Source organism: Facklamia sp. P12945, from assembly GCF_050409485.1.
GTDB lineage: Bacteria > Bacillota > Bacilli > Lactobacillales > Aerococcaceae > Facklamia.
The window spans coordinates 1-53932 of sequence record NZ_JBNUPJ010000016.1; the positions used below are offsets into that span (position 1 = coordinate 1).

The window sequence follows — 53932 nt, forward strand, 5'->3', positions numbered from 1 at the left end:
AAGCCCTCTAAATCACCATAGGTTGGTGATTTAGAGGACTTTGTCTACAGTCTGAAGCTGGCCATTAGCCAGCTTTTACTTTTTCTATTATTCTGCTTCTTCTGAAGAATCATCTTGATCATCAGATGCTTCTTCATTCTGATCGTCTTCATCGTCTTCATTGTCTTTAGAATCAAAAGCTGGTTCTAAGTGTCCTTCTTCCGCTAATTTATCGACAAATTCACGTACTTCAGGAGATGAGAAAGCTTTTTGTAATGCCTTAGCTGCTTCACTATCTTTATTTCCTTCACGAACTGAAAGAATAATAGCAAAAGTATTTTCATCATCTTTTTCTAAGAACAAAGCATCTTCAGGTTTTAAATCAATTGAAGCAATATAAGTTGGGTAGTTGAAAACTAATTCAACACCATCCTCATAAGCACCTGTTAAGTTTAATAAGTCAACACTTGTAAACTCGAAGTTATAAGGATTTTCAGTAATGTCATCTACTGTCGGGAAAAGGCCTGCTTCATCATCTAATTCAATTAAGTCATTTTGTTCAAGGACGAATAATGCACGTGCCTCATTTGTTGGATCTGAAGGAATAGCCACTTCTGCGCCCTCTTCGATATCTTCCATTGACTCATAAACAGGTGAATAGAACCCAACAACAGCGTTATATACTGGTTGAATGGCTACTAAATCTGCTTCACGCTCTTCATTGAACATTTCCATAAATGGAAGGTGTTGTGCAAAACTTCCAAAAGCTTCATCATTAAACACTGCTTCATTGTATTGAATATTATCAGAAACCTCTACTAATTCAATAGAGTAAGGCTCTTCAATTACATCCGCTGCAATTTCAACGATATCAGTCATCGGTGGCATATGAGAAGCAATCTTTAATACATTATCTTCTTGTGCCGAAACGGATAGTAGACCGCTTAAAGCTAGTGACACTGATGCAAAAGTAACAAAGCTCTTAAATAAATTTTTATTAAACATCTAATTCCTCCTATTATCTCTTATCTAACTTACGCGCAATTTTTAAACCTAACCATTGTAGAATTTGAACAATGATTATGATTAGAATAATCGCAAAATACATGATATCCGTTTCATACCTCTGGTAACCATATCGGATAGCAAAATCTCCTATCCCACCGCCGCCAACTACCCCCATAATGGTCGAATAAGATAGAAAGGATACAAAAGCAGTGGTAAATCCAATAATTAAAGATGACCGTGCTTCAACAAATAGAAATTGAGTGACTAACTCCCAAGTATTCGCTCCAAGGGAATCAGCTAATTCCACCACGCCTTTAGGAATGTCATGCAAAGACTGTTCCACGAAGCGAGCATAAAGGGCAATGGCAATCAACATCATCGGAAAGGATGCTGCAATCGGATCGCCAGTTGCTCGCCCATAAACCATTCGAATAAGGGGTTGCATTGCGACAACAAGTAACAAAAAAGGAAAAGAACGAACAATATTTACAAATAGGTTTAAGCTAGAATTCAAAAAATAATCCTTTCTTGCTTTACCCATTCGCTGACCCGGACTAGTCAAAAATAAAAGAGTACCTAAAGGAAGACCTAACAAAATAGCTGCTGCTGAGGAGAAAAAAAGCATAATACTTGTTTCTTGAAGACTTTCCCATAATTTTGGCCAATATTCAATGACGCGCACTATTATTTCTTCCAACATCTTAGCTTAGGACCTCCTTCACTTTATCATAATAACTTCCTACTAGTTCTTGGTCACGGTCGGTCAAATTATCAACTATATCTATTAAACCACCTTTTTCCATAATTGCCACTCTGTCGCAAAGTTGCCTTACAAAACCCAATTCATGGGTCACCACTATAATTGTCATGTCGAATTGTTGATGTGCTGCTTTTAATATTTGAACAATTTCATTCGTTCGCATGACATCCAAAGCAGAGGTCGGCTCATCACAAAGCAAAATTTTTGGTTTAGTAATTAACGCTCTTGCAATACCAACTCTTTGTTTTTGCCCCCCCGACAACTGACCAGGATATTGATCTTTTTTATCAGCTAGACCAACAAAATCAAGAACAGAATCAAGAGACAGGGCATTTGAATATTTAAACAATTTAAGGGGTAAGGTGATATTTTCACCAACTGTTTTATTATTCAATAAATTAAAATGCTGAAAAATCATACCTACAGACTTACGATGGAGTCGCAGTTCTTCCTTGCTGAGTTGCAATAGATCTTGTCCATCAATTAATACCTTTCCTTTATCTGGTTTTTCTAAAAGATTAATAAACCTTAAAAGAGTCGATTTTCCAGCACCACTTTCTCCTACCAAACCAAAAATTTCCTTATTTTGGATCGTTAGGGAAACACCATCAACCGCTTTAACTTGTTTATTATTCAAATAGTAATGTTTAGCAACATCAAATAATTCGATCACAACCAATCACCACCTTTCTGCCACAAGTCATAAGAGCATTATAACATAACTTTTTGATATTTCACATTAAATGAAGATTAAAAGGTATTGTGAAAATATAAATTGAAACGTTAGTATAAATGCTTTTATTTAACTTTTTATTGTGATTGGTTTAAATTTAATTTAAAAATGTGCACAAAAAAAGTAGTGGAGAAATATTCACTACTTTAAATATAAACTTATTATCTATATAGCTTACGATCGAATAAACGAGGGGCTGCTTGATAGACTAGGATTAGAATGATTGCCGAAGCAAAAGATGTTAATAAGGCACTCGCTCCATTCATGATAAATGAGAAGACTAAGGGTGACATCCCTTCAGGTGCATAAGATCCCCAATAAATATAGCCAGCGACAAAGTGCCAGAAGAAACGTGCAAATGTTCCAATGAAAGTTGCTAAAATTAAAGGCCAAGCTTTATTTTCAGACTGATAAAAACGCTCAGACATTAAGCCCGCAAAACCACCAAAAGCAAAAGCAAGGATGTATTCAATTAATACCTGACTAACGCTTAAAAAATATACATTCCCTAGGGGGAAATGTAGCAAACCCCATAGAAAGCCGCAAAACAGCCCCCATTTAAATCCTCGTTTTAAGGATAAAATTGTCAATGGTACCATGCCTAAAGAAATCGTTAATGAAGCACCGAAATTTGTCGGTAATAAAGACAGGACCACTGCGATAGCAGCAAAAATAGCTGCTTCTACTAGAAGTAAAACATTTTTATTCTTTCCCATAAAAAAACTCCTTACATTTTTGCAAAGTAAAGAGAAAAGGCATAAAGTCCCTATTTCAAAGTAATTCCTACGCACGTTTGACCGTGATCAGGTTCAAGGGTCTGGAACAAGTCCACTCTCAGCTTCAAGGCTCCCCTTTACTTTACGATTATTTAACTGCCATTATTTTAGCATTCAAATGTTTGCTTGTAAATTAATTCTTTTCAATTTTCATTTTAAAAAAGCTAATATTTCTTGACCGTTTTTGAAATATAAATTGATGATTGCTTCTAATAATCTATCACTTAACGTCTTAAATCGATTCGCTCACTGATAAAATAGATAATTATTCCTCCAGCCAATAGAGATAAGCCTTCACTAACCATCATACTTACAAGTCGGGTTATAAAAGTTTCCCAAGGAGCTCCTAAAAAAACAACTAACAAGGCAATATTAACCATCGATATAGTCATGGATAGGCCAATAATTAAATATTTGAAAAACAGCGACTTATTAATTTCATCTTTCTTACTATCAATTAAAGGAAATAGTTTTTCAATGATAGAGCAAGCTAAATGTAAAAAAATAAAGCTAGTGAGCGAGCCAATGATCATATCCCAAATACCGTAAGAAAAATAATTGACAATAAAAACGCCTAAAGTAACTCCTAAAATATAACGTTTATTATAAAGGGCTAAAAAATTCAATCCCTCACTGATACGAATTCCCAATCCAAAGGAAAGAGGGGAAATTATCAAAGTCAACACAATGTAGCAAGCAGCAACTAATGCTATTCGCGTTAAATCATTAGTAGTATATTTTTTTTTCATATTAGTCTCCTTTATAGAGCAGGCTCTAGTAATTACTATGACCAAAGGACTGAGGGTGGCTTGATCCACCGAAGAATCATAGTGTTCATAAAGAACAGACCGTAGTATATCATAAGTAGATTGCACAAGTAAAGACTCAGATTCCTAATAAAAAAGCCAAGAATCGGTCTATTTTCGACTAATTCTTGGATAAATTATTAGTAGTTTCTATTCAGCGATAATATCTCTTAACTTATCTTTTGCTCGTCTCAAAGCATTTTTGACTCGATTTTTATCAATGCCTAAATACTCAGCAATTTCTCTTGGTTTCATTGATAAATCACTATAACAGAAGATAATCTGTCTTTCAAAAAGACTTAGCTTAGCAAGATAACGTTCTTTTTCTTCATTGACAATAACTTGTAATTCGGGAGTAGTTGCTAATTGATAGTCATAGCTTAAGCTCTTATGACTAATACTATCACCAATTTCAAGCTGATCGCGTTCAGCGTCCATTCCAAAGCGAATGGTCTGAGCTTCTTTGGAATTGCGACGGAGTAAATTAATCAGGTAATTATACAATGATCTTTGAAAATAAGGGGCAAAATAACCACCATAAGCAGGATCATAATGTTGAATTACCCGATACATCAGGATAACTCCTTCTTGAATAATGTCTTCTGGTTCATAGCCATCCACTGGCATTTGATAAGCAAATTTTTTTAAGAGGGGAATAAAACGTTCAACTAGTAACATAAATGAAAACTCATCAGCGATATTTTCTTTCAAGCGCATAATCAACATTTCATTGGTCAAATGGTCAAACTCGTTCATTTCATCTCTCCATTATTCATTCTTGTCATCATCTAAGCGAAATCTTAGATCATCTAATAGCTTCAATTGGTCAAGCTTCCAAGGGCTCCGCCGCCTGATTAACTGTGAATAGTGGTCTTCAACTGTTTGTCGAACTTGTCTTTTATTAAATTGTAACTGCATATAAAGCTCATTAGCAGACATTCGCATGGCACCTTTTTGAAAAATTAGCCATTGCTCTGCCATATCGCTTGTCGCAACTACCACACGATTAAGAGGAGAAATCCAATGAGCTACTTCTCTTTCAATATAGGAATCAGCTGTTTCCCCTTCTTGTGTAAAAACAACTTCGACTTGATAGTGTTCATAAATTTGTGTTATTCCGGGAACAAATTGTGCATCAAAGACAACGATAATTTTGAGGTCTCGGTATTTTCGATATTCTGAAAGCTCAAATAATAATTGATCGCGCGCTTGATTTAACTGGTCCATTTTTTTAAGTTGGGTAAGTTCTGGCCATGCACCAATCATGTTATAACCGTCAACAAATAAAATTTCCTGACGTTTATATCGCATGATAATCCCTACTTTCCAATACGGTGGCGTGCTACTTCATACATCAAGACTGCACTTGCAACAGATGCATTCAGACTTTGCACATGCCCAACCATCGGAATAGTAACGATTCCATCTGCTGATTTTTTTACAAGTTCAGAAACCCCTTGACCTTCATTACCAATTACTAATGCAATTGGTCCATGTGAATCCCACTGACGCATATCTTCTCCAGCCATATCCGTCGCAAAGATCCATATTCCCTTTTCTTTTAACTGATCCATAACCTGTTTAATGTTAGCTACTCGGATCACTGGAACATGTTCAATGGCTCCAGTAGATATTTTTGCAACTACATTGGTTAATCCAACTGAACGTCTTTTAGGGATAATCACCCCATGAACGCCTGTAGCGTCTGCCGTTCTTAGAATAGAGCCCAAGTTATGTGGATCGACAATCCCATCTAAAATAAGAATAAAAGGATCCTCTCCTCTTGAAGCTGCTAACTGAAGAGCATCTTCTAGTTCAGCGTAATCAAAAGGAGGAATAGTTAGAACAACACCTTGATGATTTTCACCATCAACCATTTCATCTAGCTTCGACTTTGGCACTTCCTGGAATACAATTCCTTTAATTTTAGCCATTTTTATTATACTAGATATTACTTCTCCTGCAATCCCTATTTGAATAAATAATTTATTAACTTGCTTTTTTGTTTCTAAATAAGCTTGAACAGCATGTTTACCATAGATCGATTCACTATTTTCAAAAGCTTTTGAGTCTACCAAAGGCTCTTTGAAAGAATTTATATTGGAGCGTTTTTTCTTATGAAAATCCGCTGTATGATTTTTCTTTCTCATTATTAGGCTCCTTCTTCATTAATATATTGAATCGCTAGTTGAATTAAATGATAGCAACGCTCTTCTTGTCCACTTAATTTAAGCCAACCCAATAATGCCTCAAATCCGCTAGCTTGACGGTAATCACCGATCGAAGCATTTTTAGCTTTTGTATTGGCCTTATGATTGCGCCCACGTTTATAGATTTGAATTTCTTCAGCTGTTAAGAAATCGTCTTGCTGAATCCAATGATGCATCACTTTCGCTTGCCCCTTAGCCGAAACATATTTGATGGCGGCTTTGTGCAATTTATTGGGATGCGTTTTTCCTAATTCAATCACATGCTTGCGTATCTCTACTTCAAAAACAGCATCTCCTACATAGGCTAAGGCTGCGCCATTTAGCAAAGAATACTTATCTGGTGTATTTTCATTTGTCACTTTTATCCTCTTTTCCACCTTGTTCCTTGCGGAGTATCATCTAATAAAATATTTTGCTCTTTCAACCAATCACGAATTTCATCCGCTCTTTGAAAGTTTTTCTCTTTACGCGCTTGATTTCTTTCCTCAATTAAATTTTCAATTTCGCTATCAAGGACTTCTGTCGAATTTAATTCCAAACCGAAGATCCCTAAAAGTTGATACATCGATTGATTGATTTCTTTTAACAATTGAAGCGCCACAGCTTCTTGATCAAGATAGCGATGAATTTGCTTACTCATTTCAAAAATAGCTGATAAAGCATTAGCCGTATTGAAGTCATCTTCCATCGCTTGATTAAAAGCATCCACGCCTTCTTTGATTGCTTCTCTTACTTCCTGTTCTCTATCAAGACTAGCTTGTCCACTTCCTAAATGATCCATTCGATAGGCTAAGCGATCCATCAGTTCTTTCAAACGTTCAACTTCACGACTTGCAGTAGCGATGGCATTAGCATCATAACGGATAGGACGACGGTATTGCACACTGGCTAAAAGATAGCGTATAACCATTGGATCGTATTCTTTAATAATATCCCTTAGAAGCACAAAATTACCTAATGATTTCGACATTTTCTCTCCATTGGATCCCATAGTTACAAACCCATTATGTAACCAATATTTAGCAAAGGGATGAGAATAATCAGAATGGGCTTCGGACTGAGCGATTTCATTTTCATGATGAGGAAACTGTAAGTCTTGACCACCCCCATGAATATCAATCGTTTCACCCAAGTATTTCGTAGCCATTACCGAGCACTCAATATGCCATCCGGGTCTACCTTTACTCCATGGCGATTCCCAAGAAACCGCACTTTTTCCAGCTGCCTTCCATAAAGCAAAATCAATCGCATTTTCTTTTTTTTCACTCTCTTCATCAGTAATTCGTTGACTAGCGCCATCACGCAAATCGCTGATAGACTGGTCCGATAATTGGCCATACTTCTCAAATTTAGCTGTCCGATAATAGACGTCTCCTTGGCTTTCATAAGCATAGCCCTTATCGATTAAAACTTTAATAAAATCAATGATTTCTGGGATATTTTCCATAACACGCGGGTTATTGCTGGCGGGCTTAACATTAATCGCACGCATATCTTCTTTATAGGCAGCAATATACTTATCAGAAAGCTCTTTGGCTGTTAATCCTTCCTTTTCAGCTGCCTTAATAATTTTATCATCCACATCAGTAAAGTTACTGACAAAATTCACTTCATAACCGCGATACTCTAAATAACGACGAATAGTATCAAAAGCAACAGCAGAACGTGCATTACCAATATGAATATAGTTATATACTGTTGGCCCACAAAGATAAAAGCTCACTTTTCCTTCTTCTAGGGGAATAAAGTTTTCCTTTTGACGTGTTAAGGTATTAAATAATTGAATAGCCATCTTATGAACCCTCTTTCTATCATTAAACTTGAGGCTTATTATATCATTACTAGCACTTACTTTCGAATAAATATATTGGCATTTAATGAGTCCATAAAGAATTAAAAAAGCCGGAAATATTTCCGGCCAATAATTTATTGCACTTTTATGAGAAAATCATTTCAACAAGCTCTTCTGCTTCAACATTTCCTAAATATTTTTTAAGATCCATATTTTCTAGGGCCTTTAAAATACTTTGACGTTCAAATTTAACGCCAGTTATAGCATTTTCTACATCTTCAATTTCACCAAGTCCAAAGAAATCACCATAAATTTTGGTATCGGTAATCATGGCATCTTTAATGTTGAAGCGCATATCTACAAAACCGAAAGGGAATTTGTGAGAGGCTTGAATATCAAATTTTGGTGAGTGACCGTAGTTCCAATCCCAATTACCAAAACGCTCTTCACGAATTTGATAAACCTTTTCCCAGTCTTCTTTTGTCAAATGATATTCTTTAACATCTTCGCGTTTTTCAACATTAAAGATTTCTAATAAGACAAGGTCTCTGAATTGCTCAGTAGTTAACTCTTTATACTTATCATCCACGTAAGGCTTTAAGTTTGTCACCCGTGAGCGTACTGACTTGACACCTTTAGATTCAAACTTTGCTTTGTTTGGTTTTAATGCATTATTGACTTCGTCTAAATCAGAATCGAATAAAATCGTTCCATGAGCTGTCATACGCCCACGTTTAGCATACATTGCATTACCAGAGAACTTCTTGCCATCTACTAGTAAATCATTTCGGCCTAACAATTCAGCTGAAGTGGCTCCCATCTTATGTAAAGCATCAATGACGGGTTGAGTAAATGCTTTAAAATCTCTAAATGTTCCATCATCATCTTTGATAAAGCAGAATGAGAAGTTTCCTAAATCATGGTAAACGGCTCCCCCACCTGACATACGGCGAACTACTCGAATATTATGTTCATCAACATAAGCTTGATTAATTTCTTCAAAAGTATTTTGATTACGGCCAATAATAATCGAAGGTTCATTAATGTAGAAAAGTAAAATTGGCTCATCGACTAAGCGATTCTCTACTAAATAAGTTTCCAAAGCAATATTGACACTCGCATCATAGTTATTCTCATTATCTACGAAATACATAAGTAGCCTCCTTCAAATTTGTGCATATTTATTATGACATTCCATTATTTAAAGCTCAAGAAAAAGCTCTCAAACAAAAGTGGAAACCATCGGTTTCCACTTTGTATTCACTAAAGCGATAAAACTTGCTGAATATGGTCTAAGGCTTTTTTCTTGCCTAGTACTTCAATCATATCCGGCAATTCTGGACCATGCATTTGACCAGAAACCGCAATTCGGATTGGCATAAAGAGGGTTTTCCCTTTAATACCAGTTTCCTTTTGAATTTCCTTAGTCAATGGTTTGATATTGCTAGCTACAAAATCTTCATCTGACAAAGCCTGTAATTTGCTTTGCATAGCTTGAACGACTGTTGAAGCACTCTCAGCTTGCATAATTTCTTTTGCTTCCTCACTCAGCTCTAACTTATCATTGAAGAATAAGCTAGATGCTTCAACAATCTCAGCACCATAAGAAATTTGCTCATGGTATAAGCTAACTAGCTTTTTAACCCAGGCTAATTCTTCTGCATTAGGATCAGCACTTACTTTTCCTGCTTTTTGTAAATGAGGTAATGCATAGTCTACCACTGTCTCAAGATCTGCTGCTTTCATGTAAGTGTTGTTAATCCATTCTAATTTCTTCTTATCAAATGAAGCAGGAGAAGTTGATAGACGTTCTGGGTCAAATTGTTCCACTAACTCTTGTGGCGAGAAGATTTCTTCTTCACCTTTTGGTGACCAACCTAATAAGGCAATAAAGTTAAACAAAGCCTCTGGTAAATAACCTAAGTTACGGTATTGCTCAATAAATTGTAGGATTCCACCATCACGTTTAGATAACTTTTTATTAGTTTCGGCATTAATAATTAATGTCATATGACCAAATTCTGGATATTCCCAATCAAAAGCATCATAAATCATCATTTGTTTAGGGGTGTTCGCAATATGGTCATCTCCACGTAAAACATGAGTGATCTTCATCATATGATCATCCACAGTTACAGCAAAGTTATAAGTAGGCATACCGTCTCTCTTTTGAATTACCCAATCGCCTGAAATATTTTTCGATTCAAAGCTTACAGGCCCTTTTACTATATCATCAAATTGATAAGTAACATTTGCTGGTACTCTAAAACGAACAACAGGCTGACGGCCCTCAGCTTCAAAAGTTTCTTGTTCTTCCTTGGTTAAGTGGGCATGTTTTCCCCCATAATGAGGCATTTCTCCACGAGCCTTTTGTTCTTCTCTTTCTGCTTCTAACTCTTCTTCAGTCATATAGCATTTATAAGCCAAGTCACGAGCTAATAAGTCATCAATCAAGGGTTGATAGATATGCAAACGCTCTGATTGTCTGTAAGGACCATATTCACCAGGATTAACCGGGGATTCGTCCCAATCAATACCTAGCCAAGTTAGATTGTCTAATTGGCTTTGTTCACCATGTTCTAGATTACGTTTTGTATCTGTATCTTCTGTCCGAATGATAAACGTTCCATCTTGTGAACGTGCATATAGATAATTAAACAAAGCTGTTCTCGCATTCCCAATGTGTAAATCGCCCGTAGGGCTTGGTGCATAACGCACACGAATTTTATCGCTCATTGTATTTCTCCTTTAATTCCATCTAGTCTACAAAAGCTATTGTACTCCTTCATCTAATGAGATTCAAATGCTCTTAATTTTCAAAAATTTTAGCAAAAATCATTCTACCAGCAGCTGTTTGCAAAGATGAAGTAACTACTACATTTAAATGCTTATTAATATAATTTTGGCCATCCTCAACCACTACCATGGTGCCATCATCAAGATAGGCCACCCCTTGGCGGCGTTCGGTTCCTGCTTTTATAATTTGAACTTGCATTTCCTCACCAGGTAACACTTCTGGTTTTACCGCATTGGCTAACTCATTAATGTTCAAGACAGGAACATTTTGAAATTCTGAAACTTTATTTAAATTGTAATCATTGGTTACCAAGATCGCATTTAAATCTTTAGCTAGCCTTACTAATTTCGCATCGACTTCTTCGATATCCGCATAGTCTCCTTCAAAAAAATCAATATTTATTTTGGAAGACTTTTGTAAAAGGTTTAGAATATCTAACCCACGTCTACCTTTTGCCCTTTTTAAAGAATCAGAAGCATCTGCAATATGTTGCAATTCAGATAAGACAAATTTTGGAACTAATAAACTTCCTTCTATAAAGCCTGTTTGAACCACTTCTGCTATTCTTCCATCAATAATTACACTAGTGTCTAATATCTTCAATCTTTGACCTGCTTTGACTTCGCTTTGTTTAGGTTTTTTATTCAATTCAAAAGAAGCAGATTGTAGTTTTTGGCCAGATTTTGTAAAGAGATGTAAGACTTCATCTCGGCGATTGATCATCATTTGATAACCAATCATTCCCCCTAAAACAGTCAGAACAAGCGGCATTGTACTCGATAAGAAAGGGATATCTAAAGACCCAATCGGCAACGAAAGTAAATAACCGATTAATAGTCCTAATAAAATGCCTAAAGCACCGAATAACAGATTTGGCGTTGACTGCTTTTCCAAAATAGATAGTAATTTATGAATTAATTGTTCAAAAAGCGGCGCAAGTAAAATACCTAATAACATAAAAATAAGTCCGAAAATCATACTATTCACAAAAGGATTGATTAATAATTGATGGTATAAGCGAAGACTACGCCAAATTTCTGCTCCTAAAGTATAGCCAAAACTTAAGCCAACAATCATTGATACACTAATCGTCATTTTTTTTATCATTTTTTCACCTCCTTTGTAAGAATTTTCAATTATTTAGGAAAAACGATTGAAATAGCTTGTTTGATCGTTTTAACTGGGATGACTTCAATCGATAGGTCCAGTTGTTTTAGATGCGATTGATTATTATAAGGGATAAAAACACGCTTAAAGCCTAGTTTACTTGCTTCCTTAATTCGTTCTTCAATCTGATTGACTCTTCTAATTTCTCCAGTTAGACCAATCTCACCAATAAAGACATCATCTACTCTCACTTCTCGATTCCAATAGCTAGAAGCAATACTTACAGCTATGGCTAAATCAATGGCGGGTTCATCTAAGCGAACCCCTCCAGTCGTTTTAAAAAAAGCATCTTGGTTTTGAACTAAAAGACCACAATGTTTCTCCATGACTGCTAATAAGAGCGATATACGTTGGTACTCTATTCCTGATGCGGTGCGTTTGGCGTTACCAAACACCGTCGGAGTCATTAATGATTGGATTTCAGCTAATACCGTTCGCGTCCCTTCCATGGCAGCAACAACTGTGGATCCGGTAGCACCTTCTATCCTCTCCTCTAAGAATAACTCTGAGGGGTTAGTTACTTCTACTAAACCTGTATCAATCATTTCAAAGACGCCAATCTCATTGGTAGATCCGTATCGGTTTTTTACAGCCCTTAAGATTCTGAAGCGATTATGTTTTTCACCTTCAAAGTATAAAACCGCATCTACCATATGTTCCAACATTCTAGGTCCCGCTATATTGCCTTCTTTAGTTACATGGCCAACTATAAAAATAGCAATTTTATGGTCTTTGGCTATTCGCATCAAAATATTAGTCGCTGCCCGTAACTGAGAAACAGATCCCACTAAGCCTTGATTGTCTGGTGATGCCATCGTTTGAATAGAATCGATGACTACGATTTCAGGATTCACTTCTTGAATTTGAGTCACAATATTACCCAAGTCCGTATCAGATAATAAATAAAAATCTTTACCACTTAATGCCAGTCTTTCAGCTCTGAGTTTAATTTGGGTTAAACTTTCTTCACCAGAAACATAAAGGACCCGCTGTTTCAAATTAGCCAAGCGAATGGATACCTGAAGTAATAAAGTCGATTTCCCAATTCCAGGATCGCCTCCAATTAAAACTAAACCACCTGGAACAATTCCCCCGCCTAATACTCGATCGAACTCTCCCATTTTTGTATTAATTCTTTCTTCAACTTGACTTGGAATTTGATCCAATTGAGTGGCTTTGCCGACCATTGATTGTGATGTATGAGTCAAAGTAGTTGAAGTAGTGGTTGTAGGGACCAATTGTTCTTCCATTTGATTCCAACTGCCACAATTTGGACATTTTCCTAACCACTTAGGTGACTCATAGCCACAAGCTAAACACTCATACATTACCTTATTTTTTGCCATTTAATCCCTCCCTTAACCAGATGACCCAAAACCACCCTGTCGATCACTATTAACTACTTGATCGTCATCTACTTGTAGAAATTTAGAAAAAATTCCTTGAGCAATCCTTTCACCCTTATGAATGGTTCGATCCTTCAAGCCATAATTAATAAGTTGAATATATATATGTCCTTCATTTTTTTCATTATTATAATAATCTCGATCAATAATACCAATACCATTAGGTAGGGTTGTTTGGTGCTTATAACTTCCCGACGAGCGATTAACAATCTTCAAATATTCGTTTTCCATCATGTAGGCCTTTAAACCCGTTGGAACTAAAGTAGCCTGCCATAAGTCATCTTCCTTCATGGTTTCCTGACCCTTAATCATTAAAAAGGTATTATGTATTAAATAATAAACAGACTGTTTCCAAAAGGAAGGAAGTACAACCGTTTCGGCAGCTTCAATGTCATAGCCAGCTGAGTACTTGGTTTGCCGTTGAGGAATTCGAATCGCTTTATCCTTATACGAACGGATAACTTCAAAGCCCCGATTTTTCTTTTCCATTTTATTCACATCCTTTCATTCCCATGCTAAATAAGCCGTTTATATGAAAACGCTTAATAATATTATACGTGATTCTTTTAGATATATCTATCTTTAATAGTTTTATATTTATCTTATTTCACTAGTCCCATATAGCTTTTTCATCAATCCAAACAGATACTGAGGCTTGATTAACTGGGAAAAATCCTTTTCCTTGCTCATCTAATTCTACTTTGCCTGAGTGATTATTTAGATAATCAACATAAATAGCTCCTGCATTCAATTCACCCATACTCATCTCTTTAAAACCTGCCTCACTATTAGTCATCACTACTGCTATCCCGTAGGGATGTTCTTGTGTTCCTAGACAAGTCCAGCCTACGGTATTTCGATGGTCAAAGTAATCCACTTGCTCTCCGTAAGTATGATATTTTCGCAAGTGTAGTAAAGGATCGATTTGCTCTTGATAGGATGGGGACTTCTCTCCATTTTGTACTCCATAATAATCGCCATAAAAGAGAGTAGGAAGTCCTTGCTGACGCAAAAGAATTAAAGCATAGGCATGTTGTATAAACCATTCTTCGACTTGAGACTCAAGAGATTGTCCTAGTTGTGTGTCGTGATTATTAACAAATGTTACACTGACTAATGGATTGTCCTTAACTAAGCTTCCTGCAAAAATTTTACTTAAATCATACTGATTACCCGCTTGACTGGCTTGGTATAAATTCATATGTAAGCCTACATCAAAGAGATCTAACTGATAATTAATCGATTCTAAATAATCTAATTTTTTTTCAAGATCAGGATTCCAATATTCACCAATTAAATAAAAATCATCACCTTGTGTAAAATTAATTTCTTCACAGAGTTCTTTTATATAGTGAGAATCAATATGTTTTAATGCATCGAAGCGTAAACCTTTAACTCCCGTTTCATTCACCATCCATTTTAACCACTGTTTGATATGTTCGTTTACTTCAGGATGAGAAAAATCAATATCAGCAAACATCAGATAGTCATAATTACCATAGGTACTATCTACCGATTGATCATCAGCCCAACCTTTTTCGTCGCCTAAAATTAAATAAACACCCTCTTCATTATTAGTCGCATCATAATCAATGCCACTAAAATGGTACCAGTGCCATTCAAAATCTGAGTATTTATTCGCTCTACCTGGAAAATAGAAATGGGTCCAACCTTCAATTTCATAAGGATCAGAAATCATTTCTTGACGGTTTTCAGGATTCACTTTCATCACATGAAATTTTTCTTTACCATCTGCATAAGCCTTATGATTAATCACAAGATCAGCAATTGGTAGAATATCTTTTTGTTTGAGTAATTGAATAGCCTTCAATAAGTCTTCCTTTTTACCATACTTAGTGCGCACATTTCCTGCTTGATCAAACTCGCCCAAATCCCAAAGATCATAGACTCCATACCCCACATCATTAATAGAAGTGGCTTTACAAAAAGGAGGAAGCCAGATATGATCCACACCTATTTCATACAAGTGATCTACATCATTTTGTAAGTTTATCCAATGTTTTCCTTCATTAGGCAGATACCATTCAAAATACTGCATCAATAAGTTATTTTTTTCCACTGTACTCTCTCCTTTATATACTCTTCCATTAAAACACAGGACTTAAAAATAGTCACAAATAAGCTCTTAGAGATTCTCATTTAGAATTTAAATTTACCGAATTGCGATATGATTACAAATTTTTTAGTTTTGTTTTTCGATAGGTTTCCCTTATAATTTATGCTATCATAAACAAGAATTTACGGAGTAATGCTCCATTGAGGAGGAAAACCATGCATTCATTTCAAGACAAAATAAATCGTCTTGCAGCCTTCTTATCCCTTATAACCATCCTATTAAGTCTAAGCTTAACTTTCTACTTAAACCATCTTTCTACAAAAGAAAATACCAGTCCAGAGAAAGTTACAACATCCAATCAAGCACTAATTAAAAAAAAATTACCGAGTGTAAAAAATGAAACCATTAATGAAGAAACAGCTACAGAAGAAGAAAAAATGCTGGCCCTTGAATTAAATAAATATGGTTCCAAAACAGCTTCCATTCAAGATGTTCAAGAATCGATTGCTGATATTATAAGAACAGATTATCAAGGAAATATTATGAGTGCTCAACAAGATATTGTACAAGCCATCAATGAGAACCAGATGAGTATTGAAAGAGAAGGAACCCTCTTTCTCCCTGATCAGCCTTCCTTCGCTAGTAAAAACTCTTATTTACAAATGGATGTTCCATTAATTTTACAAAAGTCACCCCTTTATTCAGACATCGATTATGGCGCTAGTCAACAAGATACTTTAGGTGACAATGGTTGTGCAATCGTATCTTTAGCCATGGTATATTCTTATCTATCCAACCGATTGGTTGAGCCAGAAGAAGTGCTTGAATGGTCCGGTCACGATTATTTTTTCGAAAATGAGGGTACCTCCTGGACTATATTTTCAGATTATGCAACCGATCACGGATTTAATTTTTATAATCATGGTAATAATTTTTACTCTGCTATGGAAGCTGTCCAAAAAGGCCAAGTGGTAATTGCATCTGTCAAACCTGGTTTCTTTACCGATGTAGGTCACATTATCGTAATTCGTGGCTATGAACCTGGCTATGTCTATGTCAATGATCCCAATGATAATCCTGAAAAAATGTATAGTTTCCAGCCCATTAATGAGCAAATTTTGCTAGATGAAGGATTAAACTACTGGTCTTTTTATAATGATTAAATTTAATTTCATAGAAATAAACCGTTAGGAGTTTTCAATCTTTATGAATAATTACAAACTCGCTTCCAAAGGTGCAGTGATTGGAATTACAGTTTATTTATTACTGACAACAATCAAGTTAACTACCGCTTCAATCTTTAAAGCAAATTCTTTACAAGCTGATGGTCTGAATAACTTATCAGACATTATTGCCTCTTCTGCTGTGTGGATTGGATTATATTTAGCAAAGAAGCCTGCTGATCATAACCATAAATTTGGACATGAAAAATACGAAATTATATCCAGTTTCATTGTCTCTTTGCTAATGTTCACAATTGGCTTTCAAGTAATTCTTTCAGGAATGAGTCAACTTTTTTCCAAAGACTATTCACAAACAAGCCAACAAGTTCTTCTTACTACACTTCTTTCAATCGTAATTCTGACTTTAACGAAGTCCTATTTAAAAAAATTAGCCACCCAATCAAATTCTGTCGGTTTAAAAGCTACTGCTAAGGATATGCAAGGTGACTTACTTATTTCAATAGCAACTCTTATCGGAAGTTTATGTGTCAGCTGGGGCTTTCCTATTATCGATACGTTTCTTTCAATTACAGTGGGCATTATTATTATACTGTCTGCCTTTGAAGTCTTTAAAGAATCGACTTTTACTTTATCAGATGGATTTGACCCTGAAACATTATTAATTTATGAAAAATGTATTCTCTCCCACCCTGATGTGATTGCTATTAATTCCATTCGCGCAAGAATGGCTACACAACAGATCTATTTAGATGTTACCATTGCTTTAGATCCGAGTATGTCCGTCTATCAATCACATTGTATTACAGAAGAAATCGAAGCTATCTTACAAGATCAATTTCAAATTAAAGATATCGACATTCATGTTGAACCCTATGAATAAATTAAAGCGGCTGGAACAAAAGGGCTTCTCAGCCGCCTCAAAATTTTCAGCGAGCCTAGATTGGAAAGTGACTTTCCAATCTAGGCTCGCTACTTTGCGTATTTACGTAGATTATTGACCACAAATATCAGCTTGACTTCGATCTTCACCTTATCTTTATCGCAAAGGGAGTGGCGAGTAAAATCTAACTTCGCTTTTTCTTTTACGTTTACAAACGCTTCTCAATCGTAACGAGGGCTTCCAGGAAGGTGTCGGCTTGATCGAAAGACATGGCCTGCTGAATCTCAGGTTGAATCTGTTCGACTATCTCATGAATTCACCTAAACACTGTAATTTTCAGGGAATAAACAATCCATTTTCAGTGACAAGCAATTTTAATTCATAGTATACTGTTGCTACGTAGAAAACCCTCCACAATGGTTTTGTGATTACTACTATTACAACAATAAAAGCTTTCTTTGTTTATATTTTTAAAGAAAAAGTCCGATTAACGATTGTCTCGTTGACCGGACTTTCTTTAATTATTCAAGGCTTTTGTCCCAGCCCCTTTATTTTTTATAAAATTATGCTCGCGTTCTTTCTATTATGACAGCATTTCCTTGTCCGCCACCTATACATAAGGTCGCTAATCCTCTTTCCACATTACGTATCTTCATTTCGTGAATCAGGGTGACAAGAATTCTCGCTCCACTACAGCCAATTGGATGCCCTAAAGCAATAGCTCCTCCATTAACATTAATGATTTCGTCCTTAATTCCTAATTCTCGATTGACTACTAAAGATTGGACTGCGAATGCTTCATTTCCTTCGATTAAATCCATATCTTCAATGGTTAAACCGACATTATTTAAAGCATTTTGAGTAGCTGGAATAGGTCCTGTTCCCATTAAAGAGGGTTCAACGCCTGCTTTACCTATTGAACGAATACTAGCCATTATTTCTAGTCCTAACTCTTTCGCTTTACGCTTAGACATTAGGAGTAAGACAGCAGCACCATCATTAATAGTTGAGGAATTGCCTGCAGTCACAGTCCCATTCTCTTTAAAAACTGGCTTCAATTTTTCTAAGTCGGCAAGAGTTTGTCCCATGCGAATATTTTCATCCTCTTCAAAAACAACTTCTTGACCACGCTTCATTTGGACAATAGGAATAATTTCTTGCTTAAACCGACCAGAAGAATAAGCTTTTTCAGCTTTCTTTTGACTGCTTAACGCAAATTCATCTTGTTCTTCGCGACTGATTTGATATTTTTCAGCCAAGTTTTCAGCGGTTACTCCCATGTGATAACCTTCAAAAGCATCAGTCAAACCATCAAAAACTAAAGTATCCACTACCCTATCATTGCCTAGCTTGGAGCCCCAGCGATGATTGGAAAGAATATGAGGGGCTTGACTCATATTTTCACAACCCCCCGCCACCACAATTTCATTTTCACCTGTCATAATAGACTGGCTAGCTAACATAACAGCTTTCATTCCGGATCCGCAAACTTGATTGATAGTTGTAGCAGGTGTTTTGAAACTAATACCAGATTGAATAGCTATTTGACGAGCAACGTTTTGACCTAAACCTGCGGACAAGACATTTCCCATGAAAACTTCATCAACTAAAGAAGGATCGAGAGTGATATTATCAAGCATCCTTTTGAGTAACTGACTAGTCATTTCCACTGCCGAAACATCTTTCAAACTGCCGCCAAATCTTCCTATAGCTGTTCGATTTGCTGAAACAATCACTACTTCCTCTAAATTCATAAAATCCTCCTAAATTTCTTACTGCGAGTAAAATTAGCTAAATAACCTTTGCAACCATGACTTTGACTTAATTGATTCGTTTTGTTCATCATCTTCATCCGAAGAGACTTTCATCGATTGAGCTACTTTATCTTCTATTCCCAGATGTTCAATAGTCTCTATTAAATGATTATTCTTCTTTTCTGTCAAGAGCATTAGCTGCTGTTGCTGGTCGACTAATTGCAGTAAATCATTAATTTGTTTATTTTTTTCTTTTAGTTCATTAATAAGAACATTTCTTTCTTTTTCATCCTTCAACCATTTTTCTTTCAGTTGTTCTTTGACAGTCTTTTCAATATAAGTTCTAATGGCTTGTTGCTGTTTTTTTAGATCCGTATCATCTGACATCAGATTTTTTTTTATAGTATTTGAAGAGCCTTTTTCTTTTACTTCTTCGTTTTCACTTGACTTTTCGTTTTTTGAGTCACGTTCATTTTCAAGGACAATTGAGATTTGCTTCGCCAGTTCAGGATCATAAGAAAAATCACGCTTGAGTTCTGTCAAATGATCTAGGGATTCAGTATTTTCCTCACCTGGTTTATCTTTTATACTTTCTTCATAATTCTGACTTTTTTCTTTTGTCACTTCATTTTTATTTTCGGCTTTGGCTTTGACTGTTTCTTCTATTTGAGTGTCAAATGTATCTGTCATAAAAGATTTTAATAGCTTTTGCTGTTCTTTTGTAAAAACCAATCTGTTTTCTTCATTATACACTTTCTCCTCATTAGGAATCTTTTTTGCATGATAATAGATCAATTGTCGAGTAACTTCTAATTCATCAGCAAATTCCTGGGCTGTTAAATATTCTTCCATATTATCTCCTCGTATTCTATCTTTCAAATCACTACTCTTTGTCAAATAACAAAAGAACCTTTTACTATATTATACAGTAAAAGGTTCTTTTTGATAGGATAAACTTGAAAACTTATTATACTCTTTTTTAAAAAGTAGTTTGACAGTATCTCTTGCACCTGCTCTATTTTTAGCAATAATTACTTCTACCGTATTATCTGGTAAATCGTCCTTGTGTCCTTCGTCTGTATCACCATTTTGCTGGTGATAATCCTCACGGTAAAGAAAAGCGACAATATCTGCATCTTGTTCAATTGAACCCGACTCGCGAATATCACTTAAAATAGGTCGCTTATTTTGCCTTTGTTCCAGACCACGAGAAAGTTGTGATAAGGCAATTACTGGAACCGATAATTCCTTAGAAAGTTTCTTTAACTGACGCGAAATTTCTGAGACTTCTTGTTGGCGGTTTTCTCTTCCATTTCCATCAATAAGTTGTAAATAGTCAATGACGATTAAACCTAAATCAGGATTTTCTTGTTTTAGACGACGACACTTAGCCCTAATTTCTGAAACACGTATACCAGCTGAGTCATCAATATAAATAGGAGCTTCTCTTAATATATCAGTTGCTACCGTGAAACTTTTCCATTCATCATCCGTCAATTGCCCTGTTCGTAGATTCGATGCATGTATACTTCCTTCTGCACAAATCATCCGATATACCATGTCTAATGCACCCATCTCTAAGGAGAAAATTACAACTGGAACCTTAGATTTAGTTGCGACATTCTGTGCTATATTTAAGGCAAATGCTGTTTTACCAACAGAAGGTCTAGCGGCAATAATAACTAACTGATCGGGTTGAAAACCACTAGTTAATTTGTCCAGCTCATGATAACCAGTAGGAAGACCAACAACATCACGTTTTTCCTCTGCTAATTTTACGATATTATCAAAAGCCTCGGCTATCAATTGCCTCATCATTTGAGGTCTATTACTCTGAGAGCCTTCTCCTATTGATAAAATTAACTTTTCACTTTGATCGATGATCTCTTCTATTGCATTTTCTTCATCATAAGCAACTTGAGAAATTTTCGATGATGCATGAATGAGTTGTCGCAATATAGATTTTTCTTTAACAATTCTGGCATAATTTTCAATATTAGCAGTGGTCGGAGTGAAACCTGTTAGTTCAACAATATATTCATAGCCTCCGACATTTTCTAGTTGATCCAAAGCATCTAATTGATTCTTTAACATCAAATGGTCTAAGGTATTGTCGCGATCAAAAACTCTCTCCATAGCTGCAAAAATTTGCTGATGGGCTACTTTATAAAAGTCCTGCTCTTGTAAAAGTGTTTGAACAGTTGCTAATTTCTTTGGATCTAATAAAAGACCACCTAAGACAGATCTTTCTGCTTCAATATTTTGAGGTGCTTGCATCTGATTCATTTGCGAAATATCCATCGTCTCACCTCTTTATATTTTATCTAAACTGCTTCGACTTTTACACGAATAGTTGCTATTACTTCGGTGTGCAATTTAACCGGAACATTGTGGAAACCTAAGGATGAAAGGTTATTTTCTAACTCAATTTTACGTTTATCTACTTCTATGTCGTATTGTTTCTTTAATTCTTGTGCTATTTGTTTAGAAGGGATGGTTCCAAATAAACGACCATCTTCACCTGATTTAGCTGAAATGATAACGATGGTTTCTTCTTTTTCAATTTGTACTTTTAAATCTTTTGCCTCTTGCAATGCTTCCGCTTCCAACTTTGCTTGAGCTTTCTTTTGTGCTTTGAATTCACTCATTGCTTTAGCATCAGCTACTTTTGCTAAACCATTTTTAATTAAGTAATTATTAGCATAACCATCTGAAACATTTATAATCTGACCCTTTTTACCTTGCTTACGAACATCTTCTAACAAAATGACTTTCATTTTTAGTCCTCCTTAACATTAATTACCTTAATTAATTGTTCTTCTACTTCTTGGATTGTTTGGTCTTTTATCTGTGTTGCTGCGTTAGATAAATGACCTCCACCTCCAAGCTTTTCCATAATAACTTGGACATTTATTTTACCCAAGCTTCTAGCTGAAATACCTATTTCGTTCTCATGGCGTTTATAAATAACAAATGAAGCTTCAATTTGATCAATTCCTAACAAATCATCAGCTGTTTGAGAAGCTAAGACATTGTCCACTACTATATCTTCATCCGTTACTGTTACCGCAAAGACCTTATCGATTATTTCAGTATTCTCAATCAAGCGATTTTTAATTTTAATGCTTTCTAAACTTTCTTTTAACAGATGCTTAATTTTTATATTATCTGCACCCATAGACTTTAAATATGCCGCTGCTTCAAAAGTTCTCGACCCGGTCCTTAAAGAAAATTGATTGGTATCAATAATTATACCAGCTAGCATAACTGTTGCAAGCATTTCATCAATTGCATTTTCCTTTTCATCCATCACACTAAAGTATTCCGTGAGTAATTCGACCGCTGATGAAGCCGAAGGTTCTAAATAACTTAGCACACAATTTTTGGGGAATTCTTCTGCCTGGCGATGGTGATCAATGATAACAATATCGTAGTCAAAAAAGATAGACTCAGCTTGTGAAATCATCGCTCGATGATGGTCTACCAAAATTAGTAGAGTTTTTTCATTTAAGTAGTTATCTAAATCTGCTTCTTCAATGAAAACTTCTTCATCAGACTTCTCGAAGTACTCATTATTAATAATCCCTTTTATATCTTGGTTGAGTTCATCTCTATCAATCAGAATTTTGGCTTGGCGATCAAAAGATTTTACAATTTGTCTGACAGCTAAGGCTGAACCAATTGAATCTAAGTCTGGTGACTGATGTCCACTAATTAAAATTCGATCATAAGTCAATACCGTACTTTTAAGCGCCTGGAAAAACATTTTACTGCGTATATCCGAACGGTTTTCTGTAAAACTAGTCTTTGCGCCATAGAACCTTGCTTTTCCTTCTATTTCACGAATGACAACTTGGTCTCCGCCACGACCTAGTGCTAAGTCTAGGTTGGATTTAACCTGCTTAGAAACTTCAATTATATTTTGTTGAGTATTTCGACTATAAGAAAAAGCGAGAGAAAGCGATATAGGAATTTTTCGACTGGTATAATACTCTTTAATAGCTTCAATGGATTCAAACTTTTCTTTTTCGAGTTCATTTAAAGAACTCTCATTCAACAAAAGTAGAAACTGATCTTCATCAGTTTGCTTTAAGTAAATTTGATAATGATCTGCCCAGCGATTAAGACGACTGATTAAATCAGATTCAAATTTTGCACTTGCTTCATCATCCATCGCATAAATGAGATCATCAAAATCATCTAATAATAAAGATCCCATTACTAGAATGGATTCACCGATTACTTTTTGAATTTCGATATCTTGTGTAATGTCATAAAGATAAAGTGCTTTATATTCATGATGATGTAAGGCTCGGTAATAACCATTAGTTAAAGACACTTCTTGCCATTGACTCATATTACTTTGTCCAAGAATTTGTGTCAATTTCCCATCCACTTTTTCAATTTTTTCACCAATAATATCCTGTTCAAAAATCTTCTTAATAGCTGGGTTAGTCCACGTTACTCTTTCTTCTTGATCATAGAGTATTACTCCTATTGGAGCATTATATAGGGCATATTCTTGCGCTAAAGAAGCATTTTCTGACATATGACTCGCCATCTTCGTTAAATCCTTAATAAAACCTTTAATATTAAAGGTAAAAAATAGAATGATGATACTAAGGAAAATTAGTAATAATACACCTATACGCCACTCTAATTTAAAGGCTACTCCAATTAAAACTATATAAATTAATAAAATAGAATAAATCTGCCAAGAAATTTGAAGCGAATGGAAGTAATCAAAAAATTCTTTTAGTTTTATTTTTTTAAACACAGTACACCTCGTAGTATTAATATCACTTATTTTATCATATTTAAGTGAAATGTTCTATCTACTAATTAATTACTTAATGTTTCACGTGAAACAAAAAAACCACCCAAAGGGTGGTCAAATATTATTCTTGAACGGTAAATGGTAATAAAGCCATGATCCGTGCGCGTTTAATTGCATTAGTCAATGTACGTTGATGCTTTGCGCAAGTACCTGTTACACGACGAGGTAAAATTTTGCCTTTTTCTGAAATAAATCTTTTTAAAAGATCTGTATCTTTGTAATCAATATAATCGATATGATTAGCGCAGAAATGACAAACTTTTTTTCTACGTCTTCCTCCACGACGTTGTGCCATGCATTTTCCTCCTCTACATTATTCTAAAATGGTAGATCATCTTCAGAAATATCCACCTTCTGACTGTCACCAAATGGATTACTATTTTGACTGAAGTCTTGATTAAAACTAAAATCATTACTATTCGTTTGATTTGGTTGAGCTTTAAACTGATTCGTTTGATTTGGTTGTTTGTATGATTGATTACCATCGGAAACTGGACGTTGTTCAGTCACTGATTTTGGTTCTAATAAGTGAAAGTTACTTACAATAACTTCAGTAACATATACTCTCTGTCCTTGTTGATTATCATAACTTCTTGTTTGGATACGACCTTCGACTCCAATTTGAGAACCTTTACGGGTAAAGTTAGCTAAATTCTCAGCAGCTTTACGCCAAATCACACAATTAATAAAATCTGCTTCACGCTCACCTTGTTGATTGGTAAAACTGCGATTTACAGCTAGTGTAAAACTTCCAACTGGAGTTCCTGAAGAAGTATAGCGTAAATCAATTTCCTTGGTTAAACGCCCAACTAATTGTACGGTATTCATAATTTTCCTCCTACAAGTGTTTCACGTGAAACATAGTGATTATTCTTCTACTTTTGTAATCATATGGCGTAAGATATCACGGTTGATTCGTGCTAGACGATCGAACTCGTTGATCCCTTTAGCATCATCAGCGGTTAAAGTAATTAAGTGGTAAACACCTTCACGATAATCGTTGATCTCGTATGCTAAACGTTTCTTAGCCCAGTCTTTTGATTCGACAACTTCTGATCCTTGATCGACTAAGATTTGATCGAAACGAGCAATTAATTCTTTCTTTGCTTCGTCGGTCATATCTGGACGAATAATATAAAGGATTTCATATTTAGTTGGTTGACTCATGACTGCACCTCCTTTTGGTCTAATGGCTCCATAGAGCAAGGAGTTAAGCTATTAAGCTATTAACTCACATTTAATAATTTTATCACTCTATTTTTAAGAAATCAATCTAATTTTTCTATTCCTCTGAATTTTCTATTGAATTATCAGATTCCGACATATCTTCTTCTGTATTTTCTTCATCTTTTTCAATGACAACAATTTTATCAACGATAGAATCATCATCTAATCGAATAACCTTAACTCCCAAGGTATCTCTTGAAGCGGTTGAAATCGAATCGATATGAACACGAATGACGACTCCTTCATTGGTCATGATTAGTAAATCTTCATCACCATCAACAGTGACTAAACCAGCTAATTTACCACTCTTTTGAGAGATATTAGATGTTTTTACACCTTTACCGCCTCGGTTTTTAATAGCATATTGGTTAGATTCAGTTCGCTTACTGTAACCATTTTCTGTCACTACAAGAACTTGCTTATCATCATCTAAAATAGCAGCACCAATAACATAATCTCCTGAACGGAGTCTCATACCTCTGACACCTGAGGCTGTCCGACCCATATCACGGACATCATTTTCATTAAAGCTAACGGCATAACCATTATTAGAACCAATGATAATATTTTTTTGTCCATCAGTAATTAATACATTCACTAACTGATCATTTTCTCTTAATTTAATAGCAATTAAACCATTGGTACGAATGTTATAGTATTCACTTACTAAAGTACGCTTAACGGTCCCATTTTTAGTAACAAACAAGAGATGAGTGTCTTCATCATCAGCTTCTCTACGAATATTAACTATATCTCTTACATACTCTTCTTTATCTAAGTTTAAGAGGTTAATAATAGGTAAGCCCTTCGAAGTTCTTCCATATTGAGGTATATCGTAACCCTTAGCGCGATAAACCTTACCAAAATTAGTGAAAAAGAGGAGGGTATCATGGGTGGAGGCAGAAACTAAGCTTTGAATGGAATCCTCGTCACTCACTCCCATTCCTTTAACCCCTCTACCACCTCGATTTTGAACACGGAACTCATCTTCAGTCATACGCTTAATATAACCAGAAGTGGTTAAAGCAATCAAAATATCTTCCTCATCAATTAAATCTTCATCTTCAAGAGACTGAATTTCACCCAATTTGATTTCAGTTCTTCTTGGATCATTATATTTCTTAAGTATTTCTCTTAATTCATCATGAATAATTTCATAAATTCTTTCTTGAGAAGAAAGTATTTCAGTCAAGCGAACAATCAATTCTTGTAAATCTTTTAGCTCGGCATCGATTTTTTCTCGTTCTAATCCAGTTAAGCGAACCAATCGCATATCTAAAATAGATTGTGCTTGAATTTGCGAAAATTCAAAACGATTAATCAATTCTTGCTTAGCTGTTTCTGAATCGTGGGAAGAACGAATAATAGCAATAATCTCATCAATGACATCTAAGGCTTTTTGTAGACCTTGTAAAATGTGAGCCCGATCTTCTGCTTTTCCTTTTTCAAATTTAGTCCGTCGCGTAATCACTTCAACTTGATGGGCTAAATATTTTTCAAGAATTTCTTTTAAATTTAGTATTTTAGGAACTCCGAAATCAATCGCTAGCATATTAATACCAAAGTTAGTCTGTAAAGGAGTATGTTTATATAAGTTATTTAGAATAACATGAGCAGAAGCGTCTCGACGTGCTTCAACTACAATCCGCATACCTTCACGACCAGACTCATCAGCAATATAGGAGATACCATCAATTCGCTTATCACGACCCAATTCAGCAATTCTTTCAACTAATTTAGCTTTATTTACACCATAAGGTAATTCTTTAATAATAATTCGCTCACGGTCTTGATTATTACCAAAGTATTCAATTTCAACTTTACCGCGAATTGTGATTTTTCCTTTACCTGTCCGATAAGCTTGGCGAATACCTGATTTTCCAACAATAATTCCACCAGTAGGAAAATCAGGACCCGGTAAAGCTTCCATCAATTCATCCACAGTCGCTTCTGGATTACGCATAAGAATTTGTAAAGCGTCAATGACTTCTTCTAAATTATGCGGTGGTATATTGGTTGTCATACCAACTGCAATACCAGAAACTCCATTAACTAAAAGGTTAGGGAAACGACTTGGTAATACAACCGGTTCTTTTTCTTCTTGAGAATAATTTTCTTGGAAATCAATTGTATCTTTATTAATATCTCTTAACATTTCTAGAGTGATTTTAGCCATTCTAGCTTCAGTATACCGCATTGCAGCTGCACCATCACCATCGACTGAACCAAAGTTACCGTGGCCATCAACTAACATTTGGCGGTAGGAGAAGGGTTGCGCCATCCTTACCATGGCTTCATAGATTGCAGAGTCACCGTGAGGGTGATACTTACCCATAACATCCCCAACAATTCTGGCTGACTTCTTATGTGGTTTATCAGGTGTAACACCTAATTCATTCATACCATATAGAATACGACGATGAACAGGTTTTAATCCATCACGAACATCTGGTAGGGCTCTTGCGACAATTACTGACATAGCATAGTCCAAAAATGAATTACGCATTTCATCAGGTAAATTGATTTCTTCAAAAGATTGTTTGCTAACATCAAAATGATCTTCCGTCATGACTAACTCCTTTCAAGGGTAATTCTATACATCCAAGTTACGTACATAGACTGCATTTGTTTCAATAAAGACACGACGGGGTTCTACTTCTTCTCCCATCAACATAGACATCACTGCATCCGCTTCTACTGCATCATCAACAGTTACTCGCTGCATCCGACGATTTTCAGGATTCATCGTTGTTTCCCAAAGTTGATCTTCATTCATTTCTCCAAGACCCTTATACCTTTGTAATGAATACCTAGTATTTGGATTTTCTTTTTCCCATTGGAGTAATTGCTCATGTGTATCTAAATAAATCTCTTTTTTACCAACTTTTAATTTATAGAGTGGCGGAAGTGCAATATAAACATAGCCTGCATCAATCAAAGGACGCATATAGCGGAAAATAAGCGTTAATAATAACGTACGAATATGCGCACCATCGACATCTGCATCGGTCATAATGATTAGTTTATGATAACGGGCTTTGCTCACATCAAATTCTGCTCCAAAACCAGTGCCCATGGCAGTAAATAGCGAGCGAATTTCAATGTTACTCAATATACGCTCCATTGAGGCCTTTTCAACATTTAAGATTTTCCCTCTAATTGGTAAAATAGCCTGATACATTCTTGAACGGCCTTGTTTAGCCGAACCACCTGCTGAATCTCCCTCGACAATAAATAGTTCGCATTTTTCTGCGTCTTTAGAAGAACAATCCGCTAATTTACCAGGTAAGTTTGCGATTTCTAAACCGGATTTACGACGGGTCATCTCCCTAGCTCGCTTGGCAGCCATTCGTGCTTTTGAAGCTAGAATTCCTTTATCTAAAATCAAACGTGCAACTTTAGGATTTTCCAATAAAAATGTTTCAAAATGTTGAGAGAAAAGGCGATCTGTTACAGTTCGTACTTCAGAATTCCCTAATTTTGTCTTAGTTTGACCTTCAAATTGAGGATCTGGATGTTTAACCGAAATAACAGCTGTCAGACCTTCACGAGTATCCTCTCCAGATAAGTTATCATCACCATCTTTAAGTAAGTTATTTTTACGACCATAGTCATTAATAACCCGTGTTAAAGCTGTTTTAAAACCTGATTCATGTGTTCCTCCTTCATAAGTGTGAATATTATTAGCAAAAGACAGTAAATTTAATTGGTAAGCATCTGTATATTGTAGAGCGATTTCAACAGCAATACCATCTTGTTCACCTTCAATATAGATAGGTTCATCAAAAATTAATCCCTTGTCTTCATTAAGATAAGAAACGTATGATTTAATTCCACCATCAAATAAATAACTATCATCAGCTTCGCGATCCATCCGTCGATCTTGTAAAGAAATGCGTAAACCTTTATTTAAGAAAGCTAGCTCATGGATACGCTCATTTAATATTTCATACTTAAAATCCGTTGTTTCGGTAAAGATTGACGGATCCGGTACAAAATTAACTTTAGTACCTGTTTCCGTTGCTTCTCCAACCACCTTTAACTCAGATACAATAGCTCCTCTTTCAAACTTAATTTGATGAACTTTTCCATTACGTGAAACCTCCACTGATAGTTCGCTTGATAAAGCATTCACAACAGAGGCTCCTACACCATGGAGACCACCTGAAACTTTATAACCGCCACCACCAAACTTGCCACCCGCATGCAAAACGGTGTAAACCGTTTCAACAGCAGGTCTGCCTGTTTTAGATTGAATATCGATCGGGATTCCACGACCATCATCTGTTACCGAAATAGAACCATTCGCTTCTATGACTACTTCAATTTGACTACAATAGCCAGCTAAAGCTTCATCAATAGAATTATCAACAATTTCCCAAACTAAATGATGTAATCCAGTACTCGCAGTAGATCCAATATACATTCCTGGTCGTTTACGGACAGCTTCCAATCCTTCTAATACTTGGATTTGTTCAGCATCATATTGGGGTTGAGTTACATTTTTCTTGTCGTTATTTTCTGCCATTTGTATCCTCCTATTGAACTTTACCTTTACTTATATGTCTTATTGAAGAATTTTTTAGCTCTTGAATATGAATATTTTCAATACTAGCTGTGGTTAAAATTGTTTGAACTTTCCCTTCGATTTTACTCATCAAAATAAATTGACGATGATCATCTAACTCGGACAGAACATCATCTAATAAAAGAACTGGATAATCTTGATCAATTGTATAAAATAAATCCAATTCAGCTAACTTTAAACTAAGAACAACTGTTCGTTGTTGGCCTTGTGAGGCAAATTGCTGAGCTGAATTTCCATTAATATTAAAAATTAAATCGTCTCGATGAGGTCCATATATGGTAGCTCCTTGATGGATTTCCCTTTGAATAGACAATTTGAACAATTCACTCATTTGATCTTTAATTAAATCAATCTTCTCATAATCAAGTTTAGAAGAGGAAGACTTATAGACCATTGATAAGCTATCTCTTTCATTAGAAAGTTCATAATGAATCGGGTGAGCCATTGCTTCTAAATCTTTAACAAATTGCAAACGATATTTAATTACTTGGCTTCCTGCATCAATTAGCTGATCAGTTAAGATGTCTAAATAAACTGGATCATAAGTATGTTTTTCACGCGCTTGCTTTAAATAAGCATTTCTTTGTTTAAGTAAGCGATGATATTCTAATAAATTTTGTAGGTAGATGGGATGGGTTTGACCGAGTTCTGTATCTAAAAACTTTCTTCTTAGACTTGGAGACCCCTTAACTAATTGCATGTCTTCGGGAGAAAAGAGGATAACATTTAATTTACCTATAAATTGAGAAAGTCTCTTTTGATCGAGGTGATTGTATTTAGCAATCTTACCCTTATCATTTAATATGATTTCTAAAGGAAATTGAGAGTTTTTAGTGGTTATTTGGCCGACTATCTTTGCATAATCTTCTTCCCAACTAATCATTTCTTGATCATGATTGGTTCGATGACTCTTAGCCAAAGACAACAAAAAAATGGCCTCAAGGATGTTAGTTTTTCCTTGGGCATTTTCACCAGCTAAAATAGTTAGACCGTCATGAAAATCAATCGAAAGCTCTTTATAGTTCCTAAAATTGGTTAAATTTAATTCTTTTATTTTCATAAGCTATCTTATTGATCTACGACATCTACTATTAATTCATCCTGAACAAACTCCACACGGTCTCCAGGATATAATTTTTTTCCTCGTCGATTTTCTGATTCGCCATTTAAATAGACAGTAAATTCACCTAAGTACCATTTAGCCATTCCACCACTGGATATTAAATCTACTATTTTTAATAATTGGCCGAGTGTTACATGGTCACTATCTATTTTGACTTTTTTATGTTCCATTTGGCCACCTCATTAGTAATTTATTAGATTCATTATACTACTAAATAGCTTAAATCTCAAATTTTTGGCGAAAAAATGCCATTTTAAATAAATTTGACCTTCAGAGTATAAAAAGCTTATTTAAGTTAAATTAGGCTTAAATGCTAAATAATGGCAAAAAATAAGCAGGTCGTTTATTAGACCCGCTAAAAAGTTTTAATGTGTACGAACTGGTGTTAATAATTGCAGTAAATCATTGTGGGGTAATTCACTCTTTACACTTGGTGTTATAAGCATTGGACGAACTGCTGAATTAAATTGAATGGTAATTTCTATATCGCCAAAAGATCTTAAAGCTTCTTTCATATAGTCAGGGTTGAATGAAATCTGAAGCTCTTCACCATTTGAGGAAACAAATTGAATTTCTTCTGCCACATTCCCTATTTCATTTCCTTTTACAAATAACTCGATATGGTCTGTTTGAATATCTAATTGGACAATATTATTTTTTCCTTCATGTGACATTAAAGAGGCCCGTTCAATTGCTTGCAGAAAATCAGCCGCATTTAAGACGATTTCTGTTTCAGATGAATTAGGAATTAACCGATCAGTAGCAGGGTAATTACCCTCCAGTAAGCGTGAATAAATTGTTATGTTTTCGAAAGTAAAAATAATTTGTTGATTCGATATAGTCATCATTAAATCAGCATTATCAGGAACTATTCTAGCCAATTCAATCATTGTTTTTTTAGGAACAGTGATTGCTTCTAAATGATGCGAATTCTCAGTTAATTTTAAAGGAATTTCTCTTTGGCTTAAACGATGGCTATCTGTTGCCACTCCCACTAAGTAATCTTTTTCTAGCATTAAGTGAAGTCCTGTTAAAATTGGACGTGATTCTTGATTAGAAGCTGCAAAAATAGTCTGATGAATCATATTTTTAAAAGTAAGTGTTGGAAGTTGAATTTGATGATCTAGGTCAATAATAGGCAAACGAGGATACTCATTTCCATCAATACCAACAATTTGGAATTTTGCATTACCAGATTGAATAGTTGCTTTAAATTGATCATCTACACTCACTATTACCTCATCTTGTGGTAATTTTTTAATAATTTCATTTAATAAACGTGCAGGTAATACAATTTGGCCTGTTTCTTCAATTTGTAAATTAGCTAAGGGTTCATCAACTGAAATATGACTTTCGATAGATATATCAGCATCGCTACCTATTAAAGTCATTCCATTACTATCTAAAGATAATTTAATTCCATATAGAATGTTAATGGTTGTTTTAGAAGGAATAGCTCTTTGAACATTATTTATTTGTTGAGTAAAAGCAGATCGGTTAATTGTAAATTTCATAATTTTCTCCTTTATAAATAATTATTATATATCTAAGTAATAATAGTAGGGCTTGTTGATAGAGTGTATAAGTGATAAAGAGTTCTACAAACTAGGCTTTAGCATTGTTGATGACTATGTGTAAAGATGATTTTTTATAGTAGACTTATCCACATTCTTTATTCTAGCATCTGTTTGATTGTTGCAATTTCATGTTTGAGGGTAGTATTACTTTTAAGATCTTCAGAGATTTTTTCATAAGCATGGATAACCGTCGTATGGTTTTTATTACCGAAAGCTTCACCAATTTTAGGAAAAGATAGTTCTGTTAATTCACGTGTAAGATACATAGCAATTTGACGAGCAGTAACGATTTCTTTGTTCCTTTTCTTTCCTTTAATTTGTTCAGTGGATATTTTATAAAATTGACTACAAGTAGAAATGATAGATTCGGCATCAATTACCTTTTCTTTTTGCTCTCCAAAAATAGAAGAGAGAGCTTCTGCGGCTAAATGACTTGTAATTTCTTTGCCCTCTATAGCTGCATAGGCAAAAACTCTCATTAAAGCTCCTTCTAATTCACGTATGTTTGTATCTACATTATTAGCGATATATGTGAGAGTTTCAGAATCAATATCCAATCGATTATTTGCAGCCTTTTTTCTAAGGATAGCGATACGAGTTTCCAAATCAGGAGGGGTAATGTCGGTTGATAATCCCCATTTGAATCGTGAAATAAGCCTTTCCTCGAGATTATCAATATTATTTGGTAAACGGTCTGAAGTTAAAATAATTTGTTTATTATTATTATAAAGTTCGTTAAAGGTATGGAAAAATTCTTCTTGAGTGGCATCTTTTTTCGATAAAAATTGAATATCATCGATCAATAAGACATCTATTTCACGATACATTTCCCTAAATTTTTTTTGAGAACCGTTTTGAATACTGGTAATAAAATCATTAACAAAAGATTCACTGGTTGCATATTTAATTTTAGTAGAAGGGTTTTTACGTAGGATATCGTTACCTATAGCTTGCATTAAATGAGTTTTTCCTAAACCTACACCACCATAAATTAAAAAGGGATTGTAAGTTTTTCCTGGACCATCACTCACTGCCAGGGCAGCTCCTGCAGCCATTTTATTATCTTCACCAATCACAAAGTTTTCAAAGGTATAAGAAGGATTTAATTTTGAGTCAGAAAAGCTTGGAAGACTATCTGTCTCTCCTTGCTTATCAATCGATTTCAAAAGCATGGGTTCATTTTGCTTGCTTTGATAAATTATAAATTGAGGTTCATATTCAATACCATATCGTTCACGACTATATTGCAATATATAGTTTACCAAATGATTTTCCCAATATTTTTTAGTCATCGGATTAGGAACTGCAATCGTAATTGATTGATTACCAATTCGAGTAGGGATTGAAGGTTCAACCCAGGATCGATAGGAAGAAGTGGACAGGATTTCTTTTAAATAATCTTGAACTCCTTGCCAAAAAAGATCTTTTTCATCCATTCATTTCACCTCGAATAAGTTAATATAGTTAAGATTATTGTATCATATTTAGAGTTTTCCACAAGTTGAGAATGTGTAAAAAGCTCTATCCACATACTCACATTTAAGTTATCCACATGTTAATTAAATGTGTGGATAAAAAAATAGTTTAGTAAACATTAAGTAGATTTGTGCAAAAGAAAAAAATAACAATTCCTATGTCATCAACTTTCTTAAAGGTTTAAATAATGTTTTCAACAGAGTTTGTGGATAAAATAATATTTATTGACAAGCTTAGAAAATGTGGATAATTTTATCCTCTAGTTTGTTAAAAGAAGTTTATTTTTTTAGGGTTTGTTTAAAAACTGTGGATAAGTTGTTGACAATTGTTAAGATTTTACATCGATTGAGATATTTAATAGAATATTAAAAAACACTTGACTTTAAAGGAGTCATTCTTATAAACTATTCTAGTATTGTTTATATTTAGCAACAAGGAGGTGTATTGCATGACTAAGAGAACATACCAACCTAAAAAACGTCAACGTAGTAAAGAACACGGTTTTCGTAAACGCATGTCAACAAAAAATGGACGTCGTGTATTAAGCAAGCGCCGCTTAAAAGGACGCAAAAAGTTAACTGCATAATTTTGAGGCTTCCAAGTGAGGCCTTTTTTTTATAAAATAAAGAGAGAGATTCCAATTATTCTTATTTTTGATATAATATTATGAGGACTCTAAAACATCGGAGTGATAGTCTAATGAAAAAAGAATATCGAGTAAAAAGTGATAAGGATTTTCAAAGAGTCTTTCATCAAGGAAACTCTACAGCAAACCGTCAACTGGTTATTTATACCTATTCAAAACCAGGTCAAAAACATTTTCGTGTCGGTTTGTCAGTAAGTAAAAAGTTAGGTAATGCAGTTTTTAGAAATCAAATAAAACGCTATTTAAGACAAGCCTTGCATGAGGTGGAAGATATGGTTATTCCTGAAGTTGATTTTCTATTGATTGCTCGTAAGGATATTTGTGATAAGGATTTAAAGCAAATAAAGAAATCGATTATTCACGTTATGAAGAAAGCTAAAATTATCCAACCATTATTTAAACTAGAAAAATCTGGAGGTCGTAATGAGCAATAAAAAAGTAAATAAAATTTTAAAACTTTCACTGCTATCAGCTATTGTAGTGGTATTATCTGCTTGTGCAAATATTAATGAACCGATTACTAACGATTCATCAAATCTTTTGGATCAATTTGTTCTCTATCCCTTCTCTCAATTTATTGTTTGGCTAAGTGGTTTAATGGGTCATAATTTTGGTTTAGGTATTATTAGTTTAACCCTTTTAATTCGTCTTTTGCTAACCCCTTTGACATTAATGCAGATGAAATCTCAAAATAAAATAATGGAGTTACAACCGGAAATTGAAGCCATTAAAGCTAAGTACCCTCACAAAGATCGTCACTCAATGGAGTTACTTCAAGCTGAGCAACAAGAATTGTTTGATGAAAAAGGAGTTAATCAATTCGCAGGTTGCTTACCAACTTTAATTCAATTACCAATTTTGATGGCCTTGTATCAAGTGATTTCGCGAACAGAGCTTATAAGACAAGGACAGTTTCTTTGGGTTGATTTAGGACAACCAGACCCTTACTTTATTTTCCCTCTTTTAGCGGCTCTATTCACATTTTTATCTACTTACCTAAGTAGTAAAGCAAATCCTCAACAAAATGTTTCAATGAAAATTATGATGATAACTATGCCAATTATGATTTTCTCTATATCTTTTGCTTTACCTAGTGCAGTTTCACTTTATTGGTTTATATCGAATTTAATTACTGTAATTATTATTTTAATTTTTAACAATCCATATAAAATGATTAAAGAACGCCAAGAACGCATTGCTCATGAAAAAGAAAAAGAGCGTCAATTGCGTAAGGCCTTGAAAAAAGTTAAAAGTCGTAAATAAATTAAAAGGAGTGATGATATGTTAGATCATAATATGACTGTTAGGGCTGAAAATGTCGAATTAGCTATTGAAAAAGGGTTAAAACAATTGCGAATTAGTCGAGAAGAAGCCGATATCCGTATTATAAGTGAAGGAAAAAAAGGTTTCTTTGGCTTCGGTAAGCAAGAAGCAGTAGTTCATATTGAAGCTAAGACTGATCTATCATTAAAAGAATTAACCAATCAATTAGAAAAAAAAGTTGGAATGGAACATAAGGATAAAACAGGTCAAAAACATAAAGAAACAGTAAATAAAACTAAAGATTATATCCGTCAAAATAATCAAAAACATAGTGAGCCTGTTAAAGAAGAGGTTCACGATCAAAGAAAAACTGACAATGTTGTTTTAGAAAAAGAATCTTCCATTGAAAAACAAGCAGAAGATAAAAAATCTGAAACAGTCGAGCAAAAAGTGAGTGAAAAAGTTTCAAATGAAAACCAAACGTCTGAAACAGAAGTTGCACAAAGTGAATCTACAATAGAAGAAGAGTATCAAGCGGCTTGCCATTACCTCGAAGAAGTTATTCGTTTATATGGTGCAGAATCGCACATTGAATACGAATTAAGAGGTAATCAGTTAGTTTTTAATATTGAAACGGACAAATCAGGTTTAGTCATTGGTAAACATGGAAAAATTATCAATTCCTTACAGACTTTAGTTCAGGTTTTATTGCATAGACGTGATCGTAAACGAATCTCAGTTTTATTAAATGTTGGGGATTACCGTGACCGTCGTTTAAATGTACTTGAACAAATGGCAGAAAGAACTGCTGAGCAAGTTTTAACTACCAAACAAACAGTCATCCTAGATCCGTTACCTGCTTATGAACGCAAACAAATTCATGCTTATCTTGGACAATATGAGCATATTGCAACCCACTCTGAAGGTAAAGATCCTAATCGATATTTAGTGGTAGATTACGTCCCATAATATTAATTACGTCCCTAAGCTTTGCTTAGGGATTTTTTCTCTCAAACCTTTTTTATAAATGTTTAGTCATAATTGAAAATTATCATGAATAAATCAATGGTCTTATTTTTAAAACGAAGCACTAGTAAAATTATATTAGAAGGTTATAAAAATTATGATATAATATAGCTTGTTTTAGGAGGTGACGGATTTGAGTCTGTCTGGCAGAAAGATATTTTGGCTTTTGTTAATTGTTATTACTTTATCAGCTTGTAAACAAGAACCTATGATTAAATTGAGTAAAGAAAACCAAATGAAGATAGAGAAGAAACAAGCAGAAAATAAAGAAACACAGCTAGATCAAATAAATAATAAGAAAGCCAATACATCCGACCAAGTAGTTATTGATCCTAACTCGTGGATTAAAGAAGGAGAAGATGTAAACTATAATTTAGAAAATTTTCTTCCTTATAATGCTAATCAAGTAAAAATCCTTTCCAATGGTAAAACTAGCTATGTTGAATATATGGATCAAACAAGCCAACAGATGCAAGTGAGAGAGACGCTAGCTGATGAAAAAACCATTGAACTCTATCGTTGGAATACTGAAGTGATTGAACTATACGGAAAATTTGAAAAAGAGCGTCGATTTACTAATTATTTAAAAAACTCAATAGAAGCTAATCAATTAGAAAAAGGTCTAATCATTTTACAATCTCCTTTAAAAGTAGGAACTGAATGGTTATATGACGGTAACATTCCTTCAAAAATCGTCGGCTTATATAAAGAAGTGAATATCGGTGATCAAATCTATCAAGAAGTGATTGAAGTTGTGACTCAATTTGAAGAGGGCGAAAGACATCAGCTATTTGCTGCTAATAAAGGGATTATTGCTCAATGGCAAGAAAATAAAGAGGAATATTATCTTGCAGAATCGATTACAGATAATGTAATGTTAGTAAGCAAAATGGATTGGTACATGCCTCAATCTTCAACAGAAGAACCTTTTATTCAAAAAGAGACAGTTGACTTTGCCTGGCAAACAAACGATACCCTAGCAACAGCTTTTCAGCGCTTTTATTACGATAACCAATGGATTACTCCCGAAATACAAGTGGTTGATATTTATGAGTCCAATGGAATTGCCCATCTCAATTTTTCAAGCGGTGTTGTTGCTAGTTTAAACCGATATCCAGCAGGTGAAAAAGCGGTAGCAATTGCCATGATGGTGAATATTGCTGACTATTACTCTGTTAATCAAGTGAGTTTAGAAGTGTTTGGAAATGGTATGCTACTCAATGCCATATCTTATCCTCCTAATGGAATTCATCAAATAGATCCCAAATGGGTCAAGCAAGAAGATAGTAGTAATACGCAAACGCCTTTGAGTAGTGAAGAATTAACCTTAGAATAAGTGAAGATCACCATTCTTAATTAGAGGAATGGTGTTTTTATTAAGGCAAATGTTTTGGAGAGCTTATGTTAAAAAAAAGCTAGACACTCTCTTTTAAATATAATTTATCTAAACAGTTTCACACCTATCTTGCAAGAAGAATAACGATTTGATACAATTACTACGATAAATAGACAGGCAGTCAAAGTGCTTTCGAATGACCTAAAAAACTTAGGTATCTTTCGTTGAGCACTTTTTTTATGATTAAAGGGGGTATTAAGTATGTATATTTTAGACACAATTGCAGCTATCTCAACCGCAATTGGCGAGGGAGCTATTGGAATAGTACGTATGAGTGGTCCGGATGCTTTGCCAATAATAAAAAAAATATTTAAAGGCAAAGACTTGAGTCAGGTTGAAAGTCATACCATCCATTATGGTCATATAGTAGATAAGGATCAAAAAGTCTTAGATGAAGTAATGGTCACTATCTTAAAAGGACCAAAAACCTATACACGTGAAGACATAGTAGAAATTAATTGTCATGGTGGTATCGTAGCTATGCAGCGAATCCTGGAAAGTTGTTTATTAGAAGGTGCGCGCATGGCTGAACCAGGTGAATTTACAAAGCGCGCCTTTCTAAATGGTCGCATTGATTTGTCACAAGCAGAAGCTTTGATGGATTTAATTCAAGCTAAAACAGGTAAAGCTATGGACGCTTCTCTAAACCAATTAAAAGGAACCCTATCTCAGCAAATTAGACAATTGCGCCAAGAAATGCTTGAAAGTTTAGCTCAAATTGAAGTAACGATTGATTATCCGGAATATGATGATGTTGAAGAGATGTCTAGTCAAACTCTTATAGAAACAGCACAATATGTAAAAAATAAAATAAATCAAATTTTGAAAAAAGCTCAAAATAGCCGTCTTTTCCGTGAAGGAATACGAACAGCTATTATAGGTAAACCAAATGTTGGTAAGTCGAGTTTACTAAATTACTTAACTGGATTTGACAAAGCAATCGTAACTGATATCGCTGGAACAACTCGAGATACTATTGAAGAATACATCAATGTCAAAGGAGTCCCCCTACATTTAATCGATACAGCAGGCATTCGCCAAACTGATGAATTGGTAGAGCAAATTGGTGTGGCTAAAAGTCGTAAAATTATGGAAGAATCTGATTTAGTTATTTTGATTTTAAATCAATCTGAAGCTTTGACAGAAATTGACAAAGAACTTTTATCTTTGACAAAGGATCAAAAGCGAATCATTTTATTAAATAAAACCGATTTGCCGAGTCAAATTGATTTTACAAAGTTGACAAATGTAGTAAATAAAGAGGAAATCATCCCAATTTCAATCTTAAAAGATCAAGGATTAAATCTACTAGAAGAAAGAATTGAAAATTTGTTTTATACGGGAAATTTAGAGTCGAATGATATTAATTATTTACTTAATTCACGTCATACTAATTTACTAAAGCAAGCAATTCAAGCGCTTGACGAAGTTGTGAATGCTTGTCAAGCAGACGTACCTGTTGATTTGGTACAAATAGATTTTACTAGAGCCTGGGATCTTTTGGGCGAAATAACAGGTGATAGCGTACAAGATGAATTATTAGATAAGTTATTTAGTCAATTCTGTTTAGGAAAGTAGGAAAGCTATAATGCAACAATTATCTACAATTTGTTATCTGGATAATGGAAAACAGTTATTATTGCTCCACCGTAATAAAAGAGAAAATGATATCCATGGAGGAAAATGGGTTAGCGTCGGTGGAAAATTTGAAGCAGGAGAAAGTCCTCAAGAGTGTGCAATTCGTGAAATTTATGAAGAAACGGGTCTAAGGGCCAAAAGCTTAATCCCCTTAGGTTTCATAACTTTTCCAGATTTTACCCATGATGATAGAGATTGGTATTCTTTTGTCTATAGAGTGACAGATTTTGAAGGAGACCTATTAAAGGACTGTGACGAAGGGACTTTAGAGTGGGTGGATTATGACGATGTCTTGGACAAACCAATTTGGGAAGGGGATTATCTCTTTTTACAATGGGTCTTAGAAAACAAACCTTATTTTTGGGCTAAATTTGCTTATGATAAAAAGGGTGACTTAATCGACCATCAGGTTGAATTTATGAAAAACAGAGGTGAAATATAATGCAAACATATGAAGCGGGTCAATATGATGTAATTGTTGTAGGAGCCGGGCATGCAGGTTCGGAAGCAGCTTTAGCTTCAGCTCGACTAGGTGCTCAAACACTTTTAATTACGATGAATCTAGAAATGGTAGCCTTTATGCCATGTAATCCATCAATTGGTGGACCTGCTAAGGGGGTCGTTGTACGTGAAATTGATGCACTGGGTGGAGAAATGGGACGTAATATAGATAGGACTTATATCCAAATGCGTCTTTTAAACACCGGTAAAGGACCAGCAGTTCAAGCACTCAGAGCTCAAGCTGATAAGCAACATTACTCCAATACAATGAAGCAAGTCTTAGAAGAAACAGATAATTTAGACCTCAAACAAGGACTTGTTGAAAGACTTTTAATTGAAGAAAATCAATGTCGCGGTATTATTACCAATTCGGGGGCTATTTATCGTGCTAAATCTGTAGTTCTAACGGCAGGTACTTCTTCACGAGGAAAAATTATTATTGGAGATTTAGCCTATTCTTCCGGTCCTAATAACACCCTACCTTCTGTTAAACTGTCTGAACATTTAATGGAATTAGGGATTGAATTAACTCGTTTTAAAACTGGAACACCTCCACGAGTGCATTATGACTCAGTCCATTTTGACAAAACAGAAGAACAGCCTGGCGATATTAAAGCGAATCATTTTTCTTATTTGACAGATGATAAAGATTATTTGCAAGATCAAATATCTTGTTGGTTGACACATACCAATGGTCAAACGCATAATATAATTAGAAATAATTTGCATAAAGCACCTATGTTTTCGGGAATAGTTGAAGGAGTAGGGGCTAGGTATTGCCCATCAATAGAAGACAAAATAGTTCGTTTTAGTGACAAACCACGCCATCAAGTGTTTATCGAACCTGAAGGTCGTAATACTAAAGAAATGTATGTCCAAGGCTTGTCAACTTCTTTACCAGAAGATGTCCAACTAGAGATGCTCCATTCAGTAGAAGGTTTAGAAGAAGCAAAATTGATGCGAGCAGGGTATGCTATTGAATATGATGTAGTGGTACCCCATCAATTAACGCTATCCTTAGAAGTGCGAGATTTACCTGGCTTATTCACTGCCGGTCAAATGAATGGAACGAGTGGTTATGAAGAAGCAGCAGGACAAGGAATTGTTGCAGGAATCAATGCTTGCCATAAGGCTTTTGACAAAGACCCTTTTATTATAACGCGTTCAGAAGGTTACATTGGTGTTATGATTGATGACCTTGTAACAAAAGGAACGACTGAACCTTATCGTTTGCTAACTTCTCGGGCTGAATACCGTTTATTACTACGTCATGATAATGCAGATTTCCGTTTGACAGAAAAAGCCTATAAAATTGGATTAGTGGATGAAGCACGTTATCAGCATTTTAAAACGAAAGAAGCTGCTGTAAAAGCAGAACTTGATCGCTTAGCGTCTATTCGTATTAAGCCAAGTACAGAGGGTTTAACAGAGTATTTTGAAAGAATCAATTCAACGCCACTTAAAGATGGAATTTTAGCTAGTGAACTTTTAAAAAGACCGGAAATTAAATATTTTGAATTGATTAAAGCTTTACCTATTTTAATGACTGAAGTTAATCGACAAGTAGGAGAACAAGTTGAAATTCAAATCAAATATGCAGGCTACATTAATAAAGCTAACCATAAGGTCGATCGTGTTAAAGCTATGGAAGAAAAAATAATTCCTGAAAACCTAGATTACGATGCAGTGGATAGCTTAGCAACTGAAGCAAGAGAAAGATTAAAATTAATTCGACCTTCTAACATTGGACAGGCTAGTCGAATTTCAGGTGTCAATCCGGCTGATATTGCCATTCTTTCAATCTATATTCAACAGGGTAAAATTGCAAAAATTGAATCTCATCAATAATCAACTAAAAATCACCAAAAAGATAAAGATCTTCTTCTCAATTAGCAAGCTAATTAAGAAGGGATCTTTTTAAAATGAAAAAAGCAGATACTATAAATTTAAGTAATTTAATTATCTTTCGAAATTTATTGAAGGATAGATGTTGCTATTGAGTAGTTATTTTAGTAAAGTAAAGTTGCTGTGAAACATTGTTTCACAATTACTAAAATGAGAGGGATTATATGGAAGAAAATCAGTTTAAAAAGAAATTGCAAGATCAAGGATTATCAATTAGTCCCGATCAACTACTACAGTTTTCCACTTATTATCAGTGGTTAATTGAATGGAATCAAAAAGTTAATCTGACAGCTATTACTGATAAAGAAGGAGTTTATCTTAAACACTTCTATGATTCTTTAATGCCGCTGTGGCATTTACCTTTAGCGAACTATTATTTGAAGATGTGTGATGTAGGAGCGGGTGCAGGTTTTCCAAGCTTACCAATCAAAATTATTCATCCTGAAATTGAACTGACGATTATCGATTCTTTAAATAAACGTATTCAGTTTTTAAAAGATTTAAGTTCCAATTTAAAACTTGAACAAATAGAGTTTCTCCATGGCAGGGCTGAAGATGTGGGCCAAGATTCAAATTATCGTGGACAATTTGATTTAGTGACTGCTCGGGCAGTAGCTCCTTTAAATGTTTTAGCTGAGTACTGTCTTCCTTTACTAAAAAAAGGTGGAAAATTTATAGTTTTAAAAGGCAGCCATGAACAAACAAATACGGAATTAAAAGAAGCTGAAAAGGCGATTAAAATATTAGGAGCAAAGTTAGAACAAGTGGTGCAAACTTATCTGCCTGAAGATGAAGGTGAGAGAACACTATTATTAATAGAAAAAACATTAGATACTCCCAATAAATATCCACGTAAAGCAGGTAAGCCAAGCAAACAGCCTATAAAATAAAAGGAGGAAGCATATGGGAAAAATGATTGCAATCGGCAACCAAAAAGGCGGAGTTGGTAAAACAACGACAACTGTTAATTTGGGTGCAGCATTAGCCTTTATGGGGAAAAAGGTACTGGTTATTGACTCCGATTCTCAAGGAAATGCTACTTCCGGTTTAGGAATTGAAAGAGGCGATGTGACTTATAGCTTATATGAAGTGCTGGTCGATCGAGTACCTATTCAGGATAGTATCTTAACCACTTCTAGAGAAAATCTAGATATTATCCCATCAACTATTTCTTTAGCAGCTGCTGAAATTGAATTAGTAAATTTTAAAGACCGCGAATTTCGCTTAAAAGAAGCTGTAGAATCAATAAAGCAAGATTATGATTATCTTTTAGTAGATTGTCCACCGTCCTTAGGGCAATTATCTATTAATGCCTTTACAGCATCTGATACAATTTTGATTCCGGTTCAAGCAGAATATTATGCCTTAGAAGGTTTAAGTCAATTATTAAATACAATCCGCTTAGTTCAAAAGTCATTAAATCCTCAATTCAGAATTGAAGGAGTATTAATAACTATGCTAGATGCGCGCACGAACTTGGGCTATGAAGTAGTTGATGAAGTACGTAAATACTTCCAAGAGAAAGTATATGATACGGTAATTTCACGAAACATTCGTTTGTCAGAGGCTCCATCTTATGGTTTGTCAGTAATTGATTATGACCCAAAATCTAGAGGAGCCATCATGTATAAAGAATTGGCAGAGGAAGTGATCAATAATGGCCAATAAACCAAAAAAAGGTGGACTAGGTCGTGGAATGGAAGCTCTCTTTAGTTCAGCTTATGAAGAAGTACCTAACGATCACGAAATGGTCACCGAAATTAAATTAGAAGATATTCGTCCAAATCCCTACCAACCTAGAAAACACTTTGATCTCAATGCTTTGAATGAGTTAGCGGAATCGATTCGTCAAACGGGTGTTTTCCAACCTATTATTATTAGAAAATCCTCTATTAAAGGATATGAAATTATTGCAGGAGAGCGTAGGGTACGTGCTTCTAAATTGGCAGGCAAAACAACCATTCCAGCAATTGTTAGAGAACTTGATGAAGAAGCAATGATTGAGATTGCTGTAATAGAGAACTTGCAAAGAGAAGATTTGAGTCCTTTAGAAGAAGCAGAAGCATATGATATGCTAATGGAACGTTTAAAATTAACGCAAGCAGAAGTTGCTGAACGTATTGGGAAAAGTCGCCCTTATATAGCCAATTATATTCGTTTACTTCAATTGCCAGATCCAATTAAACAGTTAGTAAATGAAGAAAAACTATCCATGGGCCAAGCACGCACCATTTTAGGGTTAAAAGATAAGAGTCAGATGGAGAATTTAGCTAAAAAAGTTGTTAAAGAACAGCTTACAGTGCGTCAGTTAGAAGAAGTAGTACAAAAATATAATCAATCATTACCAAAAATGACGAAAAAGGGACGAACCGAAAATAAATCACCACTTTGGTTAGCAATTGAAAATCAAATGGAAGAAAAGTTTGGGACACCCGCTAAAATTGTTTCAAAAGGAAACAAGGGAAAAATTGAATTAGAATTCGTCAACGATTCAGATTTGACAAGAATTCTAGACTTACTTAACATTCAAGTTTAAATAGTGACAAATAGGAGGGTCAAAATGGATCCAAAAGCTTACGATAAGTTCGATATAGTAGAAATGAAAAAGCCACATGCTTGTCAAACTAATCGCTGGCAAATTATACGAATGGGTATGGATATTCGTATACGTTGTGAAAATTGTCAGCATATTGTTACCATGACACGCCGTGACTTTGAAAAGAAGATGAAAAAAATTCTTAAAAAACATCAAGAAGTAAACCTTTAGAAAGAGAGTGAAATTATGGCATTAACAGCAGGAATTGTGGGACTACCAAATGTGGGCAAATCAACTTTATTTAATGCAATTACTAAAGCTGGAGTGGAAGCGGCAAATTATCCTTTCGCTACTATTGATCCTAACGTAGGGGTTGTGGAAGTCCCTGATGAACGTTTGACAGAGATTACTCGCCTTGTCAAACCAAAAAAAACCATCCCGACTACAATAGAATTCACCGATATCGCAGGGATAGTAAAAGGAGCGAGTAAAGGGGAAGGGCTGGGTAATAAATTCTTAGCCAATATCCGCCAAGTAGATGCCATTTGTCACGTTGTGCGTTGTTTTGAAGACTCTAATATTACTCACGTTTCAGGTAAAGTTGATCCGATTGAAGATATTGAAACCATTAACTTAGAGCTGATTTTGGCAGATTTAGAAACCATTGAAAAACGAATTACTAAAGTTGAAAAGTTAGCACGTACTAAAGACAAAGAGGCTGTTGCTGAGCATGAAGTACTTTTAAAATTAAAAGAGGCTTTGGAACACAACCAATTAGCTAATAGTGTGGAGTTTTACGATGAACAATTACCTTACGTCAATAACTTGTTCTTGTTAACACGTAAGAAAATGCTTTATGTTGCCAATATAGGTGAAGAAGAAGTTAGCAATCCAGAAGGAAACCCGTTCTTAGCAAAAGTTCGTGAATTAGCTGACCAGCAAGGCGCAGAAGTTGTTCCTGTTTCCGCTCGTTTAGAAGAAGAGATTGCAGAACTAGATGATGAAGAAAAGACCAGTTTCTTAGAAGATTACGGTTTAAAAACTTCAGGTCTTGACCGCTTAATTCAATCAGTTTATAAATTGCTTGGTTTGGGAACTTATTTTACAGCCGGTGAAAAAGAAGTTCGAGCCTGGACTTTTAAAGTAGGAATGAAGGCACCACAAGCAGCCGGTGTGATTCACTCAGATTTTGAACGCGGATTTATTCGTGCAGAGACCATGGCTTATGATGATTTAGTGAAGTATGGCTCTGAGCAAGCAGTAAAAGAAAAAGGCCTCTATCGCTCAGAAGGTAAGGAGTATATAGTTAAAGATGGAGACATTATGCTCTTTCGCTTTAATGTATAGGAGGAAATTCAATGAAAGATCAGCAAGAAGAAAAAGTTGTAGAAGAAGTCTCAAATAGCCAACCACTTGAAAATCAAGTGGCAGTTGAAAGTCAAGAAAGCTCGATATTAACTGGGGTACCACAAGAAAAGGTGGACCAGTTAACCAAACGTAATCTAAAATTTATGCTAGACATTGATCGCTACTTAAAAGAAGAACAAATATCACAAGCAAATTGTCAAGTAGTTTATTTGGAAATGGTAGATACACTTTTAGAAGGGCAAAAAGATGGTCATACTGCTAAACATATTTATGGAACGCCTAGTGAAACTAGTCAGATTATTATTAGTAAAGCAGTAAAAGAGCATGAAGAAAAAGAGAAGTCACCGGATTGGCAAATTGCTGTCGATGGTGGGTTAATGTTAGGGGCTATTTTCACCCTAATAACGGGTGTATTTGGTTTAAGTGGGAGTTCAAATGTTCAAGAAAATTTCTATATGGGTATCCTAACAGTTATCCTCAATTATGCTATCGGTGGTTATGCGATGATGCGAACAGCAAAAGTCTTACCAGACTTGGATGCTCCTAAAGGGCAAAAGGGTTATGGGCGCTATTTCATGGCATCTACAATTGCAATGATGGCTTGGATTGGTTTAATTATGTTAAGTCAAGCCTTTATACCGCCGGTAATTAACCCAATTTTACCGCCTATGGGCTATATCATACTGGGTGTAATTACTTTGGTCTTACGTTATTACTTAAAGAGAAAGTGGAAAATAGTTGGTGGACTCTTTTAAGGGCATGCTGTTTGATAAAAAGACGAACATTAAATACTTCTCATAATCTAACATCTGCAAAAAACTTGTTTCATTCCCACTAACATGTTAAATTAGTTGGAAATTATCGTCGAATCGCTTGTAGAGAATCAAAAACATATAGGAGGAAAATAATGTCATCTTGGGAAACAAAATTTGCGCGTGAAGGTTACACATTTGATGATGTCTTGTTAGTTCCAGCTCATAGTGAGGTATTACCAAATGATGTCGATTTATCAGTCCAATTAGCCCCTAATTTAAAACTAAATATTCCCATCTTATCAGCCAGTATGGATACCGTAACGGATGGGAACATGGCGATTGCTATAGCCAGACAGGGAGGATTAGGTGTTGTCCATAAGAATATGTCTATTGAAGATCAAGCAAACGAAGTACGAAAAGTAAAACGTTCGGAAAATGGCGTTATCTTGGACCCATTTTATTTAACTCCTGAGAATCTATTGCAAGAAGCAGAAGATTTAATGAGTCATTACCGCATATCAGGTGTTCCAATTGTAAAAAGTGAAGACGATTTGACACTTGTAGGTATTATTACAAATCGTGACATGCGTTTCATTGAAAATTATCAAGATAATATTGGCTCTCACATGACTCATGAGAATCTGGTAACAGCAGCCATTGGCACTTCACTAGAAGAAGCTGAAAAGATTCTTTATAAAAATCGGATTGAAAAATTACCACTAGTAGATGATGAAGGACGTCTTTCAGGTCTAATTACTATAAAAGATATTGAGAAAGTCATTCAATATCCTCAAGCTGCTAAAGATCAACATGGTAGACTATTAGTGGCGGCAGCCATTGGAATAACTAGTGATACATTTGAAAGGGCAGAAGCCTTAATTAAAGAACAAGTTGATGCGATTGTAATTGATACCGCTCACGGGCATTCTGAAGGCGTGATTCGTAAAGTCAAAGAAATCAGAGAGGCTTACCCAGATGTAACCATTATTGCTGGTAACGTAGCAACAGCCGAAGCGACACGCGCTTTGTTTGAAATTGGTGTTGATATTGTAAAAGTGGGTATCGGACCTGGTTCAATTTGTACAACTCGTGTAGTAGCCGGAGTAGGAGTTCCTCAACTAACTGCTATCTATGAATGTGCTTCAGCAGCAAAAGAATTTGATAAGACCATTATTGCTGATGGCGGCATTAAGTATTCAGGTGATATTGTTAAGGCGCTTGCAGCGGGTGGGCATGCGGCTATGCTCGGCTCTATGTTAGCAGGAACAGATGAATCACCAGGTGAAATGGAAATTTATCAAGGTAGAAAATACAAATCTTATCGTGGCATGGGCTCTTTAGCTGCTATGCGTTCAGGATCAAGTGATCGTTACTTCCAATCAAAATCAGAAGCCAACAAAATGGTTCCTGAAGGTATTGAAGGACGTGTTGCATATAAAGGTGCCGTTGAAGATGTTATCTTCCAAATGGTTGGAGGTTTAAGATCTGGTATGGGTTATACCGGTTCAGCTAACCTTAAAGAATTGCGTGAGGAAGCACAATTTGTAAGAATGTCTGGTGCAGGACTGATTGAATCTCACCCACATGACATTAATATCACCAAGGAAGCACCAAACTATTCAAGATAAAGATAAACTAAAGTATCAAAGCCTACTGCAATAGACTTTGATACTTTTTTATTAATTTCTATCATTTTTTACTTAAAAAAGACAAGTAAAATTAAAAGCTGCTAACAATTGAATAACTCTGTATCTAAATTAGGAAAAGCTTATTTTAATAGGAAAGTGAGAACTACCTTTTTTTATTCAGTTGGGTATAATAGAAAAAGCAACTTTTAAATGAGCTTAAAGAGTGAGGAGTGGAGCCTAACATTGCTTATAAACGGTATTAAAAGGATACTTGTCTTAGGATTACTTATGAATAACTTTCTATCAACTGATGGTTATGCTGTGACTACATCGAAAGATTCAAATCCCACTGATGAGGCTTCCTTGCAAGAAATGGATACTCTGCCGGAAGAAAGTATAGCTGAAAATCTGGTAAACGCGATGCCTGTTTTTGAGGAAGTAAAGGGGGCCTATATTGTAGACGGCCTCAATGGGCAAATCCTTTATAAGCATGAAGTGGACCAGCTAGTTGAAGTGGGTTCTTTTAGTCAATTACTTTTATTATATAGGGTGTATCAAGCCATTGATCAAGGTCAGTTGGACAGTGATCAAGAGGTATGGATATCGGACGAGGTTTACGCTTTGAGTCAAGATTATAATTTGCCGAATGTTCCTTTAAGACAAGACTTGTCTTATTCCTTAAAAGATTTAATGGAAGCTGTTAGTTTAAATGCTGCCAGAGGAGCGGCCTTAGCCTTAGCAGAAGAATTAACCGGATCCGAAGCAGAAACACTTAAGCAAATGAAAGAACAGTTAAATGAATGGGGAGAAGAAGATTTTGATTTAATAAATGTGACTGGAGTGAGTGATCGTTATCAAGTGGGTGATTCTGAAAGCATTTATCAAGGGCGAACCAACAAAATGACTGCTCAAACAGTTGCTACCATAGCCTATCATCTGATTAATGAATACCCTGAATGCATGGAAGCTAGTCAGATTTATCAAAAGCTTTTTCAAGAAGATACGAGCGATGAGTTTGAAATGACCAATCCCAATCTGCTAATTGAAAGTGCTAATTCACTTTATGCTATGGAGAATGTTGATGGTTTGACTGCCAGTAAATCAGAAGAAGATGGTTATAATTTAGTTGCAACGACAGAAAAGAATGATTTACGCCTAATAGTAGTGGTATTAGGTGTCAGTGAAAACGAAAAACTTTATCAAGTTAGTAGAGAATTGATTGAAAGGGCCCAAAATATCTTCCGCATTGAAACAGTTATTGAAGAAAATTCATTAGCTACTCACCTAGACTCCATTAAAGTGGAAAATGGCAAAGTTAATAAGTTACAATTAATGTATGGATCAAACTTACAATTAGTGGTACCAATTATTGATACGGCCCCACGACTGGTTTATCAATTTACAGCTAATCAAGAAGTGACCAATTATCACGTTAAAGCGCCTGTTAAAGCAGGCAAGGTTGTAGGAAAAATGCAAGTCGATATAGCTGATTATCGTCTACCTATTCTAAAGTCCGGTAGAGGAAATTATGTGCCAGTAAAAGTAGCAGAAGATATCGAAGAAGCCAATATCTTAGAAAAAACTTGGCGAAATGTCCAAAATACTGGCGAAAATACTTGGAATGCTGTTCGAAAATTCTTTACGGATTTATTTAATTAAATAAGGGAGGTAAAATTATGGAAAATAAAGAAACGGCGATTTTTGCAGGAGGTTGTTTTTGGTGCATGGTTCATCCATTTGATGAAAGAGATGGTGTTATCTCTGTAGCTTCTGGCTATACGGGTGGAGATAGTGTGAATCCTACCTATGAAGAAGTCTGCTCAGGACAAACGGGTCATGCAGAAGCTGTCAAAATCGAATACGATCCTAGTAAAATAAGCTATCAAGAACTTCTAAAAATTTATTGGTCTTCAGTCGATCCGACTGATAAAGATGGACAGTTCGGTGATCGAGGCTCCTCTTACCGACCAGAAATTTTTTATAGTACCCAAGCCCAAAAGGAAGAAGCCGAACAATCGAAAGCAGAACTTGAAGCGTCACAAGTTTTCAAAAAGCCGATTGTTGTGCCAATCAGTCCAGCCCAAACATTTTACCTTGCAGAGGACTATCACCAAGACTTTCACCGCAAAGAACCGGATCATTATCAAAATTTCTACCGTAGTTCCGGGCGTAAAAAATTTGTTGAAGAGGTTAAAGATAAATTGAATTAAGATAGTAAATGCTAAGCTAAGCTTGACATTTAAAAGATTTCTATTTATCATTCTTAATGATTCTAAACAAAAGACGGAGGTGGGAAAATGGCTCAAAAGAAAGCGTCACTAGCTTGTAGTGAATGTGGAAACCGTAATTATCAAATGATACCAACTCAAGCGGGCCAAACCACTCGATTAGAAATTAAGAAATTCTGCAAGAATTGTAATAAACACACGATTCATAGAGAAACCAAATAGAAAAGAGGAATATAATGAGTTACATTAAAGGCATTGCCCAAGAAATGAAAAAAGTAACTTGGCCTACAGCTAAGCAAGTAAATAAATTTACTTGGACCGTAATTATGATGATTATTTTCTTTGGATTATACTTTGCTTTAACAGATTTTGTATTTGGCAATTTCATCGACTGGTTAATTAGTCTAGGCGCATAATCATAAAAATATTTATTATTTGCTTAAGCATGTTATAATAGAATACAAATAAAACCTACACCCTTGTAGGTTTTTTATTTTACAAGAAATTAATTAAAGGAGATTTAACTATGGAATCTAATAAGGAATGGTACGTTTTGCATACTTATTCTGGTTATGAGAATAAAGTAAAAGAGAATATTATGATGCGAGCAGAAAGTATGAATATGGAAGACTTTATCTTCAATGTGGTAGTACCTGAAGAAGAGGTAACCGAAATGCAAGATGGAGAGAAGAAAACAAAGATTCAAAAGACCTTCCCAGGTTATGTGTTAGTTGAAATGGTGATGTCTGATGAGTCTTGGTTTATTGTTCGTAATACGCCAGGCGTGACTGGATTTGTAGGCTCACATGGCGCTGGATCTAAGCCGGCACCTCTTTTACCTGAGGAAATGGAAGCGATCTTGGGGGATAAGCCTGCTCAGAAAGTTCAATTAGAAGTTGAAGTGGGCGATTTAGTTGAAATTATCGATGGCGCTTTCTCAGGAATGACTGGAGAAATCGAAGAAATCAGTGAAGAAAATCAAAAACTTAAAGTAGTTATTGAAATGTTTGGTCGTGAAACAGTAGCCGAATTGGACTTTATGCAAGTGCGCAAAGATAATCTTTAATTAGGTGGTTTCATGAAACAAAAGACTGACCACCACATCCTCTATTTTCGTTTAGCCATGGTGATGTATCTCTTGGTTTTGTGCTTACAGTTGGTTTTTGATGCCAGTTTTATCGAATCCATCAGCTTGAACCAAGTCTTAGAGGAAGTTCCTCATGTTTTGCTTCCTGTAGAATTCACTTTTTATCTCTGGCCAATCATTATTCTATGGGAAGCGTTTGGTTTATTTGCGGGACAACGGAGACAGGCTTTTATAACTTTTGATCAGAGTTATTCACTGTTAGTGGCTCCCAAATTAGTTGAATTATCTTTTTACCATACAGTCTATCTTTTGATATGGTCGCAACAATTATATTTATTTACCTTCATCCTTATGGTGCTCTATTTGAGACGGATTATTTCTTTTATGAAATTAATTTCATATAAAAGCTCCCTGAACGAACCAAGTTGGCTATTAAAGCTTCCCATTGGTCTTCATACCGGTTGGTTGATCAGTATGACGGCCCATATTTTTTATAGCTATTTAGTGAGTAAAGGATTAAACAGTCATAATGGGTGGATGATAGCACTTGCTTGTCTTTTAATTCTTGCTATTGCAGCCGGAAGTAGTTACTTGTATGCACGTTATGGTAACCAGGCAATTATGCCGGCTGTTTTAATCTTTCAATTAGGGCTACTCTATCATCATTATCCTCGTTCATCCTTTGGATTAAGACATAACTTCTTTTATCTTGTGATTGCGGTTGTATTTATTCTGACCTTAGCCGTATACATACGTTACTTGCGTTATCAAATAAAGCAAAAGACTTTTTAGATTTTTATAGGAGGAAAACTATGAACTGGCCTTTCAATCAATCGATGCAGTTGACGCAGAAACAAGCAGGCAAAAAACCATTTAGGGTTATTGCTTTTACTGCGCTTATAAATCTTGTTAGTTTACTATTTGCTTCACTTATTTCAGTTTTTTTAATTGGTCCATTAATCTATATGAAATTTGGTGATTCCTTTTTAACCGAAGATGTAGGTCAAGCACTGTTAAACGAGCCATTAATGGTTTATTTAGAACTATTTTTAACGATTATTACTATTATTACAACGGTCCTTTTGGCTAAATGGTTGCAAGGACGCAGACTTAACTCCTTTGGCTTTTATAAAGATAATTTCCTAAAAAAATATGGGATGGGCGTCGTAATTGCTGCCGCCTTAATGTTCTTTATTTTTTTAGTTAATCTTTTGATGGGGACGATCTCTGTCCAAATGAACCCTCAGGCCGATGGAGTGGCGTTTATCCTCTTATTAGTCGGCTTTATGATCCAAGGAATGTCTGAAGAAATCCTCTTGAGAGGTTACTTGATGAATGGCTTGGCAGCCGCTTGGGGAGTTCCTCTTGCCATTTTGATAAACTCCATCTTCTTTAGTTTGTTGCATTATGGCAATCCAGGAGATACAGTTTTAGCCTTAGTTAACATTGCCTTAGCCGGTATTTTCTTTTCCTTATTATTCTATATTACTGATAATATGTGGTTAACAGGAGCTGCTCATTCCTTTTGGAATTTTATAATGGGTGTGGTCTTTGGGGTCCAAGTGAGTGGATTGGTATTACCGGGTACACTATTACTAACTGAATCCAAAGCTGAGGCCAGTTTGATCAATGGTGGAGAATTTGGATTTGAGGGGGGTCTTGTGGTTACGGTTATTTTAGTAGCTGCTTGTATTTACTTAATCAATAAATGTCCGAAACAAGAAAAAGCTATTTAAATACTTCTGTCAACCGTAAATGAAAATGTCCTGAAATTTTAAAAATTTGCGGGATAAAACTA

General features: G+C 35.2%; 54 protein-coding genes and 1 riboswitch. Of the genes, 24 read left to right on the forward strand and 30 right to left on the reverse strand.

The window, feature by feature from the left end; all coding sequences use genetic code 11:
* Positions 1-87: 87 nt before the first annotated feature.
* From ACQV2X_RS06250 to ACQV2X_RS06325, 16 genes are all read right to left on the reverse strand, one after another.
* Positions 88-984 carry a MetQ/NlpA family ABC transporter substrate-binding protein gene (locus ACQV2X_RS06250; protein ID WP_428873073.1) on the reverse strand — a complete coding sequence of 299 codons (897 nt, stop codon included), beginning with the start codon at positions 982-984 and terminating at the stop codon, positions 88-90.
* A gap of 13 nt (positions 985-997) precedes the next feature.
* Positions 998-1687: a methionine ABC transporter permease gene (locus ACQV2X_RS06255; RefSeq protein ID WP_428873072.1), complete on the reverse strand. Its 690-nt coding sequence runs from the start codon at positions 1685-1687 to the stop codon at positions 998-1000.
* Position 1688: 1 nt separating this feature from the next.
* Positions 1689-2420, reverse strand: coding sequence for a methionine ABC transporter ATP-binding protein (locus ACQV2X_RS06260; protein WP_428873071.1), 732 nt, complete (start codon positions 2418-2420; stop codon positions 1689-1691).
* Positions 2421-2641: 221 nt separating this feature from the next.
* Complete coding sequence (thiT, locus tag ACQV2X_RS06265; RefSeq protein WP_428873070.1) at positions 2642-3196, reverse strand: energy-coupled thiamine transporter ThiT; 555 nt, start codon at positions 3194-3196, stop codon at positions 2642-2644.
* Between the two features lie 47 nt (positions 3197-3243).
* Positions 3244-3343, reverse strand: a riboswitch (TPP riboswitch).
* A gap of 137 nt (positions 3344-3480) precedes the next feature.
* Positions 3481-4005: a QueT transporter family protein gene (locus ACQV2X_RS06270; RefSeq protein WP_428873069.1), complete on the reverse strand. Its 525-nt coding sequence runs from the start codon at positions 4003-4005 to the stop codon at positions 3481-3483.
* 207 nt (positions 4006-4212) lie between these two features.
* Positions 4213-4818: a sigma-70 family RNA polymerase sigma factor gene (locus tag ACQV2X_RS06275; RefSeq protein WP_428873068.1), complete on the reverse strand. Its 606-nt coding sequence runs from the start codon at positions 4816-4818 to the stop codon at positions 4213-4215.
* A gap of 12 nt (positions 4819-4830) precedes the next feature.
* Complete coding sequence (locus ACQV2X_RS06280; protein ID WP_428873067.1) at positions 4831-5373, reverse strand: NYN domain-containing protein; 543 nt, start codon at positions 5371-5373, stop codon at positions 4831-4833.
* An 8-nt stretch (positions 5374-5381) separates the two neighbouring features.
* Positions 5382-6212, reverse strand: coding sequence for a 23S rRNA (guanosine(2251)-2'-O)-methyltransferase RlmB (gene rlmB / locus ACQV2X_RS06285; protein ID WP_428873066.1), 831 nt, complete (start codon positions 6210-6212; stop codon positions 5382-5384).
* A gap of 2 nt (positions 6213-6214) precedes the next feature.
* A complete protein-coding gene (locus ACQV2X_RS06290) occupies positions 6215-6631 on the reverse strand; it encodes a Mini-ribonuclease 3 (protein ID WP_428873065.1) in 417 nt (138 codons plus the stop codon).
* A gap of 2 nt (positions 6632-6633) precedes the next feature.
* Positions 6634-8064, reverse strand: a complete 1431-nt coding sequence (gene cysS, locus ACQV2X_RS06295; RefSeq protein WP_428894348.1) for a cysteine--tRNA ligase — start codon at positions 8062-8064, stop codon at positions 6634-6636.
* A 145-nt stretch (positions 8065-8209) separates the two neighbouring features.
* A complete protein-coding gene (locus tag ACQV2X_RS06300) occupies positions 8210-9217 on the reverse strand; it encodes a lipoate--protein ligase (RefSeq protein ID WP_428873063.1) in 1008 nt (335 codons plus the stop codon).
* A 110-nt stretch (positions 9218-9327) separates the two neighbouring features.
* Positions 9328-10800 carry a glutamate--tRNA ligase gene (gene gltX, locus ACQV2X_RS06305; protein ID WP_428873062.1) on the reverse strand — a complete coding sequence of 491 codons (1473 nt, stop codon included), beginning with the start codon at positions 10798-10800 and terminating at the stop codon, positions 9328-9330.
* Between the two features lie 73 nt (positions 10801-10873).
* Positions 10874-11968, reverse strand: coding sequence for a PIN/TRAM domain-containing protein (locus ACQV2X_RS06310; RefSeq protein ID WP_428873061.1), 1095 nt, complete (start codon positions 11966-11968; stop codon positions 10874-10876).
* A 29-nt stretch (positions 11969-11997) separates the two neighbouring features.
* Positions 11998-13374 carry a DNA repair protein RadA gene (gene radA / locus ACQV2X_RS06315; protein ID WP_428873060.1) on the reverse strand — a complete coding sequence of 459 codons (1377 nt, stop codon included), beginning with the start codon at positions 13372-13374 and terminating at the stop codon, positions 11998-12000.
* A 12-nt stretch (positions 13375-13386) separates the two neighbouring features.
* Entirely contained in the window at positions 13387-13923 is a 537-nt protein-coding gene (locus tag ACQV2X_RS06320) for a dUTP diphosphatase (protein ID WP_428894349.1), read from the reverse strand.
* Between the two features lie 121 nt (positions 13924-14044).
* Positions 14045-15514, reverse strand: a complete 1470-nt coding sequence (locus tag ACQV2X_RS06325; protein ID WP_428873058.1) for an alpha-amylase — start codon at positions 15512-15514, stop codon at positions 14045-14047.
* A gap of 212 nt (positions 15515-15726) precedes the next feature.
* On the opposite strand from ACQV2X_RS06325, the gene ACQV2X_RS06330 reads away from it, so the two are divergent.
* Both ACQV2X_RS06330 and ACQV2X_RS06335 read left to right on the forward strand, forming a co-directional pair.
* Positions 15727-16674, forward strand: coding sequence for a C39 family peptidase (locus ACQV2X_RS06330; RefSeq protein ID WP_428876222.1), 948 nt, complete (start codon positions 15727-15729; stop codon positions 16672-16674).
* Positions 16675-16717: 43 nt separating this feature from the next.
* A complete protein-coding gene (locus ACQV2X_RS06335; protein WP_428873056.1) occupies positions 16718-17575 on the forward strand; it encodes a cation diffusion facilitator family transporter in 858 nt (285 codons plus the stop codon).
* Between the two features lie 563 nt (positions 17576-18138).
* On the opposite strand, the gene ACQV2X_RS06340 is transcribed toward ACQV2X_RS06335, so the two are convergent.
* The 14 genes from ACQV2X_RS06340 to dnaA form a co-directional block, all read right to left on the reverse strand.
* Positions 18139-19329: an acetyl-CoA C-acetyltransferase gene (locus ACQV2X_RS06340; protein WP_428875071.1), complete on the reverse strand. Its 1191-nt coding sequence runs from the start codon at positions 19327-19329 to the stop codon at positions 18139-18141.
* 33 nt (positions 19330-19362) lie between these two features.
* Positions 19363-20181 (reverse strand): hypothetical protein, encoded by an 819-nt coding sequence (locus tag ACQV2X_RS06345; protein ID WP_428873054.1) that lies wholly within the window; start codon positions 20179-20181, stop codon positions 19363-19365.
* A 69-nt stretch (positions 20182-20250) separates the two neighbouring features.
* Positions 20251-21630: a replicative DNA helicase gene (gene dnaB / locus ACQV2X_RS06350; RefSeq protein ID WP_428894350.1), complete on the reverse strand. Its 1380-nt coding sequence runs from the start codon at positions 21628-21630 to the stop codon at positions 20251-20253.
* Positions 21631-21653: 23 nt separating this feature from the next.
* Positions 21654-22106 carry a 50S ribosomal protein L9 gene (rplI, locus tag ACQV2X_RS06355; RefSeq protein WP_428873052.1) on the reverse strand — a complete coding sequence of 151 codons (453 nt, stop codon included), beginning with the start codon at positions 22104-22106 and terminating at the stop codon, positions 21654-21656.
* A 2-nt stretch (positions 22107-22108) separates the two neighbouring features.
* The gene (locus ACQV2X_RS06360; RefSeq protein WP_428873051.1) at positions 22109-24106 is read right to left on the reverse strand and encodes a DHH family phosphoesterase; all 1998 of its coding nucleotides are present in this window, start codon (positions 24104-24106) and stop codon (positions 22109-22111) included.
* A 121-nt stretch (positions 24107-24227) separates the two neighbouring features.
* Positions 24228-24461 (reverse strand): 30S ribosomal protein S18, encoded by a 234-nt coding sequence (rpsR, locus tag ACQV2X_RS06365; RefSeq protein ID WP_428873050.1) that lies wholly within the window; start codon positions 24459-24461, stop codon positions 24228-24230.
* Between the two features lie 23 nt (positions 24462-24484).
* Positions 24485-24997, reverse strand: a complete 513-nt coding sequence (gene ssb, locus ACQV2X_RS06370) for a single-stranded DNA-binding protein (RefSeq protein WP_428894351.1) — start codon at positions 24995-24997, stop codon at positions 24485-24487.
* 36 nt (positions 24998-25033) lie between these two features.
* Entirely contained in the window at positions 25034-25333 is a 300-nt protein-coding gene (gene rpsF, locus ACQV2X_RS06375; RefSeq protein ID WP_428875074.1) for a 30S ribosomal protein S6, read from the reverse strand.
* A 115-nt stretch (positions 25334-25448) separates the two neighbouring features.
* Positions 25449-27962 (reverse strand): DNA gyrase subunit A, encoded by a 2514-nt coding sequence (gene gyrA / locus ACQV2X_RS06380; protein ID WP_428875075.1) that lies wholly within the window; start codon positions 27960-27962, stop codon positions 25449-25451.
* 24 nt (positions 27963-27986) lie between these two features.
* A complete protein-coding gene (gyrB, locus tag ACQV2X_RS06385) occupies positions 27987-29921 on the reverse strand; it encodes a DNA topoisomerase (ATP-hydrolyzing) subunit B (protein ID WP_428881937.1) in 1935 nt (644 codons plus the stop codon).
* Between the two features lie 10 nt (positions 29922-29931).
* On the reverse strand, positions 29932-31041 hold the full coding sequence (gene recF, locus ACQV2X_RS06390; protein ID WP_428873046.1) for a DNA replication/repair protein RecF: 1110 nt from the start codon (positions 31039-31041) through the stop codon (positions 29932-29934).
* Positions 31042-31049: 8 nt separating this feature from the next.
* A complete protein-coding gene (gene yaaA / locus ACQV2X_RS06395; RefSeq protein ID WP_428873045.1) occupies positions 31050-31274 on the reverse strand; it encodes a S4 domain-containing protein YaaA in 225 nt (74 codons plus the stop codon).
* A gap of 195 nt (positions 31275-31469) precedes the next feature.
* Entirely contained in the window at positions 31470-32618 is a 1149-nt protein-coding gene (gene dnaN / locus ACQV2X_RS06400) for a DNA polymerase III subunit beta (protein WP_428873044.1), read from the reverse strand.
* Positions 32619-32776: 158 nt separating this feature from the next.
* Positions 32777-34117 carry a chromosomal replication initiator protein DnaA gene (dnaA, locus tag ACQV2X_RS06405; RefSeq protein WP_428881934.1) on the reverse strand — a complete coding sequence of 447 codons (1341 nt, stop codon included), beginning with the start codon at positions 34115-34117 and terminating at the stop codon, positions 32777-32779.
* A gap of 488 nt (positions 34118-34605) precedes the next feature.
* Between dnaA and rpmH the strand changes: the two genes are divergently transcribed.
* The 22 genes from rpmH to ACQV2X_RS06515 all read left to right on the forward strand — a co-directional run bounded on the left by rpmH (position 34606) and on the right by ACQV2X_RS06515 (position 53870).
* Positions 34606-34743 (forward strand): 50S ribosomal protein L34, encoded by a 138-nt coding sequence (gene rpmH / locus ACQV2X_RS06410; protein WP_258436956.1) that lies wholly within the window; start codon positions 34606-34608, stop codon positions 34741-34743.
* 113 nt (positions 34744-34856) lie between these two features.
* Positions 34857-35237, forward strand: a complete 381-nt coding sequence (gene rnpA, locus ACQV2X_RS06415) for a ribonuclease P protein component (RefSeq protein WP_428873042.1) — start codon at positions 34857-34859, stop codon at positions 35235-35237.
* On the forward strand, positions 35227-36066 hold the full coding sequence (gene yidC, locus ACQV2X_RS06420; RefSeq protein ID WP_428881933.1) for a membrane protein insertase YidC: 840 nt from the start codon (positions 35227-35229) through the stop codon (positions 36064-36066). Before rnpA ends, yidC begins: the two co-directional genes overlap by 11 nt.
* An 18-nt stretch (positions 36067-36084) precedes the next feature.
* Complete coding sequence (gene jag / locus ACQV2X_RS06425; protein ID WP_428893237.1) at positions 36085-37035, forward strand: RNA-binding cell elongation regulator Jag/EloR; 951 nt, start codon at positions 36085-36087, stop codon at positions 37033-37035.
* A gap of 190 nt (positions 37036-37225) precedes the next feature.
* The gene (locus ACQV2X_RS06430) at positions 37226-38428 is read left to right on the forward strand and encodes a hypothetical protein (protein WP_428873039.1); all 1203 of its coding nucleotides are present in this window, start codon (positions 37226-37228) and stop codon (positions 38426-38428) included.
* 261 nt (positions 38429-38689) lie between these two features.
* Positions 38690-40066, forward strand: a complete 1377-nt coding sequence (gene mnmE / locus ACQV2X_RS06435) for a tRNA uridine-5-carboxymethylaminomethyl(34) synthesis GTPase MnmE (protein WP_428873038.1) — start codon at positions 38690-38692, stop codon at positions 40064-40066.
* Positions 40067-40076: 10 nt separating this feature from the next.
* Entirely contained in the window at positions 40077-40568 is a 492-nt protein-coding gene (locus ACQV2X_RS06440; RefSeq protein WP_428873037.1) for an NUDIX hydrolase, read from the forward strand.
* Positions 40568-42475, forward strand: coding sequence for a tRNA uridine-5-carboxymethylaminomethyl(34) synthesis enzyme MnmG (gene mnmG, locus ACQV2X_RS06445; RefSeq protein WP_428881930.1), 1908 nt, complete (start codon positions 40568-40570; stop codon positions 42473-42475). The genes ACQV2X_RS06440 and mnmG overlap by 1 nt, the downstream gene beginning before the upstream one ends.
* A gap of 221 nt (positions 42476-42696) precedes the next feature.
* Positions 42697-43422 carry a 16S rRNA (guanine(527)-N(7))-methyltransferase RsmG gene (gene rsmG, locus ACQV2X_RS06450; protein ID WP_428875081.1) on the forward strand — a complete coding sequence of 242 codons (726 nt, stop codon included), beginning with the start codon at positions 42697-42699 and terminating at the stop codon, positions 43420-43422.
* Positions 43423-43435: 13 nt separating this feature from the next.
* The gene (locus ACQV2X_RS06455; protein WP_428873033.1) at positions 43436-44200 is read left to right on the forward strand and encodes a ParA family protein; all 765 of its coding nucleotides are present in this window, start codon (positions 43436-43438) and stop codon (positions 44198-44200) included.
* Entirely contained in the window at positions 44190-45068 is an 879-nt protein-coding gene (locus ACQV2X_RS06460; RefSeq protein ID WP_428873031.1) for a ParB/RepB/Spo0J family partition protein, read from the forward strand. The genes ACQV2X_RS06455 and ACQV2X_RS06460 overlap by 11 nt, the downstream gene beginning before the upstream one ends.
* 24 nt (positions 45069-45092) lie before the next feature.
* Complete coding sequence (locus ACQV2X_RS06465; protein WP_428873029.1) at positions 45093-45299, forward strand: DUF951 domain-containing protein; 207 nt, start codon at positions 45093-45095, stop codon at positions 45297-45299.
* A gap of 15 nt (positions 45300-45314) precedes the next feature.
* Positions 45315-46415: a redox-regulated ATPase YchF gene (gene ychF, locus ACQV2X_RS06470; protein ID WP_428873027.1), complete on the forward strand. Its 1101-nt coding sequence runs from the start codon at positions 45315-45317 to the stop codon at positions 46413-46415.
* 11 nt (positions 46416-46426) lie between these two features.
* A complete protein-coding gene (locus ACQV2X_RS06475; protein ID WP_428873025.1) occupies positions 46427-47191 on the forward strand; it encodes a DUF1129 domain-containing protein in 765 nt (254 codons plus the stop codon).
* 152 nt (positions 47192-47343) lie between these two features.
* Entirely contained in the window at positions 47344-48819 is a 1476-nt protein-coding gene (guaB, locus tag ACQV2X_RS06480; protein ID WP_428873023.1) for an IMP dehydrogenase, read from the forward strand.
* Positions 48820-49107: 288 nt separating this feature from the next.
* Positions 49108-50478 carry a D-alanyl-D-alanine carboxypeptidase gene (locus tag ACQV2X_RS06485; RefSeq protein ID WP_428873022.1) on the forward strand — a complete coding sequence of 457 codons (1371 nt, stop codon included), beginning with the start codon at positions 49108-49110 and terminating at the stop codon, positions 50476-50478.
* 17 nt (positions 50479-50495) lie between these two features.
* On the forward strand, positions 50496-51029 hold the full coding sequence (gene msrA, locus ACQV2X_RS06490; RefSeq protein WP_428873020.1) for a peptide-methionine (S)-S-oxide reductase MsrA: 534 nt from the start codon (positions 50496-50498) through the stop codon (positions 51027-51029).
* 87 nt (positions 51030-51116) lie between these two features.
* Complete coding sequence (rpmG, locus tag ACQV2X_RS06495) at positions 51117-51269, forward strand: 50S ribosomal protein L33 (RefSeq protein WP_258436941.1); 153 nt, start codon at positions 51117-51119, stop codon at positions 51267-51269.
* Positions 51270-51283: 14 nt separating this feature from the next.
* On the forward strand, positions 51284-51463 hold the full coding sequence (gene secE / locus ACQV2X_RS06500; RefSeq protein WP_090289890.1) for a preprotein translocase subunit SecE: 180 nt from the start codon (positions 51284-51286) through the stop codon (positions 51461-51463).
* Positions 51464-51573: 110 nt separating this feature from the next.
* Entirely contained in the window at positions 51574-52113 is a 540-nt protein-coding gene (nusG, locus tag ACQV2X_RS06505; protein ID WP_428873018.1) for a transcription termination/antitermination protein NusG, read from the forward strand.
* Between the two features lie 12 nt (positions 52114-52125).
* A complete protein-coding gene (locus ACQV2X_RS06510) occupies positions 52126-52926 on the forward strand; it encodes a hypothetical protein (protein ID WP_428873017.1) in 801 nt (266 codons plus the stop codon).
* Positions 52927-52946: 20 nt separating this feature from the next.
* Positions 52947-53870, forward strand: a complete 924-nt coding sequence (locus ACQV2X_RS06515) for a lysostaphin resistance A-like protein (RefSeq protein ID WP_428873015.1) — start codon at positions 52947-52949, stop codon at positions 53868-53870.
* Positions 53871-53932 lie beyond the last annotated feature (62 nt).

Bases quoted from the DNA above. Each gene is read 5' to 3' on its own strand.
- gyrB (WP_428881937.1), bottom strand. From the start codon at position 29,921: ATGGCAGAAAATAACGACAAGAAAAATGTAACTCAACCCCAATATGAT.
- ACQV2X_RS06310 (WP_428873061.1), bottom strand. From the start codon at position 11,968: ATGATAAAAAAAATGACGATTAGTGTATCAATGATTGTTGGCTTAAGT.
- ACQV2X_RS06250 (WP_428873073.1), bottom strand. From the start codon at position 984: ATGTTTAATAAAAATTTATTTAAGAGCTTTGTTACTTTTGCATCAGTG.
- ACQV2X_RS06455 (WP_428873033.1), top strand. From the start codon at position 43,436: ATGGGAAAAATGATTGCAATCGGCAACCAAAAAGGCGGAGTTGGTAAA.
- jag (WP_428893237.1), top strand. From the start codon at position 36,085: ATGTTAGATCATAATATGACTGTTAGGGCTGAAAATGTCGAATTAGCT.
- radA (WP_428873060.1), bottom strand. From the start codon at position 13,374: ATGGCAAAAAATAAGGTAATGTATGAGTGTTTAGCTTGTGGCTATGAG.
- gyrA (WP_428875075.1), bottom strand. From the start codon at position 27,962: ATGACGGAAGATCATTTTGATGTTAGCAAACAATCTTTTGAAGAAATC.
- mnmG (WP_428881930.1), top strand. From the start codon at position 40,568: ATGCAAACATATGAAGCGGGTCAATATGATGTAATTGTTGTAGGAGCC.
- ACQV2X_RS06515 (WP_428873015.1), top strand. From the start codon at position 52,947: ATGAACTGGCCTTTCAATCAATCGATGCAGTTGACGCAGAAACAAGCA.
- ACQV2X_RS06300 (WP_428873063.1), bottom strand. From the start codon at position 9,217: ATGTATTTCGTAGATAATGAGAATAACTATGATGCGAGTGTCAATATT.
- dnaN (WP_428873044.1), bottom strand. From the start codon at position 32,618: ATGAAATTTACAATTAACCGATCTGCTTTTACTCAACAAATAAATAAT.
- ACQV2X_RS06270 (WP_428873069.1), bottom strand. From the start codon at position 4,005: ATGAAAAAAAAATATACTACTAATGATTTAACGCGAATAGCATTAGTT.
- rlmB (WP_428873066.1), bottom strand. From the start codon at position 6,212: ATGAGAAAGAAAAATCATACAGCGGATTTTCATAAGAAAAAACGCTCC.
- rpmG (WP_258436941.1), top strand. From the start codon at position 51,117: ATGGCTCAAAAGAAAGCGTCACTAGCTTGTAGTGAATGTGGAAACCGT.
- ACQV2X_RS06440 (WP_428873037.1), top strand. From the start codon at position 40,077: ATGCAACAATTATCTACAATTTGTTATCTGGATAATGGAAAACAGTTA.
- mnmE (WP_428873038.1), top strand. From the start codon at position 38,690: ATGTATATTTTAGACACAATTGCAGCTATCTCAACCGCAATTGGCGAG.
- ACQV2X_RS06510 (WP_428873017.1), top strand. From the start codon at position 52,126: ATGAAACAAAAGACTGACCACCACATCCTCTATTTTCGTTTAGCCATG.
- ychF (WP_428873027.1), top strand. From the start codon at position 45,315: ATGGCATTAACAGCAGGAATTGTGGGACTACCAAATGTGGGCAAATCA.
- rplI (WP_428873052.1), bottom strand. From the start codon at position 22,106: ATGAAAGTCATTTTGTTAGAAGATGTTCGTAAGCAAGGTAAAAAGGGT.
- rsmG (WP_428875081.1), top strand. From the start codon at position 42,697: ATGGAAGAAAATCAGTTTAAAAAGAAATTGCAAGATCAAGGATTATCA.
- nusG (WP_428873018.1), top strand. From the start codon at position 51,574: ATGGAATCTAATAAGGAATGGTACGTTTTGCATACTTATTCTGGTTAT.
- ACQV2X_RS06320 (WP_428894349.1), bottom strand. From the start codon at position 13,923: ATGGAAAAGAAAAATCGGGGCTTTGAAGTTATCCGTTCGTATAAGGAT.
- rpsF (WP_428875074.1), bottom strand. From the start codon at position 25,333: ATGAGTCAACCAACTAAATATGAAATCCTTTATATTATTCGTCCAGAT.
- ACQV2X_RS06340 (WP_428875071.1), bottom strand. From the start codon at position 19,329: ATGAATTTAGAGGAAGTAGTGATTGTTTCAGCAAATCGAACAGCTATA.
- thiT (WP_428873070.1), bottom strand. From the start codon at position 3,196: ATGGGAAAGAATAAAAATGTTTTACTTCTAGTAGAAGCAGCTATTTTT.
- ACQV2X_RS06345 (WP_428873054.1), bottom strand. From the start codon at position 20,181: ATGGAAGAATATTTAACAGCCCAGGAATTTGCTGATGAATTAGAAGTT.
- ACQV2X_RS06475 (WP_428873025.1), top strand. From the start codon at position 46,427: ATGAAAGATCAGCAAGAAGAAAAAGTTGTAGAAGAAGTCTCAAATAGC.
- rpsR (WP_428873050.1), bottom strand. From the start codon at position 24,461: ATGGCACAACGTCGTGGAGGAAGACGTAGAAAAAAAGTTTGTCATTTC.
- secE (WP_090289890.1), top strand. From the start codon at position 51,284: ATGAGTTACATTAAAGGCATTGCCCAAGAAATGAAAAAAGTAACTTGG.
- recF (WP_428873046.1), bottom strand. From the start codon at position 31,041: ATGAAAATAAAAGAATTAAATTTAACCAATTTTAGGAACTATAAAGAG.
- ACQV2X_RS06330 (WP_428876222.1), top strand. From the start codon at position 15,727: ATGCATTCATTTCAAGACAAAATAAATCGTCTTGCAGCCTTCTTATCC.
- dnaB (WP_428894350.1), bottom strand. From the start codon at position 21,630: ATGGATATTTCGCAAATGAATCAGATGCAAGCACCTCAAAATATTGAA.
- gltX (WP_428873062.1), bottom strand. From the start codon at position 10,800: ATGAGCGATAAAATTCGTGTGCGTTATGCACCAAGCCCTACGGGCGAT.
- ACQV2X_RS06460 (WP_428873031.1), top strand. From the start codon at position 44,190: ATGGCCAATAAACCAAAAAAAGGTGGACTAGGTCGTGGAATGGAAGCT.
- cysS (WP_428894348.1), bottom strand. From the start codon at position 8,064: ATGGCTATTCAATTATTTAATACCTTAACACGTCAAAAGGAAAACTTT.
- yaaA (WP_428873045.1), bottom strand. From the start codon at position 31,274: ATGGAACATAAAAAAGTCAAAATAGATAGTGACCATGTAACACTCGGC.
- rnpA (WP_428873042.1), top strand. From the start codon at position 34,857: ATGAAAAAAGAATATCGAGTAAAAAGTGATAAGGATTTTCAAAGAGTC.
- guaB (WP_428873023.1), top strand. From the start codon at position 47,344: ATGTCATCTTGGGAAACAAAATTTGCGCGTGAAGGTTACACATTTGAT.
- rpmH (WP_258436956.1), top strand. From the start codon at position 34,606: ATGACTAAGAGAACATACCAACCTAAAAAACGTCAACGTAGTAAAGAA.
- ACQV2X_RS06335 (WP_428873056.1), top strand. From the start codon at position 16,718: ATGAATAATTACAAACTCGCTTCCAAAGGTGCAGTGATTGGAATTACA.
- ACQV2X_RS06255 (WP_428873072.1), bottom strand. From the start codon at position 1,687: ATGTTGGAAGAAATAATAGTGCGCGTCATTGAATATTGGCCAAAATTA.
- ACQV2X_RS06465 (WP_428873029.1), top strand. From the start codon at position 45,093: ATGGATCCAAAAGCTTACGATAAGTTCGATATAGTAGAAATGAAAAAG.
- ACQV2X_RS06275 (WP_428873068.1), bottom strand. From the start codon at position 4,818: ATGAACGAGTTTGACCATTTGACCAATGAAATGTTGATTATGCGCTTG.
- ACQV2X_RS06485 (WP_428873022.1), top strand. From the start codon at position 49,108: ATGAATAACTTTCTATCAACTGATGGTTATGCTGTGACTACATCGAAA.
- msrA (WP_428873020.1), top strand. From the start codon at position 50,496: ATGGAAAATAAAGAAACGGCGATTTTTGCAGGAGGTTGTTTTTGGTGC.
- dnaA (WP_428881934.1), bottom strand. From the start codon at position 34,117: ATGGATGAAAAAGATCTTTTTTGGCAAGGAGTTCAAGATTATTTAAAA.
- ACQV2X_RS06280 (WP_428873067.1), bottom strand. From the start codon at position 5,373: ATGCGATATAAACGTCAGGAAATTTTATTTGTTGACGGTTATAACATG.
- yidC (WP_428881933.1), top strand. From the start codon at position 35,227: ATGAGCAATAAAAAAGTAAATAAAATTTTAAAACTTTCACTGCTATCA.